Below are 56,736 nucleotides of genomic sequence, written 5' to 3'. Positions count from 1 at the left end.
TGCTGCAGACCGCCTTCCTCGGCCTGGGACTGCTGCCGGTCAAGGGCCTGGCCAAGGAGTGGGTCGAGGAGGGCGCGAAAGCCACCCAGGCGCGCAAGGCGCGGCAGATCGCATTGCAAGGAGCCATGTAAATGGGCGCCGGTACCGCCAGCCATGTGATTGCCGAGACCCCCGCGGCTTATAAGCAGGCCATCGACGCGGCAATCGCCTCTGACTTTTCGGGCGAGCTGGTGAAATGGCTCGAAGGCTCGGGTGTGCTGCTCAAGATCGCCTGTCTCTCGGACAAGATCTCCAGTCAGGTTCATGCCTTCCGCACGGCCCGAGAGCTGGTTGCCTCTAGCCGCAGCCAGATTTCCATGAATGCCTACACGATGATTCGCGACACGCTTACGGCAGAGGTTCGCAGTCTCAACGCCGGTTCCGGCGAGATGAGGCAACTGGGCGAGGCGTTCGAGCAGGAGGTCCGGCGCAGTGATGCTTTCGTGAACGTCGTCACGAACCTCGCCAAAGAGGCGCAACCCTCCAGTCTGGCGGCGATCCAGTTGACCGAGGCGCATTGTCGTCTGCTTCTTCGTTTGGCCGATCGTCTTGGTGAACTGCCTGCAGGGCACGCGGCAGCCGAGGCCTTCCGCAAGTTCGTCAGTGTGGTTCCCCTGCACGACCCGGGCTGGGCCGCCATTGCGCATATCGCGCTGGACCGGGCCGGCCGCATGCGGGGAAAGTTCCCCGGGCTGGATCGCAAGGCCATGCAGAAGAATCCGATTGCCAACTGGATCATCGAGAACTCCTACACCTGGCACGGCAAGGGAGAAATGTTCGAGTTCTACGGCAAGCGCTACCGCGCCACGGCAGATGCTGCCAACGACGCCCTGCGCGCGGCCCGCCAGCGGGCTGCGACGCGTGGACCGGACTGGACGGCCGACATCACCATCGGCGAGATGCGGCTTGGCCGCGCCGACCAGGAGGTGGGCAGCTGGTCCAAGTTTGCGGATGAGGCGGTGCTGAGTTATCCGAAAACCTCAGCCGCCGGCGCGCAGCAGGTGAGGGCAGGGACCCTGCCGGTGCACGGCCCGGCTCAGCCCAGCGCGCTGTTCCAGTTCAAGGCGGAGTCAGAGTTGCGCCAGAGCGCGATTCCAGCCCAGCAGGCCAATGACCTCAAACGCACACTCGACGCCTGGGCGCAAGGCGAGCCTGTCTATGCCGCGACGCTGATGCGCGACGACAAGGGCAATATCGTACAGCGCATCTTCTTGCTGGAGCCGCCCGATCCCAAGGCCGGTCTGAGCTTCTTTGGCATCGGCACCTGGCAGGCCCGGATCGCCGATCGCGCGGAACTGGCGGCGCGCGGCGCATTGGTCACCAACATCAAGGCCGACATCAAGAACCAGGAGTTGCGCACACTGTGGCGCGAAATCTTCTGGGACGCTTTCGAGTCACTTTAGGAAGCCATCAAGGAGGAAATGATCATGGAAAAACGAGTTGCTGAATTTTCCCTGCTGCGAGATCCCGTCGCGCCGCTCGACGAGTCCCGCAAGGTGCTGCGTGTCAGATCGTCTCTGCAGCAGCAGGTGGACAACATGGTCACGACCGACATCACGATGCAGGAGATGCTGGAAGCCGTTGCCGCCTCGGCAGCCTCCCGCATGAATGCGGTCACATTCGCTGTGGCCCGCTCTCGTGCCGACGAACCGGTGTTCGATCTGCCTCAGGGCGTGGACGTGAGCGAGGGCAACATCTCGATCCTCATGCGCCTGGTTCAGCTTTCAGACTGGCTGGCAGACCAGGCTGACGAGGCTGGTGAGATGGCCATCAGGACCCGGCTCAAGGAGCTGGGGCTCGTTCCCGAAGGCGAACTGAGCCCCAAGAATTTCGAGATGCTGCTGCGCGACATCGGCGATGTGTTGGTGGCCCTGGCCGGATTGCAGTTGCAGCGCTTCGATGTGCTGGCAGACGTTACCCGCCTCTATTCCGTCCTGGCCCTGGTCATGGACCTGCTCGAGACGGCGGGCCATTCCCAGGTCAAGACAGTGCGGGTCCTTCTGATGCGCGCGGTGCTGCTGCCGTCCCGGCTGCAACTGCTCTTCCCTCAGGCCAGTATTCCGATGGTGCGGACCGCTGGCGTTTCAGACCTGTACCTCCTGCGCAGTGAATGGCGTGGTTACGTACGTGGCGAGATTGCGGCGCTGAAATCCGTCATGGCTAAGGAGCGCCTCAAGCAAGAGGCCTCTGAAACTCGCGAAACCGAGCGTATCGAATCTACCGATTCCACGCAGTCTTCGGAGCAGGAAACGTCCCAGGAGACGCGCAACAGCAGCGAGTTGAGCAAGGAGGTATCCACCTCTTTGACCGCGGCCCTGCAGGCGGGCGTCAACGCGGACGTGACCGGTGTTTTTCCCGGTGGCACCTACCGTGTCGGCGCCAACGCGCAGGGCAGCATCGGCATCTCGCACGCCGAGCGCCTGGCCACGCGCACTGCGCAAGAGGCTGTGTCCAAAGCCGTCTCGCGTGTGGAGTCGAGCGTCCGGACCCAGCGCTCCACGCGTGAGCTGGTGCGCAACATCAGCGGCCAGGAATACGAACTCGACAACGAAGGCAGCACTCACGTGCGTGGTGTCTACCGCTGGGTGGATCGTGTCGAGCGTTTCCAGATCTACAAGATCCCCGACCGGCTGCAACTGGAGTTCCAACTGCCCCAGCCGGCCGAGTTCTTCAAGGCGCGCCAGCGCGCGGCCGCAGCCATGGCGGATAAGGGCGCCCCCCCGCAGTGGAAGGTCACCCTCGACTCGACAGCCACAGACGCCACGCTGCACAAGATCATCGATCAGAGAAGCGCCGACAAGCTGGCCAGCCTGTACCACGCCACCGAGATTCCCCCCATGCCCAAGGATTTGCTGTCGCTGACGGAGGTCATCACGGTGAAGGCGGACGGGACGCCAGCGGATAGTGATGGGACGGACCTGCTGGCTCCCCTGGCCTCAGCTCGTCAGGAACTGGTCATCCCCGACGGCTACGAGGCCTACACCGTCGAGTACTTCATGTCGGCTACGCCCGCCAAAGGGAAGTGGGTGCGGGAGAAGAGCAACAACCTGGCTAGCACGCCAGGCCACGACATTACGGAAATGCATGTCTTTCATTCCATCGTGGCCGAGGCCTTCATCGGCGGCCGTGTCGAGTACGTTACGGACTGGCGTCCCGAAGACCAAAACCTGGAGGATCTGTACACGACGCAAGGCAGCGGATTCAACCGAAGCCCTAACTTCGGCAACGCCTTCGCCCGCTCCAGCGCTGTGCGCAGCATCGGCTTGGCCCCGGGCACCCAAAGCCCCACCGATGCGCCGGTGCGCACGCGGCTCGTGGTTGGCTTCCGCGCCGTGGGGACATCGCACCTGCAGGCCACGGTGCGCGTGCACTGTCGCCGCACGGCCGAAAGCTACGCGACCTGGCGCCAGCAGGTCCACGATGTGCTCTACAACGCCTGGTCACGCTGGAACCGCGACTACGAGTCTTCGCGCCAGACATCCACCATGTTCGGCCTGGCGCCGACGGGCGAACGCTCGCCCCTCAAGAACCGCAAGCTGATCGTCGAGGAGATCAAGCGCCAGATCATCGCGTGGTTGCTGGAGGAGTCGCCGTTCACGGGGCGCGGGTCGCTCAAGCCGCTCGGAGCCAACGAAGCCTGGCGCGACGTCGACGTCAACCGGACGATAGCGAACGCGCCCATCATCCAATTCTTCGAACAGGCCTTCGACTGGCCCAGCATGGCCTGGCTCTTTTATGCCTACTACTGGGCCGACAAAAACAACTGGACCGATCTGGCCTCGCTGGAGGCCAATGACCCGGATATGGAGGCCTTCCTGCGGGCGGGTTCGGCGCGTGTCCTGGTGCCTGTGCGCAAGTCCTTCGAGGACGCAGTCAAGTACTGGCTTGTCTACCGTCAGCCTTTTCTGGGGCGTGGCCTGCCACTGCCAGGTCACCCCATGTTCGTGGCCCTGGCTGACGAAATACGTAACCTCACCGAATCCAGCGTCGAGGGTGTGCCGGTCGGCAGGGCGTGGGATGTCAAGACCGCCACCCAGTTTGTCTGGCTCGACGAGTCCACATCACTTCCGCAGAATGAGCATCCCCGGATCGGCGAGACCGCGACAACTGCGCCCGTGGTCCCCGTCACTGTGGACTGAGCTCGCAGGCCTGCGCGGCCAGGTAAGGCAGGCCAACCGGGTGCTGGCCGTCGCTGACGTCGCGCCTTCACCCGTCTGGGCAGTGCGGCGCCCGTGTGCTCATTCGTCGTCCGCCGTCTCATTGATCCGCTCTTTCACCCCGTTGAGCATCTGCTCCAGCTGCTCGCGTTCCTTCGCGGCGAGCCCGCCAGACAGGTCCGTGGCCAGGCTGCAGCGGACAATGCAGGCGGCCCAGGCCTAAGGCCCTGCAAGCGTCAAAGGTTTCTTGCGAAGAGCGGTTTGGCGGACTAAGCTGACTGGATGGAGTTCATCCATACCCCGGCCGCACCGCCAGAACATCCGCGCCAGCCCGGGCAAGACCTGCTGCGGCGCATGACCCTGGCCGCCGGCCTGCTGTTGCCGGTCGCCGCCGCATGCGAGCAGCGGGACTGGAGTCTGGGCGTGTATGGCGGCCAGTATTACGATTCCGAGCCCGCCGGCCTGACGCAGGGCCGGGCCAACTTTCTCAACCAGTACATCGTGGCCCTGACGGCCAGCAAGACGCTTTGGCGCGCCCAGGAATGGCCCCTCTCGCTGGAAGTGGATGGCATGGTCGGCCACCAGTTCGGCCAGGCCACCCTGCAGGAATTTGCCTTTGCGCCCGTGCTGCGCTGGAGCGGTTTTCCCTGGAGCCGGGCGCTGCCCACCAGTTTTCGCGCCGGCCCTCTGGGTTATTCCTACACCACCATCGTGAGCCCGCTGGAGCGCAGCGCCAGCGGCGAGGGCAGCCGGCACCTGAATTTCCTGATGCTCGAGCTGACCTTTTCTCCGCCCCAGGCCAGGGAGCATGAAGTCTTTGTGCGCCTGCACCACCGCTGCACCATCTACGACCTGATCAACAACTACGGCGCCAACGGCCAGGATTTCCTGGCCATCGGTTACCGGCGCTTTTTTTGAAGCAGGTGGGCAGCAGGGCCCGGGTGCGGTTGACGTCCGTGGACCGGCCAGGCCGCGCAGCGGGAAATGACTTGAAACACTCTTTCCGGCAGGGGCAACAGAAAGCCGTGTATCGTCTCGCGTGAGTGACCGCTATCAGGGGGAAGAACAAGTCGGCACATCGGCGGGCCTGTAAGGCCTGCTTCCCGTGTCTGGCCTCTTTCCAAGCCCTGAAAATGTTCGGTCTGTTCAAACAGAAAATTCCTTCGTCCCCCGCTGCGCCCTTTGGCGAGAATCCCCTCACGGACCTCGGGCCGCGGCGCATGAACCTGGAGGAGCGCAAGCAGGTGCGCCGCGAGATGGTCTACCAGTCCGTGCGCGAAAACCTGCTGCTGCTGGAAATCATCTCCAGCATGTACAAGTTCAAGGCGGTCGGCCTGGACGAACGGCAGCACCGTTTCATGGTTGTCGTGGACGTGGCCAGCGGCTTCATCGCCAGGCGCGGCGGCGCCGTGATGCGCCTGAACGAGGTCGAGAGGTTCCTCATCGAGCGCACCTTTGCCCAGTACGGCGTGCGCATCGACGCGATCTACTGGCGTTTTCATCCGGAGGTCAGAACCTTTGTGCGCGGCAGCCGCACCGGCGACAGCGGCAAGCCTGTGGCGCCCAAGGCTGCGCCGGCACCTGCGCCCGCAGCGCAGCCCCCCCTGCTCGCGCGCAAGCCGGGTTCACGCCATGAAGCCGTGAGCCCCGAAGAGATGCAGGCCTTCGAGCGGGCCATCGCACGGGGCGCCAAACCGCCGCCCCTGCACCTGGGGGATCTTGAATACCAGTCCGACCTGGCGCCACTGGAGCCCCAGCCCATGGCCGGCGGCACACAATACGGCGCGCTCTGAGCCTTGGGGCCGAGCAAGTCCGTCCGTGTCGAGCTTGCCTGTCCTGAGCTTGTCGAAGGGTCGAAACGCCCCCCTTGCAAATCAAGGACCTGCCGTGGCCTTCGACAGGCTCAGTCCGAACGGCAAGGCGTGCTCAGCCTGACCCTCGGTCCGTCTTGAGCATGAAGTGGCCTTGCGCCACCGTCAGGCCGTTCACCAGCAGTTCCACCGCGTGCCGCCCCGGGTAGTGCACCCGCGTGGTGAAGTCCGCCATCGTCTGGTTCTTGGTGATGGCGATTTCCGCCTGGCCTGCCAGTTCCAGCGTGCGCAGCTTGAAGACCTTGCGGCTGCGCTCGCCGTTTTTCTTCACGTAGTGGAGGGCGTAGTCGATCACCAGCTTCTGCGCCTGCCGCGCGGTGGAGACCAGCGTGGCGTTCAACTGCAGCGTCTGCCCCAGGCGGATCACCTTGGGCGCCACGCTGAAAGACTGCAGCTGCACCTTGGCGCCCAGCGTGGCCCCCACGAGCTGGAGCGCGCGCGGGTGGCCGGCCTTGATGAGGTTGCGCAGCGCGTGCTTGACGATCCACTGCGTCTCGGCCGGTTCCCTGGGCCAGCCCTCCAGCAGTTCCAGCACCCAGTCGGGGTGGTCCTTGGCGATGTCGTTGAGGTGGTTGGCCACCGAGCGGCGCACGTAGTCGCTGGGGTCGGCCCGGAGTTTTTCCAGGATCGGCCGCGCGCGCTGCGGCTCGGCCATCAGCAGGGGCAGGCGCCGGGCCCAGGGCAGGCGCGGGCGGGTGCCTTCGCTGGCCAGGCGGCGCACGTGCTCGCTGGCGTCTTCGGCCCAGCGCAGGGCCAGGGCCAGCACCGCGTCGGGGTCCTGCGCGATGTAGGGGCGGATGGCGAACTCCGCGCTGCTGTAGGGCGTGAGCTCGCGCAGCGCCTCCAGCGAGAGTTCGAAATGGCCCAGCCCGTGCCGGCCCACGAACTCGGGCAGCACCATGTCGGCAAAACCTCCGGGCAGCAGCGGCGCCATCTTGCGCACGGCCTTCAGGGCCTGGGGGTAATCGGGAGGCAGATGCGCGCGCAGGCTGTCCGCCGCACGGCTCATGCGCTGCATGATGGACAGCGCATCCAGCCCCTTGCGTGCCATGGCCAAGTAGGCCCGCTCGTCGAAACCCGGGTGCGCCTGCGCCGCCGCGCGGCCGATCCTGGCCATGACCTTGGCGTTCAGCAGGTCCTTGAGCAGCGGGGCTTGTGCTTGTGTCATGGCGAAGAGCGTAGCGCTTTCTTGTTCCCTCCCCCCGCCCGCAGATTTCCTCCACCAGCGGCACCGGCTCCTGCGCCTGGCCGCCGCCGCCATCTCTTCCACCAGGGCCGCGTTCTGCTGCGTGGCCTGGTCCATCTGCGTGACCGCTTCGCCGATCTGGGCCACGACCTCGCCGCCCTGCGCGGCCACCGTGGACGCGCTTTGCGCGAGCTGGTTGGCCTGGCGTGCGTTGTCCGCGTTCTGCTTCACGGTGGACGACAGTTCCTCCATCGACGCGGCGGTCTCTTCCAGCGCGCTGGCCTGAGCGGGGCCGCAGGGCCCCGTGGCCTCAAGCGCTGTAGACCAGCCCCGAAGCCACTCCGCCAAACAGATCCCCCTCCACCAGCGGCACCCCCGCAAATTCCGCCTGCAGCGCGCGCTGCAAGGGCCGCAGGGCCGAGGAGCCGCCGGTGAGGTAGATGGCGTCGAGAGAGTGGTCGTTCACGCCGGCCTTGCGCGCACACTCGCGCGCGCAGGCCACAGTGCGTGTCAGCAGGGTGTTCAGGTGTTCCTGCATGCCGGCCACTGTCATCTGCGCGGTCAGGCCGGCTTCGATGGCCGCGCAGTCCATGGCCGCGTCGGCATCCGTCTGCGAGCAGCGGATCTTGGCCTGCTCCACCTCGTGGGCGATACGGTGGCCGTGGTGCTCCGTCAGCACGCGCATCAGGCGCTGGTGCAGCTTGATCTCCGCGTAGTTGGTCCACAGGGCCTGTGTCTGGGCGATGGCGCGGGGCTGGTAGAGCCAGTGGATCAGATGCCAGGTGGACAGGTCGAAGAAGATGCGGCTGGGCACCTCGCGTCCCTCGGGGCCGATGTGGCGGTAACCCAGCAGGGGCATCACCTGCTCCAGGCTGAGCTTGTGGTCGAAGTCCGTGCCGCCGATGTGCACACCCGTGGTGGCCAGCACGTCGGGTGTCCTGTCTGCAAGCTCCATGCGGTCCGGCCCCAGGCGCACCACGGTGAAGTCCGAGGTGCCGCCGCCCAGGTCCACCACCAGCACCGTGCTCTCCTGGCTCAGGCGGCGCTCGTAGTCCAGCGCCGCGGCGATCGGCTCCAGCTGGAAAGACACTTCGGTGAATCCCACCGTCTGCGCCGCCTGCAGTAAAGACTGCTGGGCCAGCGCATCACGCTCCGCGTCGTCGTCCACAAAATGCACAGGCCGGCCCATCACCACGCGCGCGGGCGCCGCGCCCAGCGCCTGCGTGGCGCGTTCGCGCAGCGTGGCCAGGAAGGTGGCGATGATCTCCTGGAAGCTGATCTGCCGGTTGTTCACCACCGTGGTCTCCAGCAGCAGCGGGCTGCCCAGCAGGCTCTTGAGCGAACGCATCAGCCGCCCCTCGGTGCCCTCCAGGTACTGCGTCACCGCATCGCGGCCGAAGTGGGTGCTGTGGTCTTCGCTGTTGTAGAACACCGCCGTGGGCATGGCCGTGGCCTGGCCCTCCAGCGCGATCAGCCGCGCCGTGCCCCCGGGCGCGGCCCAGGCCATGGCGGAATTGGAGGTGCCGAAATCGATGCCGAGGGTGCCGGGGAGGGGACGGGTCATGAAAAGGGTCAGGTGCCGGGTAGCCGGCTGCGAAAGACGGGGGATTTTGCCACCATGCCGCGTGGGTGGCGCGGGGGCGGGCCGGGGCCCGGCCCATGCCTTACAGTGTCGCCACGCCCGGGGCCAGACCCCGGTCCGGACTCTCAAACCTACATGATTTCCCCCAAACAAGAACCAGCCCCCGTCCTCATCGCCGGCGGCGGCATCGGCGGCCTCACGCTGGCCCTCACCCTGCACCAGATCGGCGTGCCCTGCCAGGTGTTCGAGGCCGTGCCCGAACTCCTGCCCCTGGGCGTGGGCATCAACCTGCAGCCCAATGCCGTGCGCGAGCTGTATGAATTGGGCATAGGCGCCGAGCAGCTGGACGCCATCGGCATCCAGGCGCGTGAATGGGCCCTGGTGGGCCGCAACGGCAACGACGTGTACACAGAGCCGCGCGGCCTGCTGGCCGGCTACAAATGGCCGCAGTATTCCGTGCACCGCGGCCAGCTGCAGATGCTGCTGCTGGCCGCGGTGCAGCGCCGCCTGGGGCCGGGCGCCGTGCAGCTGGGCCAGCGCGTCACGGGCTACCGCAACGAAGCACAGGGCGTCACCGCCCTCATCGAGACCCGCAGCGGCGAGCGCCGCGAAGTGCCCGGCAGCCTGCTCATCGCTGCCGACGGCCTGCACTCCGCCGTGCGCGCGCAGATGCACCCCACGCAGCCGCCCATCCAGTGGGGCGGCGCCATCATGTGGCGCGGTGTCACGCCGGGCGTGGCCCACCGCACGGGTGCCTCTTTCGTCGGCGTGGGCTCGCTCAGGCACCGTGTGGTGGTCTACCCCATCTCCCCGCCGGATCCGAAGACCGGCCTGTCCATGATCAACTGGATCGCCGAGATCACCGTGGACAACCAGGGCGGCTGGACCCAGGGCGACTGGAACCGCCGCGTGCAGCTGCAAGAGTTCATCCACTACTTCGAAGGCTGGAACTACGACTGGCTGGACGTGCCCGCCATGCTGCGCGGCGCCAAGGAAGTGTTCGAGTACCCCATGATCGACCGCGACCCCGTGCCCACCTGGGCGGACGGCCGCGTGGCCCTGCTGGGCGACGCCGCGCACGTGATGTACCCTGTGGGCTCGGCCGGCGCCAGCCAGGCCATCGTGGACACGCGCGTGCTGGGCGCGGCCCTGCTGCGGCACGGCGTGAATGCGCAGGCGCTGCTGGCCTACGACCAGAAGCTGTGCAAGGACATCTCGGCCCTGGTGCTGCGCAACCGCGGCTCCGGCCCCTTTGCCATCCTGGGCCTGGTGGACGAGCGCTGCGGCGGCGTCTTCGACAACATCGATGCCGTGATCCCCAAGACCGAGCGCGATGAAATCATGGCCCGTTACAAGCAGGCTGCCGGGTTTGCCATCGAGACGCTGAATGCGGCCCCACCCATCATTGCGCCGGGCGCACGGGTGTCGGCCTGAGCCCGGTTTGGGCCCTTGAGGGGAGATGCGGGGAGCGCGCCCGGCAATAACGGTAAACTGAATGTCACCAGGGCAAGCGCATCGAAAGGTACGTACGCAAAACCACCGGTCTAAGGCGCAGGCTACGACAGCGGGGTTGCACGGAACAAGGATCCGTATAGGTATGCCCTCGTCCAGCCATGCTGGGGGAGGGCATTTTTGTTGGGGCGGGGGCAACTGATGTCCTGCGGCATAAAGTGACAGACGGAAGAACGACAAGTGAAAGACACCGAGAAAGTTCTCGACATCTGCAGGCGCATCGAGCGTGTGCTCCAGCGCGACTGGGGCGGCTCTGGCAATGGCTTGCGCCAAAAGCTCAGCTCCGCCCAGTACACCGTGCCCGCGGACCTGGGTAAACGCATCCGCTACCTCCATGGCCTGCAAAAAAAGGCCATGGCCAACAATGGTTTCAAGCTCAAGTCGTCCGAAGACTTCCTGGCCAAGGGCGAGCAGGTCATCAAGGAGCTCGCCCTCGCGCGCAACACGGCCAAGCGCCGCCTGCTGCCCTGGCTGCGCGAGCTGGCTGTCCAGCATCGCATCATCGTCGGCACGGCCGCCGCCGCGCTCGTCGCTGCAATGGCGCTGATGTATTTCCTCTACCAGCCCGAGCCCATCCCTGCGCCGGTGGTCGTGTCCAGGCCAGTGCCCAAGCCGGCCCCCAAGCCTGTGCCCCGGCCCAAGCCCGCGCCGGCACCTGCGGCAGCTGCCGCGTCAGCGCCGGCCCCGGCGATCGTGGCCTCAGCCCCCGCGCCTGCTGCCTCGGTCCCAGCCGCCCCGGCGTCTGCCGCTGCTGTCGAGCCGGCGCCCGGCCCGGCCGGCGTCAAGGTCTACATCGAAACACCGCCCGAGGTGGCCGTGACCGTCAAGCGCGCCGAACTCGTCAAGGGCGCGCTGGACCGCGACGAGATCGTCGTCATCGTCGACGTGCAGAACCTCGGCTACGAGAGCCTCAAGCGCATCACCTTCGACGCCTGGCTCTACGACACCTCCGGCGCCAAGCCGCTGCCCGTGATCCTTGCATCCGCGGCTGACGCGACGCCCTGGCACGCTTTCCTGCGCCAGGCCATCACGCGGGGCCAGAGCGCCGAGGTCCGGCTCAACTACAGCGCCACGTCCCAGTGGTCTTCGGACCAGGTCATCGCGCTGGTGAACTCGGGGCGCTACCAGATCCGGCTCAAGGCCGTTTCGCTCGCCGACGATTCGAATAAGTCCCTGGTGAAGTAGGTCGCCCGGCAGCGAACGTTGCTATCAAGGCACGGAATGCGGCGACACCGATCATTGCGACGGGCGCGCGGGTTGAGCGAGGATGATCTTCACACCGCTGCGGATCATCAGAAGATCTACGTGCTGGCTGTTGCTCAACTCAGAAGAGCGCGGGCAATTAGTGCGAGTTCAGATTGCCCTTCTTGTGGCAATGACTTAAAGAATTCGTGATTACTCAGTAGACGGATGTCACGAATCAATTTGCCCCCATGGTGATTCGAGACTGACACTCCGCCTCGTTAGACGCGCCCTTTCCCTGGGTGCCTCGCTGAAAAGCGAGGCAGACATGACAACAAGCACGGGCCAGGACCAGAGCATCATCGGCCGGGTGCTGGACGACAAGCACCACACGCAGTGGTTGCGTCGCCCCATCCCCACGATACCGAGGCATAACCGGGCCATGGGCCGCCCTCTCAGCCATTTGCGGGCCACGGTACCTGGGGCTGACCCAGCGGAGGCATCCCCCGTTTATGGGATGTACTTTCGCCCGCGTTTGCCAACAATGCGGCGGTGATGGGCCCGGTATCTGACCGGGAGTCCTTTTTCAAGGAGGAACCGTCATGAGGCTGATCCCTGGTCTTGCTTTCCTGCTCGTTGCTGCGAGCGCTGCGGCGCAGCTGCCGCCGGCGCCATCTGCTCCCCCACGTGCGGCGGAGCGCCTGCATACCAACTACGAGGCCCAGGTGCCCCGGGAGGCGATGGGCAATGAGAAGGCGCCGCCAGCCAAGCCACAGACCGGCAACGCAGAACTTGCAGACCTGCTGCGCAAGCAGACGGCGGCCATCCAGGCGCTGAACGGCAAGCTGGGTGAGCTGGAAGCGCGGGTCAAAAAGCTGGAACGGGGAGCACACTGATGGCCAGCACCGCCGATACGGCCATGGCCGCGCTCGACGCGGCGCAAAGGAACCTGGACAAGACCCTGGCACAGGCCCCGTCCCCATCGCTCAGCTGGGTCCAGCCCTGGTCGCCGGACCTGGTGCAGTTCCTCGCCATCGGGGTGCTGCTGTTTTCCTTTGCCGCCCTGATCCTGGCCACGGCGCTGCTGTGGCGTTCCGGCGCGCCGGCCCACCATGTGCTGCGGGTGTTCGGTGTCATCACCATCCTGGGTTTTTCGGCGCTGCTGCTGGTCGTCGGCTACAGCAACGAGCAGCTCACGCCCATCGTCGGTCTGTTCGGTGCCATTGCCGGCTATCTGCTGGGCAAGGACCCCAAGACCAGGGAAGACGTGTGAACGATCCACAGAGAGGAGAGCACCATGGCTGAGCTAGACAGATCGAAGCAGGCGGATGTCAGCGCCTTCATGTTCATGCGTGTCAACGGGCAATCCATACGGCCCTTCGTTTCGGCCGACGGCCTGCCGGGCATGGGCTTGCAGAAGATGAGCGACCTGACCTACTTCAACAGCGCCGGCAGCCAGGACATGCTCAAGGCGGTGGCGGCGCAGATCGCCCACATGCTGATGGTCTACATCAACACGTACTACACACAGCAGCGCGAGTCGAACTTCGAGGACAAGACGGTGCCCGAGATCGTCCGGGTCTTTACGGCGGTGCTGGTGGACCCGGGCAAGACGGTGCACGATCTCGCGGCGACGGTGGACAAGGTCTTCCGCTACAAGAACGAAGGCAGCGCCGCCGTGCCGGTGGCGGCCATGACGGCCGACCAGCCGCTGTCCGCCGCAGTGCAGAAGCGGCTCGAGCGTATCGGGATCAACTGAGGAGCGCCGCCATGAAACGCATACTTGCATGGGGCGCACTCACCTGCCTGCTCCTCAGTCTCCCGGCCCGTGGCGCGGACGGTCTGGCCGGCGAAGACCAGGGCATCGTGATCACGCCCAAGTATTTCGAGCCCAGTGCCGGCTCCACCAGCGGGGGCATGGGCTTTTCCTACAAGATCCGCAAGAGCATCACGAGCACGGATCTGGCCAAAGACGCCTACCGCGTGGCGGACCTGGATTTCAAAGCCGACGGCAACGTGGCGTTCAACCGCAACATCAACCCCGCTGATTTCCTGAAGACCGGACTGGAGCTCAACTACGTCTCTCAGAGCGGCAGTGCGGTGACGCATGGCGGCCCGGGGTCGAAGTGTGACCCGACCAATCCGGACACGGTGCAGGCTTGCGAAGAAGAGGCCCGGCGCTCCAAGTCCGGCGACGCGCTGGCGCTCATCGCCGGCCTGATGGCTACGCTGGAGTCCGACCAGCGCTTCGAGAAGCGCAACGAGACTTTCGGCGCGCACCTCACCACCCTGTATCGCCCGGCCCCGGCTTCCTTCGCTAACCAGGCCAACCCGCTGGACTGGCCCTTCCGCCTGGTGCGCGGCCTGAGCGGCCACCCCATGGGTTTCTCGCCCTCGCCCGATGCGTTTCCCAAGGTGCGGCTGGCGCTGGAGCGCGTGACGCCCAGCAAGGACAAGGACCGCACCGCGATCCTGGGTGAAACGCCGAACTACAACCGCGCCAACATCGAGATCGACATGACCAGCCCGGTGGGCAAGCTGCAGGGCAAGCAGGTGAAGTTCGAATGGAGCTGGCGCTACTTTAAGGAACTGGGCCCACCCGAGGCGATCCAGGCCGCCGGGCTGGACCAGTACCGCTATTCCGCCGCAGCCCTGAGCCTCGACTCCGGCTGGAAGCTGACCTACGCCACCGGCAAGCTGCCACTGGGCCGCGAGGGCGACGCGGTGTGGGAGCTGGGCTACAGGATCAAGCTGGATTGAGTGCGCGCATCAATGCATGAGTGAACATATTTCCTATCTTCACTCATGCATACACCATCAAACTAAATGTCTGTATGTCACGAATCAATTTGACCCAATGATGATTCGAGACTGACACTCCGCCTCGTAAGACGCGCCCTTTCCCTGGGCGCGTCGCTGAAAAGCGAGGCAGACATGACAACAAGCACGGGCCAGGCCCAGAGCACCATCCGCCGGGTGCTGGACGCGAGGTGCATATGACACGTGCACAGGGGGCGGGCTTGTCATGAAAGAAGAGGGCGCCCGCCGGCAGGGTCGGCTTGCTGCCTGGCTAACGGATGGCTTGGCAGGTCGCACCGCCGTTGACCGACTTCAGATAGGCCACCAGGTCGTCACGGTCCCGGGCCTCTGGGATCCCGTCATAGGTCATGGTGCTGCCCGGCACCATCGTCAGCGGTCTGACCAGGAAGCGCTTGAGTGTTTGCTCGTTCCAGACAAGGCCGGATTGTTTCATGGCGGGTGAATAGTCAAAGCCGGCCACGCTGCCGGCGCGCCGGCCCAGCAGGCCGCAGTGGCGGGGGCCGACACGGTCATAGGCCAGGGCGTGGCAGGCGGCGCAGCGGGCATAAAGCTGCTCGCCGCGCGCGGCATCGGGCCCGGCGGCGTGGGCCGCCAGCGCGAGGCTGGCGGCACCCAGCGCGGATGCCGCGCCCAGCAGGGTAGGGCGGCGCAGGCTCACGAGACGAAGGCCGAAGGGACGGGGGTTTCGCCGATGGCCTGGCGCAGGATGGCCCAGTGCATGGCTTCATCGCCAAGGATGCTGGCGGCCGCCTTGGACAGGTCGCGGTTGCCGAACAGGGGCACTGCGCCCAGATAGGCGCTCACGGCGCCCTGTTCCAGCTGCGCCGCGAACTTGAGCACGTCGAGCTGGGTCTTCAGTTGCTCGACCGGGAAGTTGTACCGGGTCTTGCCCATGGCGGCTTTGCCGCCGAGCTTTTCCACCGTGCTGGAGAGCAGCGCCACGTGTTCCTTGTGGTGGGACTGGAAGGTCAGCGCCAGGTCCAGTACGGGCTTGCTGAGCAGCTTGCTCTCGGCGCCCAGCTGGTAGGCGGCGATGGCTTCCAGTTCGGCGCCGATGGCGGTGTTGAGGATCTGGATGTCTCCAGCGTGGGCGCCGCCCACCTTGGCGGCCAGCGCGTCCTGGCCCGCCAGCAGCGCGACGGCGGTGCCCGACAACACCAGGCCGCCCGAGCGGCCCAGAAACAGGCGGCGTGCCGCGGCGGGGGTGGACATTTTCAAGAAGGACATGGTGATCTCCATGGGGTGAGGAAAGAAAGCAGGTGTCACGTGCGGGAGGATCCACGCTCGCGGGCGATTTTTGCCAGCACGCCCTCGACGATGCGGTCGCAGCGCGGGCCGGCAAACGAGAACGCGTCACCAACGGCCATGTCGATGTCGCGCGAGAGTCCTTCGCGCAGAAGGCTGCGCGCACGGAAGAACCTGGAGCGCACGGTCGCTTCGGGGATGGCCAGCGCCGCGGCGACTTCTTCCACGCTCAGCTCCTCGACGCCGCGCAGCATGAAGACGGTGCGGAACGCGTCGGGCAGGGTATCGATGCGGGCCTCTATCTGCTGGCGCAGTTCGGCGCGCATGGCCGTGTAGTCCGGCTGGTCGTCGGGGTTGGCGTGCATCTGCACCTCCGGGGTTTCACCATCAGAATCCACGGCCGCATTCAGCGGCAGGACCTGCGCCCCAGTGCGCCGCAGCCGCCCCAGGGCCTCGTTGACCACGATGCGGACCAGCCAGGTGGACAGCCTGGCATCGGAGCGGAAGCTGGCCAGCGCGCGCCAGGCGCGCAGATAGGCTTCCTGCAGAGCGTCCTGGGTCTCGTCGTCGTTTTTCAGGATGCTGCGTGCCGTGCGAAACAGCAGGCGGTTGTGGCGGCGCATGATCTGCGCAAACGCCAGGTCATTGCCGGCCAGGGCGTAGCTGACGAGTTCTGCGTCGGAGCTGGCCTCCGACGGCACCGAGAGCTTATGGGTGAAGGTGTTCATGATGGTTCCTGTCCATTAGATGGGCGGGGGACTCGCCGCGTTCCGGATTTTTTGCGCCCTTGTTGAAAAGGCGGCCCAGGCCTCGTGGCCGGCTTGTTATGTATGGCCATGCTCAGCCTCTATGCATCTGATTGCATACATCATCAAACTAAATCCCCGCATGTCCCGAATCAATTTGACCCAAGGTTGATCCGAGACTGACACTGCGCCTCATAAGACGTGCCCTTTCCCTGGGTGCGTCGTTGAAAAGCGAGGCAGACATGACAACAAGCACGGGCCAGGCCCAGAGCACCCTACGCCGGGTGCTGGACGACAAGCGCGATATGCCGGGGGCTCTGTTGCCCATCCTCCACGGCATCCAGGACGAGTTGGGCCATGTGCCGCCGGAGGCCGTGGCCGACATTGCCGAGGCGCTGAACCTCTCGCGCGCCGAGGTGCACGGGGTCATTTCCTATTACCACCACTTCCGCACCGAGGCGCCCAAGGGCGCTGTGGTGCAGGTCTGCCGGGCCGAGGCCTGCCAGTCCTGCGGCTCCGAAGCCCTGTGGGAACACGCCAGCAAGAAGGCTGCCGGCCAGAACGTGACGCTGGAATCCGTCTATTGCCTGGGTCTGTGCGCCACGGCCCCGTCCATGAGCATCAACGACAAGCCCTACGCCCGCGTGAGCCATGCCAAGTTTGACCACCTGCTGGCCCAGCTGAAGGAGGCCGCATGAGCAAGACCCCGATCAAGATCTACGTGCCACGTGACTCTGCGGCCCTGGCCCTGGGGGCCGACGAGGTGGCGGCGCTCATCGTGTTGGAGGCGCGCAAGCGCAAGGTGGGCATCGAGCTGGTGCGCAACAGCTCGCGCGGGATGTTCTGGCTGGAGCCGCTGGTGGAAGTGGCTACCAAGAAGGGCCGCGTGGCTTACGGCCCCGTGCAGCCCGAAGACGTGGACGGCCTGTTTGACGTGGGTTTCCAGAACGGCGGCGCGCACAAGCTGGGCCTGGGCCTGACGGACCAGATTGACTACCTGCGCAAGCAGGAGCGCCTGACCTTTGCGCGCATGGGCATCACGGACCCGGTGTCCCTGGCCGACTACGAGTTGTTCGAAGGTTATGCCGGTCTGCGCAAGGCGCTGGCGCTGAAACCCACCGAGGTGGTGCAGCAGGTGCTGGATTCGGGCCTGCGCGGCCGTGGCGGTGCGGCTTTCCCGGCCGGCATCAAATGGAAGACGGTGGCCGCGGCCCAGGCGGACCAGAAGTACGTGGTGTGCAACGCCGACGAGGGCGATTCGGGCACCTTCTCTGACCGCATGACCATGGAGGGCGACCCCTACATGCTCATCGAGGGCATGACGATCGCCGCCATGGCCACAGGCGCCACGCGCGGGGTCATCTATGTGCGCAGCGAGTACCCGCACGCCATCGAGGCGCTGAAGGAGGCCATCCGCAGCGCCAACCACGCCGGCTTTCTGGGGGGCAATGTGCTGGGTTCGGGCCAGGCCTTCCACCTGGAAGTGCGCAAGGGCGCGGGCAGCTACGTCTGCGGTGAAGAAACCGCCATGCTGGAGAGCATCGAGGGCAAGCGCGGCGTGGTGCGCGCCAAGCCGCCGATCCCGGCGCTCAGCGGGCTGTTTGGCAAGCCGACCGTCATCAACAACGTGATCACCTTCGCCTCGGTGCCCATCATCCTGGCGCGCGGCGCGGCCTTTTACGCTAACTACGGCATGGGCCGCTCCAAGGGCACGCTGCCCATCCAGATCGCGGGCAACGTCAAGCACGGCGGCCTGGTGGAAAAGGCCTTCGGCGTGACGCTGCGCGAACTCATGTATGACTATGGCGGCGGCACGGCCAGCGGCCGGCCCATCAAGGCGGTGCAGGTGGGCGGCCCGCTGGGCGCCTATGTACCCGAAGCGCATTGGGACCTGCCCATGGACTACGAGGGCTGGACGGCCGTGGGCGCCACGGTGGGCCACGGCGGCATCGTGATCCACGACGACACGGCAGACCTGTCCAAACTGGCGCGCTACGCCATGGCGTTCTGCGTGGAAGAAAGCTGCGGCAAGTGCACGCCCTGCCGCATCGGCTCCACGCGCGGGGTGGAGGTGATCGACCGCATCACCAAGGGTGACGTGCAGAACCGGCCCCAGCAGGTCAAGCTGCTGCGCGAGCTGTGCGACACCATGGTCAGCGGCTCGCTCTGCGCCATGGGGGGCATGACACCGTTCCCCGTGCTTTCCGCCCTGGACCATTACCCCGAAGACTTCGGCCTGTCCAACCCGGACCGCAAAGCCGCCTGACTGAAATACCAATCCCCACCGTTCGGAACCACCACATCACCGTTCGGGCTGAGCCTGTCGAAGCCCCAACACTGCAAGAACCCTTCGACAAGCTCAGGGCGAACGGAAATTTGGCTCAACCCATACGGTAGAAAAAGGAGCATCACCATGTTGAACCACCTCAAACTCGACATCGACTACGGCACACCCAAGCGTGAGTCCGTCAAGGAAGTGACGCTGGAGATCGACGGCCAGAGCGTCACCGTGCCCGAGGGCACGTCCCTGATGCGCGCGGCGGTGGACGCCGGCGTGAAGGTGCCCAAGCTCTGCGCCACTGACAGCCTGGAGCCCTTCGGTTCCTGCCGCCTGTGCCTGGTGGAAGTGGAAGGCCGCCGCGGTTACCCCGCCAGCTGCACCACGCCGGCCGAGGCCGGCATGAAGGTGCGCACGCAGACGTCGAAACTCCAGGAGCTGCGCAGGAACGTGATGGAGCTCTACATCTCCGACCACCCACTGGACTGCCTGACCTGCAGCGCCAACGGCAATTGCGAGCTGCAGGACATGGCCGGCGTTACGGGCCTGCGCGAAGTGCGTTACGGCCTGGAGGGTGACAACCACTTCCGTGGCGAGAACAAGCCGAAGATTGACGATTCCAACCCCTATTTCAGCTATGACGCCAGCAAGTGCATCGTCTGCAACCGCTGCGTGCGCGCCTGTGAAGAGACCCAGGGCACGTTTGCGCTCACCATCTCGGGCCGTGGTTTCGAGAGCCGCGTGTCGCCGGGCCAGGACCAACCTTTCATGGAGTCGGAATGCGTGAGCTGCGGCGCCTGCGTGGAGGCCTGCCCCACGGCCACGCTGCAGGAGAAGAGCGTGATCTGGCTGGGCCAGTCCGAACACAGCGTGACGACGACTTGCGCCTACTGTGGCGTGGGTTGCGGCTTCAAGGCCGAGATGAAGGGCAACGAGGTGGTTCGCATGGTGCCGTGGAAAGACGGCAAGGCCAATGAGGGCCATGCTTGCGTGAAAGGCCGTTTTGCCTGGGGTTACGCCACGCACAAGGACCGCATCACCAGCCCGATGATCCGCAAGAGCATCAACGACCCGTGGAACGAAGTGAGCTGGGAAGAGGCCATCAACTACGCAGCCAGCGAGTTCAAGCGCATCCAGGCCAAGTACGGCCGCGATTCGGTGGGCGGCCTGGTGTCTTCGCGTTGCACCAATGAAGAAGGTTACCTGGTGCAGAAGCTAGTGCGTGCTGCTTTCGGCAACAACAATGTGGACACCTGCGCCCGTGTGTGCCATTCGCCCACGGGTTATGGCCTGAAGCAGACGCTGGGTGAATCGGCCGGCACGCAGACCTTCAAGTCGGTGGAGAAGAGCGACATCATCATGGTGATCGGCGCCAACCCGACCGACGGGCACCCGGTGTTCGGCTCGCGCATGAAAAAACGCCTGCGCGCCGGGGCTCGCCTGATCGTGGTGGACCCGCGCACCATCGACCTGGTGCGTTCGCCCCACGTCAAGGCGGACCACCATCTCAAGCTGCGCCCGGGCACCAATGTGGCTGTCATCAGCGCCATGGCCCACGTGATCGTGACCGAAGGCCTGGTGGACGAGGCTTTTGTGGCCGAGCGTTGCGAGGCCAAGTCTTTCAGGGAATGGCGCGAATTCGCGGCCAAACCCGAGAACTCGCCTGAGGCTCTTGCAACGGTCACCGGTGTGCCGGCGGCCGAGCTGCGCGCTGCGGCCCGCCTGTTTGCCACCAAGGGCAAGAACGGCGCCATCTACTACGGCCTGGGTGTGACCGAGCACGCCCAGGGCTCCACCATGGTGATGGGCATAGCCAACCTGGCCATGGCCACGGGCAATGTGGGCCGCGAAGGCGTGGGCGTGAACCCGCTGCGCGGCCAGAACAATGTGCAGGGCTCTTGTGACATGGGTTCCTTCCCGCACGAATTGCCGGGTTACCGCCATGTGTCGGACGGCACGGCGCGCGCCGCTTTCGAGAGCGTGTGGAATGTGTCGCTGCGTGCCGAGCCGGGCCTGCGCATCCCGAACATGTTCGACGCGGCCATAGCCGGCAGCTTCAAGGGCCTGTATTGCGAGGGCGAAGACGTGGTGCAGTCCGACCCGGACACCCAGCACGTGGCCCACGCGCTGGAGTCCATGGAGTGCGTGGTGGTGCAGGACCTTTTCCTCAACGAAACCGCCAAGTACGCCCATGTGTTCCTGCCGGGCTCCTCTTTCCTGGAGAAGGACGGCACCTTCACCAACGCCGAGCGCCGCATCTCGCGCGTGACCAGGGTGATGCCGCCCAAGGCGAAATACGCCGACTGGGAGGTGACGCAGCTGCTGTCCAACGCGCTGGGTTACCCCATGAACTACAAGCACCCCAGCGAGATCATGGACGAGATCGCCGCGCTGACGCCGACCTTCAAGGGCGTGAGCTTCAAGAAGCTGGACGAGCTGGGCAGCGTGCAGTGGCCTTGCAACGACGAGGCGCCCGAGGGCACGCCCACCATGCACATCGACGCCTTCGTGCGCGGCAAGGGCAAGTTCATCATCACGCAGTACGTGCCCACGGACGAGAAGGTCACGCGCATGTTCCCGCTGATCCTGACCACGGGGCGCATCCTCTCGCAGTACAACGTGGGCGCGCAGACCCGCCGCACGGAGAACGTGCAGTGGCACAGCGAGGACCGGCTGGAGATCCACCCGCAGGACGCGGAAGACCGCGGCATCAAAGAGGGCGACTGGGTGGGTATCCAGAGCCGGGCGGGCGAAACGGTGCTGCGCTCCACCATCACCGAGCGGGTGCAGCCGGGTGTGGTCTACACCACCTTCCACTTCCCCGAGTCGGGCGCCAACGTGATCACCACCGACAACTCCGACTGGGCCACCAACTGCCCCGAGTACAAGGTGACGGCCGTGCAGGTGATGCCGGTGACGCAACCCTCTGAATGGCAAAAGGGCTACGAGCGCTTCAACCGCGAGCAACTCAAGTACCTGGAAGCTGCCCAGGGTGAAGTGGTGGGGAAGTAGGTGATTCCATGGGAGACCGTATGCAGTGTTTGTCCTCTCCGTTCGGACTGAGCTTGTCGAAGTCCCGTGCTTGGCTGGCGCTGCGTTTCGACAGGCTCAACGCGAACGGTGGGCGGGCAAACAGGGAGGCGCGCTGTGCACATGCATGAACTGCCTTACCCTCCGGTGGCCGGCGCCCGCGCCGCCCTGGTACGGGGCCTGCGCGGCGGGGAGGTCTTCGAGGCCACCGACTGGGTGGCCGAGGAGGTGCCCGTGGCCCTGGTCTACAACGGCGTTTCGCACGCGGTGATGCTGGCCTCGCCCTCGGACCTGGAGGACTTTGCCATCGGCTTTTCCTGCAGCGAAGGCATCGTGGACAGCCCGGCGCAGATCTACGGCATGGAGCCCAGCGAGACGGCGCAGGGCATCACGCTCTCGCTGGACATTGCCTCGGCCTGTTTCGCGCGCCTCAAGAACAAGCGCCGCACCCTGGCCGGGCGCACGGGCTGCGGCCTGTGCGGCACCGACAGCCTGGAACAGGCCGTGCGCGCGCCCGGGGCGCTGCAGATGGGCGCGTCTTTCGAGGCTGTGGCGGTATCGGCCGCGCTGGCCCAGATGCGTGATCGCCAGCTGCTGCTGGGCGTGACCGGCGCCTCGCACGCGGCGGCCTGGTGCAGCGCGGACGGGCAGATTGCCCTGCTGCGCGAGGACGTGGGCCGCCACAACGCGCTGGACAAGCTGCTGGGCGCGGTGTATCGCGCGGGCTTGCCGGCGCCTGAAGGTTTCATTGTCGTGACCAGCCGCGCCAGCTACGAGATGGTGCAGAAGACTGCCAGCGCGGGCGTGGGCCTGCTGGCCGCCGTCTCGGGCGTGACGGGCCTGGCCATCGACATCGCGCAGGGCTGCGGTCTCACGCTGCTGGGTTTCGCGCGCGGCGCCGACCTGTCGGTCTACAGCCATTCCGAACGCATTTCACTCGAGAACACCGCACCATGAACCGCGACCACCTGACCCGCATGGCCAACCAGATCGGCACTTTCTTCGCCTCCATGCCCGACAAGGCCGAGGCCATGGAAAACCTTGCCACCCACCTCAAACGCTTCTGGGAGCCGCGCATGCTCAAGGAGTTCCAGGCCCTGCTGGCCGAGGGCGGCGAGGGTGTGCACCCGCTGGTGCGCGAGGCGCTGGAGAAGCACCGGGCGCTGATGGCGGCCTGAGCGCGGCCCGCCCCGGAGCCTCGGGGCAGCCACCGGGGTCGCCGCGGGAGGGGTGGCCTGCTATATTGCCTGCAACCGCTGTGGGAGCAGGGCAGCATGTCCATCACCGTCCGCACCTCTTCGATACGAGCCCACCTGCTCCTGCTGGTGCTGGCGGGTTCGATTCCGTTTGCGATCGTGGTCGGGCTGAGCATCTATTACGACGTCCAGCAGACGGTCGCGAGCACCAAGACCTCGCTGCGCACCCTGGCGCAGGCCATGGTCAGCAACACGGGCGGCAAGATCGCCGACGCGCGCCAGACCCTGGAGCGCCTGGCCGAGCGCCCGCTGGTGCGCCGGGTGGACGCCCGCCACTGTGATCCGGCGCTGCTGGGTGTGCACCAGATGATCCCCGGCTTCACCAACATCTCCTACGCCGACCGCGAGGGCCGGATGGTGTGCGCGGCGATACCGCCCCGTAAAGACCGCCCTGTCAGTTTCGCCCGGATGGCCTGGTTCCGGCAGGTGATGCAGGAAAAGCGCTTCACCGTCAGTCTGCCTTACCGGGGGCCGATCACCAACCTGTGGGTGGTGGTGCTGGGCGCACCGATACTGGACGAGCGGCAGGAGGCGATCGGCAGCGTGCAGCTGCCGCTGGACCTGGCGGCGCTGGACCCGCGCATTCCCGCGCAGTACCTGCCGCAGGACAGCCAGTACGGTTTTGTCAGCCCGGATGGCGTGCTGATCTGGCGCAACGTCGATCCGGGCAACCTCATCGGCAGCCGGCCCACTTCCGCCGCGGCACGCAGGGTGACCCAGGTGCGGGATGGCGATTTCGTGGAGGATGCGGCCGACGGCGTGCGACGCTATTTCGCCGTGGTGACGATGCCGGAGACGGGCTGGATCGCCTATGTCGGGGTGCCCGTGGCCGAGGTCTATGCCCCGGCCCAGCGGCGGGCCATTACCGCGGCGGCCATTGCGCTGGTGGCCATGGCCCTGCTGATCGGTCTGGCCCTGTACGTCACGCGCCAGATCGTCAGGCCGATCAGGGCCCTGGAGCAGGCCTCGCGTGCGGTGGAGGGCGGCACGCTCGATGTGCGGGCCGCGGTGTCCGGCCCCCGCGAGATCGCGGCGGTGGCGCAGGGTTTCAACACCATGATCGAGGCCCAGCAGCGGCAGGTCGAGATGCTCAAGGGCAATGTGGAGGAGCTGCGCATTGCGGCTGCAGCCTTCGAGACGCAGGACGGCATGATGGTGACCGACGCCGATTACCGCATCCTGCGGGCGAACCGGGCCATGACGGAGATCACGGGCTACACGTCCGAAGAGCTGGTCGGCCACACACCCAAGATGCTGCGGGCCGACGGCAGGGAGCCATCGGGTTTTCACGAGGAACGTTGGCGCACCGTCATGACCGGGGGGCGCTGGCAGGGTGAGGTGCTGGGCCGGCGCAAGAACGGCGAGACCTATCCCCGCTGGCTGACCATCACGGCGGTGTACGGCGACGATGGCGCCGTCACCCATCTGGTGACCTCGGAGTCGGACATGACGCAGCGCAAGGCGGCGCAGGAGGAGATCACGCGCCTGGCCTTCTTCGACCCGCTGACGATGCTGCCCAACCGGCGCCTGCTGATGGACCGCCTGCAGCATGCGCTGGCCGCCAGCGCGCGCAGCCAGCGCCATGGCGCCTTGATGTTCATCGACCTGGACCACTTCAAGACGCTGAACGACACCCTGGGGCACGACAAGGGGGACCTGCTGCTGCAGCAGGTCGCTTTGCGGCTGAGCGCCTGCATACGCGAGGGCGACACCGTGGCGCGTCTGGGCGGCGACGAGTTCGTGGTGATGCTCGAAGATCTGAGCATCAGCGCCGAGGAAGCGGCGACCCAGGCCGAGCAGGTGGGCGAGAAGATCCTGGACGAGCTGCGCCAGCCCTATGTGCTGGACGGCAAGGAGAAACGCAGCACGCCCAGCATCGGCGTGGTGCTGTTCAGGGGCCATGAGACCTCCATCGAGGATCTGCTCAAGCAGGCCGACCTGGCCATGTACCAGTCCAAGACGCAGGGCCGCGACACCCTGCATTTTTTCGACCCCCGGATGCAGGCCCTGGTGGCCGAGCATGCGGCCCAGGAGGCTCGCCTGCGCGAGGCGGTGCAGGCGGGGCAGTTCGTTTTGTATTACCAGCCGCAGGTGGCGGGGCGGGACCATGTGATGGGTGTGGAGGCGCTGGTGCGCTGGCAGGATCCGCAGCGCGGCATCGTCTCGCCGGCCGAGTTCATCGCCCTGGCCGAGGAGACCGGCCTGATCCTGCCGCTGGGCCTGTGGGTGCTGGAAACCGCCTGCGCCCAGCTGGCGCGCTGGGCCGGGCGGCCCGGGACCCAGCACCTCACCATGGCGGTGAACCTGTCGGCCAGCCAGCTGCGCCAGCCCGGTTTCGTGGCGCAGGTGCTGGCCATCCTGCGCCGCACCGGGGCCAACCCGCGGCGGCTCAAGCTGGAGCTGACCGAGAGCCTGCTGGTGAGCGACGTGGAGACCACCATCGCCAAGATGAGCGCGCTGAAGGCGCAGGGCGTGGGTTTCTCGCTGGACGACTTCGGCACGGGCTATTCCTCGCTGGCTTACCTCAAGCGCCTGCCGCTGGACCAGCTCAAGATCGACCAGGGTTTCGTGCGCGACATCCTGGTCGACAGCAACGATGCGGCCATCGCCCGCATGGTGGTGGTGCTGGCCGAGAGCCTGGGCCTGATGGTCATCGCCGAGGGTGTGGAGTTCGAGGCGCAGCGCGATTTCCTGGACCGCCTGGGCTGCCACGCTTACCAGGGTTACCTCTTCAGCCGCCCGCTGCCGGTGGCGGAGTTCGAGGCTTTTCTGCAGCGCAGCCCCGGGGCCTGAAGGCGCGGGCCACGCCGGGGTTTTGGCGGCGTGACGTGCAAGCTTGCCCGGCTTTGCCTACACTGTTTGCGCTTTCCTGCCGCCTGTGTTTTGCGGGCGGATGCATCCACCCTCAGCGAGACAAGACCATGAAACTCTTCATCAAACCCGGCGCCTGTTCCCTTTCCCCCCACATCGTGCTCGAAGAGCTGGGCCTGAAGTACGACAGCGAAGTGGTGGACCTCAAGGCCAAGACGACGGCCTCGGGCGGTGACTACCTGGCTATCAACCCCAAGGGTTATGTGCCCGCGCTGCAGCTGGACGGCGGCGAGGTGCTGACCGAAGGCCCGGCCATCGTGCAGTACCTGGCCGACAGCCAGCCCGCCAGGAAACTGGCCCCGGCCAACGGCACGGTGGAGCGCTACCGCATGCAGAGCTGGCTGACCTTCATCGGCACCGAGCTGCACAAGCAGTTCAGCCCGCTGTTCAACCCGGCCGCGCCGCAGGAGTGGAAGGACATCTGCCGCGCCAACATCGAACGCCGCCTGGCCTATGTGAATGAGCAGCTGGCCGGCAAGGACTACCTGATGGGCAAGGACTTCAGCGTGGCCGACGCCTATCTGTACACCGTGACGCGCTGGACGAACCCCGTGAAGATCGACATCGGCGGCCTGCCCAATCTGGTGGCCTATATGGCCCGCATGTCCGCCCGCCCGGCGGTGCAGGCGGCGTTGAGGGCCGAAGGCCTGGCCTGAGAGGCCCGGGCCCCCGAGCAGGGTGAGCCGCATGCCACGCCGGCGCACTGAACGGACCACGAGCCGGCCGTGGCCGGGGGAGGAGGGCCCCCGTGCATTTGTGTTTGTGGTTTCTGCACAAAATGCCTAGAATTTAAGCAGCATGCGTTGACCTGTTTCACCCTGACCCGGAGGTGCGGTATGTACAAACAAATCTTGCTGGCATATGACGGTTCAGCCCCCGGCCAGCAGGCCCTGCTGGACAGCCATGAAATCGCGCAGTGGAGCCAGGCCGAACTGACGCTCATCGCCGTGATGCCGCTGCCCATCACCACCATGGGGCCCGAGGGCGGGGTGTACGACGACACGCTGGAGGAGAGCGAAAGGAACCGCTACCAGGCCATCCTCGACACCGGCGTGCGCAAGTTGAAAGAGGCCGGGCTGAGCGCCCGTGGTGAAGTGGTGACCGGGGACCCGGTGCGTGAGCTGGCCCGCGCGGCCACGCGCATCGGCGCCGACCTGATGGTGCTGGGGCACAAGCACCTGGACGGATGGGCGGCGCGCTGGTGGCGGGGGTCCGTCTCCAAGGCCCTGATCGAGCATGCGCCCTGCAGCGTGCTGGTGGTGATCACCCACTGAAAAGCCGGCGGCATCTTTCGCGTCCCTGGTATCGATCCAGGGCGCTCGCCCGTCCCTTGCCTGAGCTGGCCCGACCTGGCGCCGAAATGGGCGCCGATCGGGCGGTGGTTGATTTTTAATTCAAACAAACGTTAGAATGTTCGCATGAAAAAACGCGAAGTCAAAAATCTGCTCTACGAGCAGGTGGCCCGCATCGGCAAGGCCGTCTCCAGCCCCAAGCGGCTGGAGCTGCTGGAGCTGCTGGCCCAGGGGGAGAAGACGGTGGAAGTGCTGGCGACCGAGCTGAGCATCGATGTCAAGCTGGCCAGCGCGCACCTGAAGGCGCTCAAGGCCGCGCGCCTGGTGGAGCACCGGCGCGAGGGCAAGTACATGGTCTACCGCCTGAGCGGCGAAGACGTGGCCCAGCTCTGGGTCACGCTGCGCCTGGTGGCCGAGGAGCACCTGGTGGAACTGCAGCTGGCGCTGCAGAAGATGGTGGCCGCGCCAGAGCAGCTCACCCAGGCCAGTCGCAAGGAGCTGCTGGCCCAGGCCAAACGCGGCGAGATCATCATGCTGGACGTGCGGCCCGAGGAGGAATACGCCGTCGCGCACCTGCCCTATGCGCGATCCATGCCGCTGTCCGAGATCGAGCGCCGCCTGGCCGAGCTGCCCAAGGGCCGCGAGATCGTGGCCTATTGTCGCGGCCCCTTCTGCCTGTTTTCCGAGGAGGCGCAGCAGCTGCTCAAGCGCAAGGGCTACCGCGTGCGCAAGCTGCTCGACGGCGTGGCAGAGTGGCAGGCCGCCGGCATGCCGCTGGAGCGCGGCTGATTCGTGATTCATAGCTGAAGGTATGCCATGGCATCGACCCTGTTCATCCTGAAGGAGGCGCCCCACGGCAGCGGGTGCGCCTGTTCCTGCTGGCCGATGCCGTGGGCTGCGCGCGCGCCGGGCCGAAGCTGCCCGAAGGTCATTGCAACGTGGGGTTCATGCTGGGCAAGGTGGCGCGCAGCGTTCGGCCATGAATGAGCTGACCGACTGGACCGTCAAGGCCGGCAAGGTACTGGTTTTCTAGGAGAGAAACATGTTTTTCAAGCAACTGGCGACGAAGGAAGCGTCGCTGTCCTATTTCTTCGGTTGTGCCACCTATGCCAAAGCGATTGCCGTGGACGTCGTGGAGGGTGATGAACAATGGTTCATCGATGAGGCGAAGAAGGCCGGGGTGTCGATCACGCACGTGATCGACACCCACGTCCATGCCGACCACTACTCGGGCGGGCGCAAGCTGGCCGCAATGCTGGGCACCTCCTACTGCCTGCACGAGGCGGACCGCAATTTCGTGAAGTTCGACTTCGAGCCCCTGCGCGACGGCCAGAAACTGGACCTGGGCAATGTGCAGGTCGAGGTGCTGCACACGCCGGGTCACACGCCTGACAGCGTCTGCCTGCTGGTGACCGACCTTCGCCGCGGTGGCGTGCCCTGGTTCGTGGTGACGGGCGACACGCTCTTCGTCGGCGCCGTCGGCCGCCCCGACCTGGCGGGCCAGGAGCGCGTGATGGCGGGCCAGCTCTACGACTCGCTGCAGGCCAGACTGATGAGCCTTCCGGCCGACCTGGAGATCTACCCCGGCCACCAGGCCGGCAGCGCCTGTGGCGTCGGCCTGTCGGGCAAGCCGTCTTCGACCATCGGCTTCGAGAAGCGCTGGAACCCGGTGCTTTCCATGAGCCGTGAGGATTTCATCGCCGAACTCACGCGCGAGATCCCGCCGCGCCCGGCCGAAATGGACCGCATGGTCGCGGTCAATATGGCGGCCTGAACGGGCGCAATGCAAGTATTCATCGGAGCAAAGATTTGGAAACAGGTTCTGTGAACCTGCCCCTGTGGGGTGGGCTGGTACTGGGCGTGCTGCTCGGTGTGGTGCTGCAACGCAGCGGCTTCTGCGCGCGCGCCGCGCTGGCTGACGCCTTCGAGGGCAAAGACAAGGCTCGCCTGCGCTCTTTTCTGCTGGCCGTGCTCGTGACCCTGCTGGGCACGCAGCTGCTGGCCGGCTTCGGCCTCGTGCAGCTGGGCGGCACGCCCTACCTGCGGGCCAGCGTCCCGCTGCTGGGCTTGCTGATCGGTGGTCTGCTGTTTGGCGCCGGCATGATGCTGGCCGGTGGTTGCCCGAGCCGCCTCATCGTGCGCGCCGCGCAGGGGCAGGGCGCGGCGCTGTTGAGCTGGCTGGTGTTCGTGCTCGCCATCATGGCCAGCCTGGAAGGCGTGCTGGCGCCGGTGCGCGAGATGCTGAGTGGCCCGGCTGTGCAGCTGCCGGCAGCATCGCTGCCAGCCCTGTTCGGTGGTATGCCGGCCTGGCTGATCACGCTGATCCTGACCGGCGCGATCGTGCTGTTCCTGCTGCGCGCACCGCGCCCGTCGGCGTGGTGGGGGTGGCGCCTGCCCCTGGCCGGCGCCCTGGTCGGCCTGCTGGTGGCGGTGAGCTGGTACGTGAGCATTGCCGGCGCGGACGAGTTCGAGACACCGGTGCTCAGCTCGCTGGCCTTCGTGGCGCCGGCGCAGGACCTGCTGCGCTACGTTGCGATGGAGCGTCTGGGTTTCCCGCTCAAGTTCGGCTCCGCCTCGGTGCTGGGTGTCTTCATCGGCGCTTTCGCCAGCGCCCTGCTGGCGCGCCAGTTCGCCTGGACCGCACCCACGGGCGCGCAGATGTTGCGCAACCTGGCCGGCGCTGTGCTGATGGCCCTGGGTGGCATCCTGGCCATGGGCTGCACCATCGGCCAGGGCATGGCCGGTGTGGCCACGCTCTCGGTTTCCAGCCTGATCGTTGTGGCGGCCATGGTGCTGGGGGCCTGGCTGGCGCAGCGCACGCTGCTGCGCACGGCGAATTGAGAGGCGGCCATGAGTGAATTCACCCAGGCGCGCCACGAGGCGCAGGATGTCCTGCACGGCATCCGCCACAACCTGCCGCAGTTCCTTCATCAGCTGCTGCAGGTGCTGCTGGTGGGCCTGACCATCGGCATGACGCGCACCGTGGTGCCGGCACTGGCGAGCGAGGAGTTCGGCGTGCCCAAGGGCTCCTTCATGCTGCTGATCTCTTTTGTCGTGGCCTTCGGCTTCGTCAAGGGCACGCTCAACTTCGTGGCCGGTCGCCTGTCGGAAAACATCGGTCGCAGGAAGGTGCTGCTGCTGGGCTGGCTCAGTGCGCTGCCCATTCCCTTCATGATCCTCTGGGCGCCGAGCTGGGGCTGGATCGTCGCGGCCACGGTGCTGCTGGGCGTGAATCAGGGCTTCGCCTGGTCCATGACGCAGACCTCTAAGCTGGACCTCACGCGCCCCGAGCAGCGCGGCCTTGCCATCGGCCTGAACGAATTCGCAGGGTATGTGGGCGTGGCGATTGCCGGCATCGTCACCGGCTACCTGGCCGCGGCCTGGGGCGCACGCAACGGCCTGCTGGTCTTCGGCCTGGTGGTGATCGTCTCGGCGTTGCTGCTGACGCTGTTCTTCGTCAAGGAGACGCTGCCCTGGGCCCAGGCCGAAGGCGCACGGCATGCGGCGGGCAAGGCGGCGGGACCCGTGCCGCGCTATCCCAGGGGCGTGCCGGCCAGCCCGAGCACCTGGCAGATGTTCCAGCTCATGAGCTGGCGCGACCGCCGCCTGGCCGCGCTGTGCCAGGCCGGCCTGGTGGAGAAGTTCGTCGATGCGCTGATCTGGGTCTTCTACCCGGTGTTCCTCTACCAGCAGGGCCTGAGCCTGCCGCAGGTGGGCTGGGTCATCGGCGTCTACGGTTTTGTGTGGGGCGGCTCGCAGCTCTTCACCGGCAAGCTGTCGGACCGCATCGGTCGCCATGGGCCCAACGTGGCCGGCATGTGGCTCTGCGGCGTCGGCGTGGCCATGATGCTGCTGGGTTCCGGTGTGGCCTGGTGGTCGCTCTCGGCGGCGGTGTCGGGCCTGGGCATGGCGCTGCTGTACCCGAATCTCTCGGCCGCCGTGGCCGACATCTCGCACCCCAACTGGCGCGGCTCGGCCATCGGCATCTACCGCTTCTGGCGCGACCTGGGCTACGGCATCGGCGCGCTGGGCCTGGGCGGGGTGGCGCATTTCAGCGGCCACATGGAAGGTGCGTTCTGGTTCGTGGCCATTTCCATGATGCTGTCGGGCGGCCTGCTGTGGCTATTCGGTGAAGAAACCCACCCGCGACTGAACCCGGCCTGAATCCCGACTCTTCTGACTCAAGGACAACCGTGAAAAAACTGCTGACCCTCTCCCTGATCGCGCTGTCTGCTGGTGTCGCCGGCTTGCCGGCCCATGCCGACGACAAGGCTGTCATCGATGCCATGGAGGGCTACTTCGAATTCGTCGACTACGGCGGCGCCACCATCTTCCCCGAGCAGATTCCCGGGGGTGACTGGAAGAAGTTCTTTGTCATCGACGCGCGCGACAAGGGCCAGTTCGACAAGGGCCACATCCCCGGTGCGCTCAACATCGAATGGCGCCAGGTGCTGGCCAGGCGTAACGAGATCCCGAAGGACAAGCCGGTGCTGATCTACTGCAACCAGGGCACGCTGTCGGCCCAGGCCGGGCTGGCCCTGCGCCTGGCCGGCTACGAGAACGTGCGCATCCTGCAGGGTGGCATGAGCGAGTGGCAGGCCAAGGGCGGCTTCGAAGCGTCGGCCAAGGCCAACGGCGCGCCCAAGCACTGATACACGACTTCGCGTTCAAAGATAGTCCCGTTCGCCCTGAGCCTGTCGAAGGGCTGCAGGGGCTTCGACAGGCTCAGCCCGAACGGTTCTTGTTGAATGAGCGCAGTCGGTATCAAGCCCGCTCGTACAGCGTCACCACACAGGCCCCGCCCAGGCCCAGGTTGTGCTGCAGGGCCAGGCGCGCATCATTCACCTGGCGTGCGCCGGCCTGGCCGCGCAGCTGTTGCACGAGCTCCATGCATTGCGCCAGGCCCGTGGCGCCCAGCGGATGGCCCTTGCTGAGCAGGCCGCCCGAGGGGTTGGTGACGAACTGGCCGCCATAGCTGTTGTCGCCATCCATCACGAACTTCTCCGCGCCGCCCTCGGGGCACAGGCCCAGGGCTTCGTAGCTGATGAGTTCGTTCTGCGCGAAGCAGTCGTGCAGTTCCACCACGTCCACGTCCTGCGGGGAAACACCAGCCTGTTCGTAGACCTGGCGCGCGGCCTCCTTCGCCATCGAGAAACCGACCACTTCGCGCATGTCGCGCGCGTCGAAGCTGCGCGCGGTGTCGGTTGTCATGGCCTGGGCGCGGATGCGCACCGAGCGGTCCAGGCCGTGTTTCTGTGCGAAGGCGTCGGAGCAGATCACGGCTGCGGCGGCGCCGCAGGTGGGCGGGCAGGCCATCAGGCGCGTCATGACGCCGTTCCACAGCATGGGCGCGGCCATCACGTCCTCGGTTGACACTTCCTTGCGGAACAGGGCCAGCGGGTTGTGCGCGGCGTGGCGGCTGGCCTTGGCGCGGATGGCGGCGAAGGTTTCCAGCTTCGTGCCGTACTGCTGCATGTGGGCCAGGCCGGCGCCGCCGAAATAGCGCAGGGCCAGCGGGATTTCGGCGTGGCCCACGAGTTCCTCGGTGGCAGTGTCGAAGCGGTCGAAGGGCGAGGGCCGGTCGTTGAAGACCGCGCCCAGGGCGCCGGGGCTCATGTGCTCGAAACCCAGGGCCAGCACGCAGTCCGCCGCGCCGCTGGCCACGGCCTGGCGGGCCAGGAAGAGGGCGGTGGAGCCGGTGGAGCAGTTGTTGTTGACGTTGACGATGGGGATGCCGCTCATGCCCACTTCGTAGAGCGCGCGCTGGCCGGCGGTGGAGTCGCCGTAGACGTAGCCCACATAGGCCTGCTGGATCTGCGCGTAGTCCAGGCCGGCGTCGGCCAGGGCGGCGCGTGTGGCCTCGGCGGCCATTTCGGGGTAGGGGCGGTTGGCGCCTGGCTTGGCAAAAGCGATCATGCCGACACCGGTGACCAGGACGTTGCGGGACATGGGGAGCTCCACAGATTTGCAATCTGCCAGCTTAGCACCGGCGTTGCAGTGTTCAGGCCGCCAGGGTTCGACGCCGGTGTCCACGGCCAGCGCCGGGGCTCCTGCGGGCCCCGGTCGATCGCGACTTACTCGGGCTTGATGTCGGCCTTCTTGACCACCATGCCCCAGGTGTCGTACTCGCGCTGCATGTAGGCGGCGAGTTCGGCCGGGGTGCCGGGGCTGGGCGACAGGCCCTTGAGCTCAAGTTCCTTCACGACGGCGGGGTCCTTCAGGATCTTGACCAGCACCTGGTTGAGGCGGGTCACCACGGCCTTGGGCGTCTTGGCCGGCACCACATAGGCGTACCAGTTGAGCGTGTCGAAGCCGGGGTAGCCCTGCTCGGCCACGGTGGGAACGTCGGGCATCAGCGGGTCACGCTTGAGGCCGGTGGTGGCCAGGGCGCGCACCTTGCCGGTCTTGATGTGCGGGCCGGCCGTGGGCGGCGTGGCCATGAAGGAATCGACCTCGCCGCCAAGCAAGCCCAGCATGGCCGGGCCGCCGCCCTTGTAGGCGATGTGGGTGATATCGATGTCGGCCTTGATCTTGAGCAGCTCGCCCGCCAGGTGGCCGGCGCCGCCGATGCCGGGCGAGGCATAGGTCAGCTTGCCGGGCTGGGCCTTGGCCAGCTTCACGAAGTCGGCCAGGTTTTTCACCGGCAGGTCGGGTTTGACCACCAGCACGTTGGAGAAGACCACGGCCATCGTGACCGGAGCGAAGTCCTGCAGCGGCTTGTAGGGCAGCTTGGCGTTCATGTGCGGGGCGACGGTGAGCGACCCCACGCTGCCCAGCAGCAGGGTGTGGCCGTCGGCCTCGGCGCGCGCCACGAAATCGGTGGCGATGTTGCCGCCGGCGCCGGCCTTGTTGTCCACCACCACGTTCTGCTTGAGCTCGTCGCCCAGGTGCTTGGCGATGATGCGGGCCACGGCGTCGGTGGCGCCGCCGGGAGCGAAGCCCACCACCATGGTGAGGGGTTTGGTCGGCCAGTTGCTCTGGGCCATGGCTGGGGCCGTGACAAGCAATGCACCCAGGGCGAGTGCGAGCGTCTTGAATTTCATGAAATCTCCTCGAGAGTACGGGGCCCGCCGCCGGCGGGCAGATGCAATCCAGGAGTATAGGAAGCGGGGCCGGCCAGCCGTCCTTGGTTTTTACGTAGTGGGCGATCAGAAAAAATGATGGCCCCATGGCTGAGACCGTGAACAGGCTCTTGGGCGATTACCAGCGCAGGCCCAGCTTCACACCCCAGGAGGTGGTGTTCCCGGTCTTGTCGCCTTCGAAGGTCAGGTTGAGCAGGCCCAGGCTCATGCTGGCGCCGGCGAAGAGTTTGCCCTGGTTGAAGCTCTCCCCGGCCAGGCTGCCGGCATTGGGCGAGCTATTGACCCAGACCTGGCCTGCCCCGACATAAGGCGTGAGCATGGCGAAGCCCTTGGAGATGGAGACGTCCAGGCTGCGCGTGCTCAGTGCCAGCTGATCGGAGCCGCTCATGCGGGTCAGGGCCCCGCGTACGCCGATGGCGGGCGTGGCCACGCCGCCTTTGAGCAGCGCGTAGCGCAGTTCGCCCCCGGTCACGGTGGTGCCCAGGGACGGAACGCTGGCGACGAAGGCGCCGATATCAAAGCCCAGGGGCAGGCCCTTGTGCAGATTCAGCCGGGTGGTCAGCAGGGTGTCCAGGGAACCGAGGCTGGCGCCCGCCTTGGAGAGGGCGGCGGCGCTGCGCGAGACGTCGGTGCCGGTGACGGCCACGCCGATGTCGAAGCCGGTGATGCCCTGGTCTTCGGTCGGCAGCAGCGGCTTGTAGCTCAAGGCCGCGCCGAGGTCTTCGGAGGCCGTGCGTAACTCGGCCTGCGTCAGCGTGCCGAGCGAGGAGAGGTTACCAGCCTGGGCGGTCTGGGCCAGCAGCGTGGCGAGGGCCAGCAGGTGAAGGACTTTTTTCATGGGATGCCTGGCGGTGGTTTGTGACGACGTGAGTATCGCAGGATGAGCGAAGCCAGTGTTTCAAGGCGTATCGTCCGCGCGTCGGTTCGCCTTGGCTTTCCTTGGGCTGTTGCTTTGCGGCGACCGTGGCAACAAAAAAGACCGCCGAGGCGGTCTTGTCCGGTTCATGGGGAGCCGTTCAGCGCACGACCATGAGCGTGAAGGGGTAGACGTAGGCCTGCAGCGTCACCAGGATGCCGACCAGGCAGGCCAGCGCGATGGAGTGGAAGAACACATAGCGCAGGATGTCGCCTTCGTGGTTGAACCAGCGGGTGGCGGTGGAGGCCACCACGATGGACTGCGCGTCGATCATCTTGCCCATGACGCCGCCCGAGCTGTTGGCCGCGCCCATCAGGTTGGGTGACAGCCCCAGCTGTTCGGAGGCCACCTTCTGCATGCCGCCGAACAGCACGTTGGAGGCGGTGTCGGAACCCGTGAGCGCCACGCCCAGCCAGCCCATCAGCGTGCCGAAGAAGGGGTAGAACACGCCGGTGGCCGCGAAGGCGAGACCCAGCGTGGTGTCCAGGCCGGAGTAGCGCGTCAGCGTGCCCAGGGCCAGCATCAGCACGATGGTGATCAGCGAGTACTTCACCAGCCAGATGGTCTTGCCGTAGGCCTTGAGCAGGGCCGGGATGCCGTAACCCATGGTCAGACCGCCCACCACGGCCGCCAGCAGGATGCCGGAGCCGGTGGCCGAGAGCAGGTTGAGCACGTATTCGGCACCTTCGGTTGTCGGGGTGGGTACCACCGGCGGCATCTTTTCGATCAGCTTGTGCAGGCCTTCGATGGCGAACTTGGGGCTGAAGAGGGTGTTGAGGAAGTTCTTGACGACCGGCAGACCCCAGATGAAGACGAAGACCGTCAGGATGACCCAAGGGGTCCAGGCCTTGATCACGGTGGCGCGGTCGTGTTTGGCCGGTGGCTGCGCGGTGTGGCCTGCCCCACCGTCTTTTTCATGCCCCTTGAGCGAGACCGAGGTCCAGATCTCGGAGGGTTTCCAGACACGCAGGAACAGCACCAGCGCGCTCATGGAGCACAGGGCGGCGATCACGTCGACCAGCTCGGGGCCCATGTAGTTGGACACCAGGAACTGCGGGATGGCGAAGCTCACGCCCGTGACCAGGATGGCGGGCCAGATCTGCTTCATGCCGCGCCAGCCGGCGAAGGCCCAGATCAGCCAGAACGGCACCAGCAGCGAGAAGAAGGGCAACTGGCGGCCGATCATGGCCGACACGGCCATCACGTCGTAGCCGTGCACCTTGGCCAGCGTGATGACCGGGGTGCCCAGCGCGCCGTAGGCCACGGGTGCGGTGTTGGCGATCAGGCTCAGGCCCGAGGCGGCCAAAGGCGAGAAGCCCAGACCGATCAGGATGGCCGCCGTCACGGCCACCGGTGTGCCGAAGCCGGCCGCGCCCTCGAAGAAGGCGCCGAAGGCGAAGGCGATCAGCAGCAGTTGCAGGCGGCGGTCCTCGGTGATGCCGGCGATCGAATCCTGCAACACCTTGAAGCTGCCGTTCTGTTCGGTGAGCTGGTGCAGGAAGATGATGTTGAGCACGATCCAGCCGATCGGCAGCAGGCCCGTGAGGCCGCCCAGGATGGCGGCCTTGCCGGCCATCTCGCCCGGCATGCCAAACACGAAGACCGCGATGATCAAAGCGCTGGCCAGACCTGCGGCGGCGGCGATGTGCGCCTTGAGGTGCAGGAAGCCCAGACCGACCAGCATCACCACCACCGGCACCGCCGCCAGCAGGGTGGACAGGGCCATATTGCCCATGGGGTTGTATGCCTGTTGCCAAACCATATTTTTGCTCCTGGATCTGTGGATGGGCATGCGTCCGGTGTCCGGTCCGCAAAGTTGAACGGGTGACAGGGCGCAGTCACGCCATATGCCACATCGTCTGCGCGTGGATTCTAGAGGGCAAACGCGAGTCAGCCTGTGGTCAGCTGCTTGTCAGTTTGCGTTGGCTTTCGAAGTGGCGCGCCTGCCCGGTGACCGGGTCGGTGAAGGCGATGCCACGCGCCAGCAGTTGCAGGGGGCGGCCAAAATCGTGCTCGATAGGGCCCGGGCCATGCACGACCTCCGGGTAGAACAGATCGCCCATGATGGGGCGGCCCAGCGCGTTCATGTGCACCCGCAATTGATGCGTCTTGCCGCTGCGCGGGTACAGGCGGTAGCGCGCCCACGCGCCCAGGGGCTCGATCAGCTCGATACGGGTTTCGCTGTTGGGCTCGCCGGCCAGTTCACGCTGGCGAAAGAAAAACTCATCTTCCACGATACGGCTGCGGTACACGGGGGGCAGCGGCAGGTCAGCCCGCAAGGGGGCGATGGCCTCATAGACTTTTTCCACGCGCTGCTCGCGGAACAGGGTCTGGTAGGCGCCGCGGTCCTGCGCGCGCACGCTGAACACCACCAGGCCGGCGGTCTCGCGGTCGATGCGGTGTATGGGGCTCAGGGTCTCGATGCCGGTGCGGCGTTTGAGGCGCACCAGCAGGGTCTGCTGCACGTAACGGCCGGTGGGCGTGACGGGCAGGAAGTGCGGCTTGTCGGCGACCAGCAGGTGCGCGTCCTGGTAGAGGATGGCTTCCTCGAAGGGGATGAGGGGCTCGGTTTCGAGTTCGCGGTAGTAATAGACGCGGGTGCCGGGGGCAAAGGGCGCGTCGGGCCGCAACGGGGTACCTTGCTCATCGAGTACGCAACCCTGGGCCATGCGCTGCATCCATTGCACGCTGCTGACGGCAGGCAGGCGTTCGGCCAGGAAGTCGATCAGCCGCAGCCAGGGACCGTGGGGCAGGGCCACGCAACTGGCGCTCACCCCCTCGACCATGGGCGGCTTGTGACGGTGTGGTGGGCGGCTCATGGCCGGGGCCGGTTCAGGTCCGGATAAAGACCAGATCCCAGACGCCGTGGCCCAGGCGCAGGCCGCGTTTCTCGAACTTGGTCAGGGGGCGGTATTCGGGCTTGGGGGCATAAGCCTCGGCGCTGTTCTTCAGCAGCGGCTCGGCGCCCAGCACTTCCAGCATCTGCCGGGCATAGGGTTCCCAGTCGGTGGCGCAGTGCAGGTAGCCCCCGGGTTTGAGGCGCGCGGCCAGCTTGGCCACCAGGGGCGCCTGCAAGAGGCGGCGCTTGTGGTGCTTGGTCTTGTGCCAGGGGTCGGGGAAAAAGATGTGCACGCCGTCCAGGCTCTGCTCGGGCAGCATGTGGTCCAGCACCTCGACGGCATCGTGCTGCAGGATGCGCAGGTTGGTGAGTTCACGTTCGCCGATGTGCTTGAGCAGGGCGCCGACGCCGGGTTCGTGCACCTCGCAGCCCAGGAAGTTCTTCTCGCGCATCAGGTCGGCGATGTGCGCCGTGGCGTCGCCCATGCCGAAGCCGATCTCCAGGACCAGCGGGCGGTTTGCGGCCTCGGCGCCGAAAGCAGCCAGGCGGTCCAGCGGCGCGGCCGTGTAGGGCAACACAAAACGCGGGCCATAGAGCTCGAAGGCCTTGGCCTGACCCGTGGTGGTGCGGCCGGCGCGTTTGACGAAACTCTTGATGGTCTTGGGGAAATCGACGCCGGGCGGCGGCAGGCGGCGCCGGTCTTTGGGCGGGGTTGACGCGGCTGCGTCCTGTTCGGGGGGCTTGGGGGTATCGGTCACGGACCGATTTTACTTGGCGGTCCCCAGGTGGCGGCCCATTGCGCCGTCGCGGCAGCCAGCCAGTCGCCCACACTGGCGCCCGTCACCCGCAGGCCCAGCACGGCGCCAGCCGCGTTCAGCGCGGCCAGCGGGTTCCGCGTGTCCAGCGCCTGCGCACCGTTCTGCTTGCTGAGTTTCTCGCCGTTCGCGCCCAGCACCAGCGCGGTGTGCAGGTAAGCCGGGGTGGGCAGGCCCAGGGCGCCTTGCAACAGGATCTGCCGTGCGGTGTTGTCGCTCAGGTCTGCGCCGCGCACGATGTGCGTGATGCCCTGGGCCCCATCGTCCACCACCACGGCCAGCTGGTAGGCAAAGCAGCCGTCGGCGCGCTTGAGCACGAAATCGCCCACCTCGGTTTCCACGTCCTGCGCCTGCGGGCCCAGTCGGCGGTCGGTCCAGGGCAGGGCGCCGGCGTTCACACGCAGGCGCCAGGCTCGCGCCGGCCTGCCCTGCAGGCCGTGACGGCAGGTGCCGGGGTAGACCCGCTCGCCGTGGCGGGGCTTCTCACGCCCCAGGCGCGACAGTTCGTTCTCGATGTCCCTGCGTGAACAGGCGCAGGGATAGGCCAGGCCGCGTGTGGCCAGGTTGTCGAGGGTTTGCTGATAAAGCGCGCTGCGTTGCGACTGGTAGGTCGGTGGTTCGTCGGGGTGCAGCCCGCAGTCGGCAAGCTGCCGCAGCATGGTCAGGTCGGCCCCGGGGATGCAGCGCGGCAGGTCCACATCCTCGATGCGCACCAGCCAGCGCCCGCCGTGGGCGCGCGCATCGAGCCAGCTCGCCAGCGCCGCCACCAGCGAACCGGCGTGCAGCGGGCCGGTGGGTGAGGGCGCGAAGCGGCCGATGTACTCAGTCACGGTGTGCAAAAGAGGCATGACGGCATGCATCCGTTCGCGTTGAGCTTGGCCTGTCCTGAGCTTGTCGACGGGGCGAAACGCTCAGCCGATCTGCGGCGGGACTTCGACAGGCTCGGTCCGAACGGATTCAGCAGACTTTCAGCGCCAGTTCCAGTCCGGAGATGAAAGCGTCCTCGACGCGGTGACCCAGGCACCAGTCGCCGCAGACGCCGATGCGCGAGGCCGGCTCCCACAGATGGCTCTGGTTCAGCGCTTCGAGGGTCTGCGCGTAGTGCCAGCGGTGCACGGTGGCGTAGCTGGGTTCGGCGCGGATGCCCGTCACTTCGGCAAAGGCCTTGAGCAGCTTGGACTGCACGCGATCGGCGTCGTCGTTGAGGTGCTCCTGCGACCAGGCCGGGCTGGCCTGCACGGTCCAGCGTTCAACCGGGCCGCGCTGCGGTTTGCTCGATTCACGCGCCAGCCAGGCGATGCGGTGGTGCGTGCTGCGCGCCGCATTCCACTGGGGCCCGAATGCGGACATGCCGGGTTGCATGGCCTGCGGAAAGGCCACCATCAGCGTCCAGCAGGGGGCGACCTGGACGCCCGCGATGCGCTCGGCCAGGGTCGGCGCCTGCTTCGAATGCCGCAGCAGTTCGTGGGCCTGCACGCTGGGCATGGCCAGCAGCACGCCGTCGAAGCCGGAGTGCACATGGCGGCTGTCGTCCAGGCCCTCGGTCTGCAGTTGCCAGCGGCGCTCGTTGAGCGCATCACGCTCGATCTTGACCACGCGGGTCTGCAGTTCCACGGCGCCGGCGTTCAGCAGGGGCTGGGCCCAGCGGCGCACCAGCGCATTCATGCCGGGGGCGGCCACCCAGTGCTGCTCGCGTGTCGGCAGCGGGGCGGCCACGACACGGCCCAGGGGGTCGAGCACGCGCACGGCGTTGGCGCTCCAGGGCCGGCACAGGCCGGGCACGGTTTCCAGCGCGCGGGCGAACAGGGGGTTGCGCACCGTGAAGTACTGGGTGCCGTGGTCGAAGCTGCCGAACTCGGTGTCGCGCGTGGCCATGCGGCCGCCCGCACCGCGGCTTTTCTCGAACAGCGTGACCTTGTGGCCGGCCTGCACCAGGGTGCGGGCGCAGGCCACGCCGGCCATGCCGGCGCCGATGACGGCGTAGTGTTGCGCGGATTTCATGTCAGCAGTCTCCGTTCTTGTGTGTCTGGTTTTCTTGGCAGCGTCACTTCCACTGTACCGGACCCAGCAATGCGCTTCGGGTCGCAGGACTTTCCAGCTGCTTGAGCCACCATTGCAGGGCACGACCCTGGCTGCTCTTGCTGCCGCCGCGCCAGGCGTAGCTCACCCGTATGACGCGCGGCGGGCGCTCGGTCTTTTTCACCACCAGGCGGCCGGCCTCGAGGTGCGGGCGCGCCAGGCATTCGGGCACGAAGCCGCCGCCCAGGCCACGCAACTGGGCGTCGAGCTTGGCCTGCATGCTGGCCACGGTGAAGACGTCCTGCCCGGCCAGCAGGCCGATGGTCACGCCGCCGCCGCGTTGCACGGAATCGGCCACCGCCACCGCGCGATGCCGCAGCAGCAGTTCGTCGCCCAGGGGTTCGGGCGCGGCGGCCAGCGGGTGGTGCGGCGCCACAACGTAGATGAAGGTCACCATGCCCATGGCCTTGCCGTGCACGCCGGCGCTGGTGGTGGGCTCCAGGGCCACGCCGAGGGCCAGGTCGGCCTGGCCGGCGGTCAGCGCCTCCAGCGTGCCCGAAAGGGTTTCCTCGCGCAGCTTCAGGCGCGTGGGCGACTGCAGCTGGAAAAAACTTTCGCACAGCTCCATCACCGTGGTGCGGTTGACGATGCCGTCCAGCGCCACCGTGAACTGCGATTCCCAGCCCGTGGCCACGCGTTTGACCCGGTTGGCCACGGCGTCGATCTCGGTCAGCAGGCGCTGGCCTTCGCGCAGCAGCTCGGCGCCGGCGGCGGTGAGCCTGGCCTGGCGCGAGCTGCGGTCATAGAGCAGCACGTCCAGCGCGTCCTCGATCTGGCGCACGCGGTAGGTGAGGGCGCTGGGCACCACGCCCAGTTGACGCGCGGCGGCGGCAAAGCTGCCGGCGCCTTCGATGGCCTGCAGCATGGCGAGCGCGTCGGGGGTCAGGACATCGCGGGCGGTTTGCATGCTGGGGCTATTTTATTTCAAATCATTTGAATGATGCCATCAAAGCACATGGACTGCAAAACCGCAGGCGGCGTCTAAAGTTCATCCCATCGTGAGCAGTTTCTTGAACCAGGAGCACACACCATGCTGACTCTCCGCAAATCACAGGACCGCGGCTACGCCGATCACGGCTGGCTCAAGTCCTTCCACAGTTTTTCCTTTGCCGGCTATTACGATCCCCAGCACATGGGTTGGGGCAATCTGCGCGTGATCAACGAGGACCGTATCGCCCCGGGCACCGGCTTCGGCACGCACGGGCACCGCGACATGGAGATCATCAGCTACGTGCTTTCGGGTGAGCTCGCGCACAAGGACAATATGGGCAACGGCCGTGCCATCCCGCCCGGTGATGTGCAGCGCATGAGCGCCGGCAACGGCGTGATGCACAGCGAGTACAACCACGCGCCGAAGGACACCACGCACTTCTTCCAGATCTGGATCCAGCCCAATGTGACAGGCATCCCGGCCAGCTACGAACAGAAAACCTTTGCCACGCCCGAAAAACGCGGTGCGCTGCGCCTGGTGGCCTCGCCTGACGGCGCTGACGGCTCGGTGTTGCTGCATGCCGACGCGCGGCTGTACGCCGGTTTGTTCGATGGCGACGAATCTGCCACACTGCCGCTGGACCCCGCGCGCAAGAGCTATGTGCATCTGGTGCGGGGCGAACTGGAAGTCAATGGTCAGCCCCTGGCCGCCGGGGATGCGGCCCTGATCGACCAGGAGAAGCAATTGGCGTTGAGAGCAGGCAAAAACGCCGAAGTGCTGGTCTTTGACCTGAGTGCCTGAGTTTAGGGCCTGTTCACACTAATTTCTTAAGATGCGTTGCGGATCAAAAAAATCATGCGGTAGGCGCGTGGACGCCGCCGGGGTAGGCCCCCGGCAAGTCCGCGCAACACCCCGCATGGCTTTTTTGGCCGCAACCCGAAGGGAACGGGGTGCAAACGACGCCACTCGTTGTTGCACTCCTCACCCAGACCACCAGTCTGGGATTCGTCGTGCGCCTAGATTGGCGCCGTTTGCACCCTGTTCGCACTTGAGAAATTAGTGTGAGCAGGCCCTGGTTTTCATACAACCGTTCAAGGAGTACCCATGTTTCAGCAATACCAAAACCCCCTGGCCCTGATTGCCCGCATCCTGCTGGCGCTGCTGTTCCTGATTGCCGGTTTCGGCAAGATCGGCGGCTTTGCCGGCACGGCTGGCTACATCGCTTCCAAAGGGCTGCCGCTGCCTGAACTGGGCGCGGCGATTGCCGTCATCGTCGAGTTCGGCGGCGCGCTGGCCCTGATCGCCGGTTTCCAGACGCGCATCGTGGCGCTGGTGATGGCGGTGTTCACCATCGCCACCGGTGTGATCTTCCACAACTACTGGGCCATGCCGGCTGATCAGGTGATGGTCAACCAGATCATGTTCATGAAGAACCTGTCGATTGCCGGCGGTCTGCTCATGCTGAGCGCCTTTGGCGCCGGTAGCCTGAGCCTGGACGCCAAGCGCAAGGCCTGAACGGCCTCACCTCACCCCTCCCGATTCTCCGTGCTTCCCTGACCCCGGCGCTGCCGGGGCGGGAGGGGTTTTGCCGGAATTTCGTTAGCCCCTTTTTATTGGAGACAGGTCATGAGCAAGGTCGTTGTTGTTTTTCATTCGGGTTATGGCCATACCCAGCGTCTGGCCCAGGCTGTGGCCGAGGGCGCTGGCGCCGAGCTGCTCGCCATCGACGCCGATGGCAACCTGCCCGAGGCCGGCTGGGAGACGCTGGCCGCAGCCGATGCCATCATCATGGGCAGCCCGACCTATATGGGCAGCGTGAGCTGGCAGTTCAAGAAATTCGCCGATGCCTCCAGCAAGCCCTGGTACACCCAGGTCTGGAAGGACAAGGTGTTCGCGGGCTTCACCAACAGCTCCAACGTCAACGGCGACAAGGCCTCGACCCTGGGCTATCTGCACACCCTGGCCATGCAGCACGGCGGCATCTGGGTGGGCCTGGGCCTGGCGTACCACAACACCAAGGACTCCAGGCGCAGCGATGTGAACTACCTCGCCGCCAATGCCGGCCTGATGGGGCAGACGGCCTCCGACGCTGCGGCCGAGAAGGCCGATGCCGGCGACCTGGAGACCGCCCGCCTGTTCGGCCAGCGCGTGGCCGGTGTGGCGGCCAAGTTGCGCGGCTGATCCGGCTGCCGGCTGCTGCTAGAGTCAGGCTCCAGAAGGAGAGCCCCACCATGAGCACCCCAGCGCGCATCCTCACCGGTCACCAGAAGGATCTGGGCGGGGGCTTCCAGGTGCGGCGCCTGCTGCCGGCCGCGGCACAGCGCGCGGTCGGGCCCTTCATCTTCTTCGACCACTTCGGTCCCGCGCTGGAAACGCCGCAGAGCGAGCACGATGTGCGGCCGCACCCGCACATCGGCCTGGCCACCGTGACCTATCTGTTCGAAGGCGCCATGATGCACCGCGACAGCATCGGTTCGGCGCAGCTGATCGAGCCCGGCGCCATCAACTGGATGACGGCCGGGCGCGGCATCGTGCATTCCGAGCGTCGCCCTGAATCGCTGCGCGGGCGCTCCTACGTCAACCACGGCCTGCAGCTCTGGGTGGCCCTGCCGCGCGAGCACGAGGAGACCGAACCGGCCTTCGAGCACACGCCGGCTTCGGCCATCCCCGAAGGACGGGCGGGGGATGCGACGGTGCGGGTGCTGGTGGGGGAGGCCTTCGGGCTGCGTTCGCCGGTGCGCACCCTCTCGCCCACGCTCTATCTCGACGTGCAACTGCCGGCCGGTGGCCGTCTGGTTCTGCCCCCGCTGGCAGCTGAACAGGCGGTCTACCTTGTGCAGGGCGCACTGACACTGGATGGCCAGCCGCTGGCAGCGCAGCAGATGGCCGTGCCGGGTCAGGACACCGTCACCCTGTCCGCTGCAGAGCCTGCCCGTCTGGTGGTGGTCGGCGGGGCCGCGCTCGATGCACCGCGCCATATGTGGTGGAACTTCGTCTCCAGCCGCAAGGAGCGCATCGTCGAGGCCGCCGAGACCTGGGAGGCGCAGCGCCTGGGTCAGGTGCCGGGCGAGACCGAGTTCATTCCCCTGCCCGAGCGGCGCTTCCTGCCCTGATCAGCGAGGAGCCGCCAGGGCCTCCGGGTGCAGCTTGTGCACCAGGGCGACCAGGTCTTCGAGCGCCTGGGGCCGGGCGTAGAAATAACCCTGGAACAGGCGGCAGCCCTGCTGCTGCAGGATGTCGCGCTGGGCCCCGCTTTCCACGCCTTCGGCAATCACCTCCAGGCCCAGGCTCTGGCCCAGGGCGATGATGGTCTGGGTGATGGCGACGTCGTTGGGGTCGGTCTGCAAATCGCGCACGAAGGAGGCGTCGATCTTGAGCTGCTGGATGGGCAGGCGCTTGAGGTAGCTCAGCGAGGAATAACCGGTGCCGAAATCGTCGAGCGCGAACTGCACACCCAGCGCCACCAGCCGGCGCATCTTGTCGCTGGCGTCGTCGATGCTGTGCGCCAGCACGCTTTCGGTCAGTTCCAGCTGCAGCCGGCTGGCATCGGCGCCGGTGGCCATGAGCACCGAGGTCACGCTTTCCACGAAATTGGCCTGCAGGATCTGGTGCGCGCACAGGTTGACCGAGATCACCAGCTCACCGAGCACCGGCTGGCCGCGCCAGCGCTCGATCTGATGGCAGACCTGCTCCAGCACCCACTGGCCCAGCGGCAGGATCAGTCCGGTTTCCTCGGCCAGGGCGATGAACTGCCCCGGCATGACCAGGCCGCGCTCGGGATGCAACCAGCGCACCAGGGCTTCGGCGCCCACCATGCGGCCTGCGCTGTCGAACTGCGGCTGGTAAAACACGCGGAACTGGTGCTGGGCCAGGGCCTGGTACAGGTCTGCCTCCAGGGCCACGCGCTGGCTGAGCTGCACGGCGATCTCGTGGTCGAAGAAACGGATGGCATTGCGTCCACCGGCCTTGGCCTGGTACATGGCCATGTCCGCGCGCTTGAGCAACTCATCCGCACCGGTGTCCGGGCCGTCGAACAGCGCCACGCCGATGCTGACCGACATCTGGTGGTACTGGCTGTCGATGCCGAAGGGCTCGCGCATGCTGTGGCGCAGTTTTTCGGCCAGTTCGCGCGCCTGCTGGCCGGCGCGCTCGGGGTCGGCGTCGAGCCGTTCCAGCAAGACCGCGAACTCATCGCCGCCGGTGTGCGCGATCAGCCCCTGCTCGCCGACGATGCGCAGCATGCGCCCGGCCACGGCCTGCAGCAGCGCGTCGCCGACCTTGTGGCCCAGCGTGTCGTTGAGCTGCTTGAAGTGGTCCAGGTCGGAGAACAGCAGGGCGCCACGGCTGCTGCCGTTGTGGCGCCCCAGCTCTTCCTGCAAGCGCTCGAACAGCAGACGGCGGTTGGGCAGGCCGGTGAGGGCGTCGTGGTAGGCCAGCTGGTAGATGTGCTCGCTGTGGGCCTTGCGCTCGGAGATGTCGGAGAAAACGGTCACGCTGCGCACGAAGCGCTCATTGCGGCGCATCGGCCGGCTGCTGACTTCCACCGGGAAGGACTTGCCGCTGGCGTTGACGAAAAGGTTTTCGCCTTCGTACGGCTGTTGCCAGCGCTGCGGATCGAGCAGGGGGTTCGCGCCCGGGGGCTGGGGTGCGACGATCATGGGCAGCAGCCGCCGGCCCAGCAGGGCCTCGCGCTGGTAACCCAGCAGGCGGCAGGCGGCGCGATTGACGTAGGTGACGATGCCATGGCGATCGAGCACGAACATGCCTTCGCCCATGGCGTTGCTGAAAGAGGCCATGCGCTGGCGCAACCAGGTCTCGCGCAGCGCCATGAGCAGCATGAGCAGCAGGGTCAGCGTGGCGCTGGCGATCAGCAGGCGGTACTGGTGCCAGATGTCGGACCAGTTGACCGGCTGGGGCCGGTCGAAAGGCGGAAGGCGCATTTCACGCATCAGGGTGCGCACCGGTTCGTAGTCGGCCGGGGTGACAAAACCGTACAGCCCCATGCGACGCGCCAGTTCGCTGCCGTGCGGCAGCGAGAGCAGCGCCCCGGCCACACGCACGGAGATGCCTTCGCCCAGATGCGGCATGGCCACCACCGGCCACTGCGGGTAGAGGCGGGTGGAGAGGGCAAAGGGGTAACCCGGGTAGCCCTGCGCGTTCAACACCTTGACCTGGCGCAGGTCGAGCTGGCCTTCGCGCGCCATGTTTTCGATCAGGCCGGTGCGCACGTAGGCCGCGTCGGCGTGGCGGTCCACCACGGCCTGCACGGTCAGGTCCTGCGGTGCACCGGTCTCCAGGTATTCCAGGGACCTGACCCCGGCACGCGCCAGCTCGGCGGCCTGGAGCTGGAAGGCGCCGAAAGACATCTGGTTGGGTACGGCGATGCGCTTGTTCTGCAGGTTGCGCAGTTCCATGAGGTCCGGGCGGTCGCTGCGGGTCAGGATCACCCCGCCCATGGCCCGCACGGGCCGGCCCTGATCGAGTTCGATCAGGGTGGCCAGGGGCGAGGACAGGCCGTTCTCGTGCACCAGGCGCACGTACTCGGCGGGCTGGGTGATGAGCAGGTCCACGGACTGCTGGCGCATGGCTTCCTGCTGCTCCGGGTAGTTGTAGATGCGCAGCACGAAGCGCACCTCGGGCACGCTGCGGTTGAGGTAATCGGCCAGCGGACGCCACTGGGCTTCGGCCATGGCCTTGGGGCGGAAGGACAGCACGCCCACGTTGACGACGGTCTCCTGCGACCAGACCGTCTGCGCAGCCAGCAGCAGAGCGATCGGGGCGCTCCACCAGGCAGACGGGCGCGGACGTGGTGTCATGACGTGGGCAGGTAGAGGCTGGACAGCAGCCGCTCGGTGTTGACGGGTTTCTGCAGCAGACCGGCCTGCTGCAGGATGGGCGAGAGCCGGTGGACCGCTTTCAGCAGGGCGCTGTCCGTCCCCGCGAGATAACTCAGATTGCCGATGCGGTCTGGAAGTTCCAGTCCGCGCAGCGAGTTGATCAGGCCTTCGGCGCTGACCTGCAGCCGCGGGGCCACGCGGTAGGCGGCGTCCCAGGGGTTTTGCCGCAGGTAGGTCAGGGCCTTGAAATACGCCGCCAGGCAGGCGCGCAGCCCGTCCGCGTGGCGGTCCAGCACCTCACTGCGCATGGCCAGCACGTCGAAGATGGTGTTGGGCAGCTGGCGTGTGCTCAGCAGGAGGCGCGCACCGCGCGCAAGCAGCCTTCCGGCCAGGGGTTCGTAGGTGATGAGGGCATCGATGTGGTTGCGGTCCCAGGCGGTCTCGTGCTCGTCGTAGGGGATGGGCTGTACTGAGACATCCTTGCGTTGCAGTCCGGCCTTCTCCAGGATCAGCGTCAGCATCAGGGCGCCCAGGGTCGAGTCCTCCACGCCCACGCGCTGGTTGCGTAAGGCCGCCAGGTCGCGCATGCCGGGGCGGGCCAGCAGCATGTCGGCGCTGCGCGAGACGTCAAACACCAGCACGATCTGCAAGGCAACGCCCTGGTCGCGCAAGCGCAGGACTTCGTCCAGTGTGAGCATGACACCGTCCACCCGGCCGTCGTAGGTGAGCTGGATCGACTCCTGCGCGGTGTTGGATTCCTGCAATTCGACACCGGGGGGCATATAGCCCAGTGTGCGCGCCAGGAACATGGGTTCGTAGCCGGGCCAGGGCTGGCCCACCAGCCGCATCGGCTCCTTTCGGTCACCGCAGGCGCCCAGGACCCAGGGCAGCAGCGCGCCGGCCAGCAGGCTGCGGCGCTGCTGCCCTGAAGGCAGGGTGCCGGCAGTCCTGGATGCGGTGGAGTCGACACGCAGCATACGCATGGGGGAGGGTAGGTGCTACCCCCATGGTAAGTCAAGTCCACGGATTTCCGCATGCAGGGACCCGGAGTGTGATGAATATGTCACTGTTTGAGGGCGTTCAGGTCACTGCCCAGGGCTTCGCGTTCGTCGAAGACAAAACAGCTGCCGCGGTAATGGGCGCCGCCCGTTTCCTCGAAATATTTCAGGATGCCGCCTTCGAGCTGGTAGACGTGGTCCAGCCCGGCCTCCTGCATGAGCAGGGCGGCCTTTTCGCAGCGGATGCCGCCGGTGCAGAAGCTCACCACGGTTTTGTCCTGGAGTTCCGCCTGGTGGCCCTTCAGGGCAGCAGGGAAGTCCGAGAACTTTTGGATGCGCCAGTCGATGGCGCCTTCGAAGGTGCCGTGATCGACTTCGAAGGCATTGCGCGTGTCCAGCGTCACCACGGGCCGGCCCGCGTCGTCATGCCCCTGGTCCAGCCAGCGTTTGACGGTGGCGGCCGCCACGGCCGGCGCACGCCCCTGGGCCGGGCGAATGGTCGGGTGGTTCATGCGGATGATCTCGCGCTTGACCTTGATCAGCATCTTGCGAAAGGGCTGGCGTGCCGACCAGCTTTCCTTCGGCGTGAGGTCGGCCAGGCGTGGATCCTGACGCAGTTGCGCCATGAACGTGCGCACGGCCTCGCCCGGCCCCGCGAGGAAGAGGTTGATGCCTTCCTCGGCCAGCAGCACCGTGCCCTTGAGATCCAGGGCTTCGGCCTGTTCGTGCAGGCGGTCTCGCAGCGCATGGGCGTCGGGCAGGGGAACGAATTTGTAGGCGGAGATGTTGAGGATGTCGTTCACGCCTCGATTTTAAAAGACAGAGGGGTTTCCAGCGGTGGCTGGTCCGGTCCGGAAAACTACAATGGATCCCATGTTTGCCCATCTGCGCCTGCACACCGAGTTTTCCGTCGTCGACGGCACCGTCCGTATCGAGGACATCGTCAAGGCCGCGGCGGCGGACCGCCAGCCGGCGCTGGCCATCACCGATCTGAACAATCTGTTCGGGGCCATCAAGTTCTACAAGGAGGCGCGCGGCAAAGGTCTCAAGCCCCTGATCGGCGTGGAAGTCCTGCTCGAAGGCCTGGGGCGGGACCCCTCGGCCACGTCCCGCCTGCTGCTGCTGGTGCAGAACAAGCAGGGTTACCTCAACCTCTCCGAGATCCTGGCGCGCGCCTGGACCGGCAACGTGGTGAAGGCCCAGGCCGTGGTCAAGCTGGCCTGGCTGCAAGAATTGCACGAGGGGCTGATCGCCCTCTCCGGCGCGCAAAGTGGCGCCGTGGGCCAGGCCCTGGTGCAGGGTGACACCGCTCGCGCCCATGAGATGGCGCTGCAGTTGTCCACCATTTTTCCGCACCGCTATTACCTGGAACTGCAGCGCGCCGGCCGCCCGGACGACGAGGCCCATGTGACCGCCGCCGTTCAGCTGGCCGCGCGCATGAAGCTGCCGGTGGTGGCCACGCACCCGGTGCAGTTCGCCCTGCCCGACGACTACGAGGCCCACGAGGCGCGTGTCTGCATCTCCGAAGGCGAGATCCTGGGCAACCCGCGCCGGGTGCGCAAGTTCACGCGCGAGCAGTACTTCAAGAGTGCGGCGCAGATGGAGACCCTGTTTGCCGACCTGCCCAGCGCCGTGGCCAACACGCTGGAAATCGCGAAGCGTTGCAACCTGACGCTGGTGCTGGGCAAGCCGCAGCTGCCCAATTTCCCCATCCCCGGCGGCCTGAGCATCGAGGAGTATTTCCGCAAGGCTTCCTTCGAGGGTCTGGAGGAACGGCTGACCCACCTGTATCCGGACGCGACCAGACGCGAGTCAGAACGCCCGCGTTATGTGGAGCGCCTGGAGTTCGAGATCAACACGATTTTGAAGATGGGTTTCCCGGGCTACTTCCTGATCGTGGGCGACTTCATCCAGTGGGCCAAGGCCCATGGCTGCCCGGTCGGCCCGGGCCGCGGCTCGGGCGCCGGCTCGCTGGTGGCCTATGCGCTGAAGATCACGGACCTGGACCCGCTGGAATACAAGCTGCTGTTCGAGCGTTTCCTGAACCCGGAACGTGTCTCGATGCCGGACTTCGACATCGACTTCTGCCAGGCCAACCGCGACCGCGTGATCGACTACGTCAAGGACAAGTACGGCAAGGAGGCGGTGAGCCAGATCGCCACCTTCGGCACCATGGCCGCGCGCGCCGCCATCCGCGACGTGGGCCGCGTGCTGGACATGAGCTACACCTTCTGCGACGGCATCTCCAAGCTCATCCCCAACAAGCCGGGCCAGCACATCACGATTGCCGACGCCATCCAGGCCGAGCCCATCCTGGCCGAGCGCCTGGAGAAGGAAGACGAGGTCAAGACCCTGCTGGCGCTGGCGCAGAAGCTCGAGGGCATGACCCGCAACGTGGGCATGCACGCCGGGGGCGTGCTGATCGCACCGGGCAAGCTGACCGACTTCTGCCCGCTCTACCAGCAGCCCGGCAGCGACGCGGCCGTGAGCCAGTACGACAAGGACGACGTGGAGGCCGTGGGCCTGGTGAAGTTCGACTTCCTGGGCCTGGCCACGCTGACCATCCTGGAGATCGCGCGCGAGTTCATCATGGCGCGTCACCCGGGCCAGGAGAACTTCGCCTTCGAGAACATCCCGCTCAAGGACAAGGCCACCTACCAGCTGTTCCAGGAAGGCAAGACGGAAGCGGTGTTCCAGTTTGAAAGCCGCGGCATGCAGGGCATGCTGCGCGACGCCAAGCCCACGCGCCTCGAAGACCTGATCGCACTCAACGCCCTGTACCGCCCGGGCCCCATGGACCTGATCCCAAGTTTCGTTGCACGTAAACATGGGAGAGAAGAAGTCGAGTACCCGCACCCGGCGGTGGCCGAGATGCTGAGCGAGACCTACGGCATCATGGTCTACCAGGAACAGGTGATGCAGACCGCGCAGATCCTGGGCGGCTACTCGCTGGGTGGCGCCGACCTGCTGCGTCGCGCCATGGGCAAGAAGAAGGCCGAGGAGATGGCCGAGCACCGCGAGAAATTCCGCGTGGGCGCGCTCAAGACCCACAACATTCCCCAGGACAAGGCCGACGAGGTCTTCGACCTGATGGAGAAGTTCGCGGGTTACGGCTTCAACAAGTCGCATGCCGCCGCCTACTCCCTGCTGGCCTACCACACGGCCTGGCTCAAGGTGCACTACACGGCCGAGTTCTTCTGCGCGAACATGACCGTGGAAATGGACGACACCGACAAGCTCAAGGTGCTGTTCGAGGACGCCCTCAAGATGGGCATGACCTTCGAGGCGCCGGACGTCAACCGCGGCCACTACCGCTTCGAACCGATTTCCGACAAGGCCATCCGCTACGGTCTGGGCGCCGTCAAGGGCACGGGGCAACAGGCCATCGAAGCCATCGTCAAGGCCCGCCAGGAGGGCGGCCCCTTCACCAGCCTGTATGACTTCTGCGTGCGCGTGGACCGCACACGCCTGAACAAGCGCAGCATCGAGGCGCTGATCAAGGCCGGCGCTTTCGACTCCCTGCAGCTCAACCGTGCCTCCCTGGTCGCATCGATCGACCGCGCCTTCGACTTCGCCAACGCCACCGCAGCCAACGTCAACCAGGGCGGCCTCTTCGACCTGGGAGACGACAGCCACGGCGCCAGCACGCAGGAGCCGGATCTGGTGGACATGCTGCCCTGGGGCGTGAAGGAACGGCTCACGAACGAGAAGACCGCCGTGGGCTTCTACCTCTCGGGCCATCTGTTCGACGAGGTGTCCATGGAGGTGCGCCGCTTCGCCAAGCGCGAACTGGCCGACCTGATCGACACGCGCGAGCCGCAGCTGCTGGCCGGCATCGTCAGCGACTTCCGCGTCATCAACGGCCAGCGCGGCAAGCTCGCCCTCTTCAAGCTCGACGACAAGAGCGGCGTGCTCGACGCCCGCGTGGACGAGGCCCTGATGAACGCCAACCGCAACCTGCTCAAGGACGACGAGCTCATCGTCGTCATGGCCAAGGTCATGCCGGATCGCTTCTCGGGCGGCCTGCAGCTCAACATCAACCAGCTCTGGAGCCTGGAGGCCGCGCGCTGCCGTTTCGGCAAGTACCTGCGCGTGGCCGTCAACGGTCGTGCGCCCGACGTGCAGCGTCTGGTGGCAGAACATCCCCCGAAGCGCGAGATGACCGAGCAGGGCGAGCTGCTGCGCGGCCTGGGCGTGCGTCTGACCCTGCGCCGTCACGGCGCGGGCATTGCGGCGGCGGCCGAACTGCAGCTGGGCGAGGACGCGAAGTTCTATCCCAGCGATGCGGCGCTGGCGGGGTGGATGGCGCAGGCGGATCAGGGCAAGGCGGTCATCGTTTACGAGTGACGCGTCTGCTGATCCGCCTGGTCGGCACATCGCAGGCCGCTCAGTACCTCGTTCCTCGCTCGGTCCAGTATGTTGTGGCAAAGCCAGCCCCAATCAGCTGATCGGGAGTGGGGTACCACATCGAGTAGCTAGGTGTATCCAGCGCTTGTTGCACAAAAGGCTCGGCAATGCCTCGGGATCGGTAGTAGTCTGCTATCCAGTGATCTGCCGAGGACCAGGCCGTGCTGAAGGCTTTGCCGAAAATCCAGCTCCGGTGGAAGCCAACCTCGGTTGCGTCGCCCAGATAGCGTTCCTTACCGGCCGCCACGAGCAAGGTACAGGCGCTTTCACAATGCTCAAAGGTCACCGTGTCCATGCCAAACTCTTGGATCAGTCTGGCCATGGCGATGCCCTCAATGACGGAACCCCCAGGGCTCTCCACCTGCAGCAGCGTCAGTCTTGGCTTCTGCCGTAACGCCTGCTCAAGCGCCTTGTAGCTCCCAAAGTTCAATGCCCCCCGAAGGATGATGCGACGTGATACCGGGTCGTGCAAGACTTCGGCGGGCGGCGGCCGGATGGTGACCGTATGAACGAGACCCAGGAGCCATACAAAGGACGCCAGGACAACCACCACCGAAGTGATAACCATAGTTGAGCAGGCCACCACGAACGCTGAAAGGCTGACCAAGATTCCGCCACCCGATTGGTGCCAACGCAGAGCGCTTCTGCCGACCCCCACACACCACCACGCAAATCCTGCGGCCAATGCGAGGACGAGAAACAGAATCAGCCACTGCCGCAAGACATATTCACCCGAGTAGGTCGATATGTCTTTCGCTCTTGAAAGCAGATAAAAGACAACAAACACCCAGACCACCAATGCGAGTCCAGATCGGAAGAATGCCCGCGCCAAGGTGATCTGGCCGCGCCAGTGGCCGACAATTTCTGTTGCCAACAGACGCTTCCAGCTCAAGGCTGGAGCGGGTGGGCGAGGCTGATGATGTTTGGCCCGCGCCTTGGGCGAAGCAGGGATGACGGGAGGGACGATATGCCTAGCCTGGGCTTCGTCCTTGTCGGATTCCTTGAAGTCCTGACCAAACCGATCGTGAACTCCGGGCTTTTCTCCACGCTTGCGACGTCCTGGTTCGATGACATCCTTTGCCAGCCAGGCAAGGAGCCTGAGCGATTCCTGTCCACCCATGCGTTTGAGTTCGCGGGCCAGGGCGTTTTCGCTGATGTAGCGCTTGGGTCCGGTATCGAGCCGGCGTATTGACGAACCGTAGGCGTGTTCCAGGGCCTTGTCCGCACGCAGATTTGGCAGGATGTGACGAACCTCCGCCGTGATCAGCCAGTGGTAGTGATCCTCGGACTCAGCGACGTCAAGTTTCCAATGGCGGTATCGCGCCGGCCAGGTGCGAAAGTCTTGGCCCATGCGTACAAGCTCCCTGAATCTATTCTGTCTACTCCTATGAGAGATGTGGAGTACTGCTCCATCTCACCATCGGAGACGATTTCTACTTGGCGGAGTGCTCATAAAGTACCCGGGTACGCCAGTTGACCTTGACATCAATCTCCCACACCAAGCCCGCAGTCCGCACTGCGGCAATGAGTAGCAGGTGGATACGTTCCCGGTTCAAATTGGTGTCGACGTACCACCCGTCGGGTAAAGACGCGCTGTACCGCTGCGCCCATGACAGGGATTTACCTGGAAAAAGTGCCAGTGGGCTACGCGCGACATAAGGGCGTAATCTGCCGCGTCGCGCCATGGCCCTGGCCATTGCCTCTCGCTCTTGCGGGAAGTCTTCCCACAGCTGCCGGAGCATGGTGCGGTGGATGTCGATTTCGCTGTCGCAGGGGATAAATCGGCCGCGGTATTCGAAGCCTTGGTATGCGAACTTGATCGCGGGACGGGGCTTGAGCGTCGGACGCGTCAAGTCATCGAGGGTCCGCACGAGATCTGACTGCCGACTCTGAAGCAGCGATATCCGCTTCTGGCAGTCAAGCAGCGCCATTTCCGTCTGGGTGAGTTCAACGAGCAGCGCGTTGCCATTGACTGAGGTCGGAGGACTGTTAAGCATCATTATTTTCTCCATATGCGTTGGGTGCGATGTCCTACCGTGATCGTCTGGCCGTCGTCACTTACGACCTTATAGGCGTCCATCCACTCCGCCATCTTTGAAACCATACGACGTCCCAGGTCCCGCTCCATGCAACGGATACTCCTCTTGTCCAGATAGAGGATGACTGCGCCGTGGCCGTCATGTTCCTCGTGGCCGTATTGGTCCAGTAGTTGACTGACTATGGGCACGAAACCGCGTTGTTGGGCTCGCATTTCGGCATGGCGGGTGTTCATGAAGCCCCCAGATCGAGTAAGAGCAAGTCTTCAAGCTTCGTGTGTTCCTTTTGAGCCGGGTGCTCGGGGATGAGGTAGTCTGGGAAATAGCAGTTGAACGGGGTGAGGTCAAATTTCTCGTTCTCTTTTGTCAGGATGGTCGTGTAGACGCGCTCTGGCAACTCTATCTGACCACCGAGAGTATGTTGTACCCGTATAGTCTTTCCGGAGTCAGGGCAGATGAAGTCATGCAGGCTGGACTCCTCCGCATAGATGTCAAACGCCGCTCTCATGGCCCAAAGCGGGTCAATGACGGGATCGAGGGGGTAGAAGCCATTTTGGAAAAACGGCCCCTCGTGCTTCCATTCACTCCACACGTGCGCGCGCCAATCGCCATCGACAGAGGGAAAGAAGCATCTGTCGATCACTTTGGGTGACGCGCCAAGCATCAGGAACAGACGATTGAAGAACGCGTCTCGAACGATCCGCTTGCGTTGGCAGATGTCGTTTAGCCGTTTGGTCAATGTGAGCGGTAATGCCAAGCTTACGGGATCGCGGTCCTTGAGAGCATCCAAGCGGCCCTGAATGTAGTTATAGCTAGCTTGAGAGTTTGCGAGCGCGACTTCTTGATCCAGGTGGTCGAGCTCGTTTTCAAGGACTCGCTCGAGGTAGGCGTCACGGCGCAGACATGCTGCCTCGGTCTTCTTCTTCAGTGCGCTAAAGATCGGTCTCCAGATCTTGACAGTGATTTTGTGAACAGTCTTGGTATCGGGCTTTGCCATCGTGGCCTCCGCAAGGAAAGATCAGATGAGCGAATTATAACAACACAAATCTGAATTGCAAGTCCATTTAGATAAAGAAAAAAGAGTGAAATAAGATATTGATTTTAAACAATAAAATTCATTAATAATTTTTTTAGGTTATTCTGGGATTGACGCTGGATCACGGCTGTAATTCACACTTTCGGCTGCCATTGCCGGCTGGACCGTGACCCCGGCTCGGGGATTTCTCGCTTACTGGTCGAACAGGTTGGCAGCCTGGCAAATAAGGTCGAACGGGAAATGATGGTGCTGGCGGCGTTGGCCGAGCTGTTGCAGGTGATCGTTAAGTTTGCCCCCGAACATCGCTGCGTGACGATAGCCGCAGCCAACAGATTGACCGGGGCGAGCCGCAATACGCTGAAGCAGCATTTCAGAAATATCACGGAGCGGGGCATCTGCGGGCGCTCGACCGGGATCGGAGTGTCTACAGCGAATTGAGGTAGAGAAGCCGGTCGGTCGTCGGGTTGAGATGAAAAGAATCAAGTGCTATCAGACAGACCCGAATCTTTTTATAAAAAGCACAACTCCTTTGATATTCGATGCATGCAGACTGTCAATAATTACCACTAGTAGACTGTAACGTTTAAGACGGAAGTATCATTGCGGCGATCTCATTGGAGGTTGCGATGAAACTCACCAAGAGCGAACGCATGGAACTTCAGCAGCAAGTTGCCACGAGGATTGGTCGGGCCG

Annotated in this window: 51 protein-coding genes, 1 pseudogene and 1 riboswitch (1 of these 53 only partly in view); of the genes and pseudogenes, 29 read left to right on the top strand and 23 right to left on the bottom strand. The window is 65.6% G+C overall.

What is annotated here, in order from left to right; translation table 11 throughout:
- The 5 genes from ACYVH8_RS00260 to ACYVH8_RS00240 form a co-directional block, all read left to right on the top strand.
- Positions 1–131, top strand: partial view of a hypothetical protein gene (locus ACYVH8_RS00260; RefSeq protein ID WP_460486872.1) — the 3' portion only. 1,471 nt of this gene lie to the left of the window's left edge; 131 of the gene's 1,602 nt are visible here — the last part of the coding sequence; the start codon falls outside the window, past its left edge; the stop codon is at positions 129–131.
- A complete protein-coding gene (locus tag ACYVH8_RS00255) occupies positions 132–1,442 on the top strand; it encodes a hypothetical protein (RefSeq protein ID WP_460486871.1) in 1,311 nt (436 codons plus the stop codon). It abuts the gene before it with no gap.
- A gap of 24 nt (positions 1,443–1,466) precedes the next feature.
- On the top strand, positions 1,467–4,178 hold the full coding sequence (locus tag ACYVH8_RS00250) for a hypothetical protein (RefSeq protein ID WP_460486870.1): 2,712 nt from the start codon (positions 1,467–1,469) through the stop codon (positions 4,176–4,178).
- Between the two features lie 300 nt (positions 4,179–4,478).
- Positions 4,479–5,114, top strand: a complete 636-nt coding sequence (locus ACYVH8_RS00245; RefSeq protein WP_460486869.1) for a hypothetical protein — start codon at positions 4,479–4,481, stop codon at positions 5,112–5,114.
- Positions 5,115–5,329: 215 nt separating this feature from the next.
- Positions 5,330–5,989, top strand: coding sequence for a hypothetical protein (locus ACYVH8_RS00240; RefSeq protein WP_460486868.1), 660 nt, complete (start codon positions 5,330–5,332; stop codon positions 5,987–5,989).
- A gap of 133 nt (positions 5,990–6,122) precedes the next feature.
- On the opposite strand, the gene ACYVH8_RS00235 is transcribed toward ACYVH8_RS00240, so the two are convergent.
- From ACYVH8_RS00235 to ACYVH8_RS00225, 3 genes and pseudogenes are all read right to left on the bottom strand, one after another.
- Positions 6,123–6,968 (bottom strand): DNA alkylation repair protein, encoded by an 846-nt coding sequence (locus ACYVH8_RS00235; protein ID WP_460486913.1) that lies wholly within the window; start codon positions 6,966–6,968, stop codon positions 6,123–6,125.
- A gap of 366 nt (positions 6,969–7,334) precedes the next feature.
- A pseudogene (locus ACYVH8_RS00230) lies at positions 7,335–7,541 on the bottom strand (methyl-accepting chemotaxis protein); the annotation flags it as partial.
- Positions 7,542–7,563: 22 nt separating this feature from the next.
- Positions 7,564–8,817 (bottom strand): Hsp70 family protein, encoded by a 1,254-nt coding sequence (locus ACYVH8_RS00225; protein WP_460486867.1) that lies wholly within the window; start codon positions 8,815–8,817, stop codon positions 7,564–7,566.
- 153 nt (positions 8,818–8,970) lie between these two features.
- On the opposite strand from ACYVH8_RS00225, the gene ACYVH8_RS00220 reads away from it, so the two are divergent.
- The 6 genes from ACYVH8_RS00220 (at position 8,971) to ACYVH8_RS00195 (ending at position 14,289) form a co-directional block, all read left to right on the top strand.
- Positions 8,971–10,269 (top strand): flavin-dependent oxidoreductase, encoded by a 1,299-nt coding sequence (locus tag ACYVH8_RS00220; protein ID WP_460486866.1) that lies wholly within the window; start codon positions 8,971–8,973, stop codon positions 10,267–10,269.
- A 61-nt stretch (positions 10,270–10,330) separates the two neighbouring features.
- Positions 10,331–10,413: riboswitch (cyclic di-GMP riboswitch) on the top strand.
- A gap of 114 nt (positions 10,414–10,527) precedes the next feature.
- Positions 10,528–11,532, top strand: a complete 1,005-nt coding sequence (locus ACYVH8_RS00215) for a hypothetical protein (RefSeq protein WP_460486865.1) — start codon at positions 10,528–10,530, stop codon at positions 11,530–11,532.
- Between the two features lie 599 nt (positions 11,533–12,131).
- A complete protein-coding gene (locus ACYVH8_RS00210; RefSeq protein WP_460486864.1) occupies positions 12,132–12,425 on the top strand; it encodes a hypothetical protein in 294 nt (97 codons plus the stop codon).
- Positions 12,425–12,802: a hypothetical protein gene (locus ACYVH8_RS00205; protein WP_460486863.1), complete on the top strand. Its 378-nt coding sequence runs from the start codon at positions 12,425–12,427 to the stop codon at positions 12,800–12,802. The genes ACYVH8_RS00210 and ACYVH8_RS00205 overlap by 1 nt, the downstream gene beginning before the upstream one ends.
- A 24-nt stretch (positions 12,803–12,826) precedes the next feature.
- Positions 12,827–13,288: a hypothetical protein gene (locus tag ACYVH8_RS00200; RefSeq protein WP_460486862.1), complete on the top strand. Its 462-nt coding sequence runs from the start codon at positions 12,827–12,829 to the stop codon at positions 13,286–13,288.
- A gap of 11 nt (positions 13,289–13,299) precedes the next feature.
- Positions 13,300–14,289, top strand: a complete 990-nt coding sequence (locus ACYVH8_RS00195; RefSeq protein ID WP_460486861.1) for a hypothetical protein — start codon at positions 13,300–13,302, stop codon at positions 14,287–14,289.
- A gap of 310 nt (positions 14,290–14,599) precedes the next feature.
- Here the strand turns inward: ACYVH8_RS00195 and ACYVH8_RS00190 are convergent, their stop codons facing one another.
- From ACYVH8_RS00190 to ACYVH8_RS00180, 3 genes are read right to left on the bottom strand one after another with little or no spacing between them, the layout of a single operon-like run.
- Positions 14,600–15,001, bottom strand: coding sequence for a c-type cytochrome (locus ACYVH8_RS00190; protein ID WP_460486912.1), 402 nt, complete (start codon positions 14,999–15,001; stop codon positions 14,600–14,602).
- A gap of 2 nt (positions 15,002–15,003) precedes the next feature.
- Positions 15,004–15,576, bottom strand: coding sequence for a ferritin-like domain-containing protein (locus ACYVH8_RS00185; protein ID WP_460486860.1), 573 nt, complete (start codon positions 15,574–15,576; stop codon positions 15,004–15,006).
- Positions 15,577–15,611: 35 nt separating this feature from the next.
- Positions 15,612–16,322: an RNA polymerase sigma factor gene (locus tag ACYVH8_RS00180; RefSeq protein WP_460486859.1), complete on the bottom strand. Its 711-nt coding sequence runs from the start codon at positions 16,320–16,322 to the stop codon at positions 15,612–15,614.
- Between the two features lie 260 nt (positions 16,323–16,582).
- Here ACYVH8_RS00180 and ACYVH8_RS00175 point away from each other — a divergent pair, with 260 nt between their 5' ends.
- The 13 genes from ACYVH8_RS00175 to ACYVH8_RS00115 all read left to right on the top strand — a co-directional run bounded on the left by ACYVH8_RS00175 (position 16,583) and on the right by ACYVH8_RS00115 (position 31,719).
- Positions 16,583–17,038 (top strand): NAD(P)H-dependent oxidoreductase subunit E, encoded by a 456-nt coding sequence (locus ACYVH8_RS00175; RefSeq protein ID WP_460486858.1) that lies wholly within the window; start codon positions 16,583–16,585, stop codon positions 17,036–17,038.
- A complete protein-coding gene (locus ACYVH8_RS00170; protein WP_460486857.1) occupies positions 17,035–18,606 on the top strand; it encodes a formate dehydrogenase beta subunit in 1,572 nt (523 codons plus the stop codon). Before ACYVH8_RS00175 ends, ACYVH8_RS00170 begins: the two co-directional genes overlap by 4 nt.
- Positions 18,607–18,753: 147 nt before the next feature.
- Entirely contained in the window at positions 18,754–21,630 is a 2,877-nt protein-coding gene (gene fdhF / locus ACYVH8_RS00165) for a formate dehydrogenase subunit alpha (protein ID WP_460486856.1), read from the top strand.
- A 135-nt stretch (positions 21,631–21,765) separates the two neighbouring features.
- Entirely contained in the window at positions 21,766–22,605 is an 840-nt protein-coding gene (gene fdhD / locus ACYVH8_RS00160) for a formate dehydrogenase accessory sulfurtransferase FdhD (RefSeq protein WP_460486855.1), read from the top strand.
- Positions 22,602–22,826 (top strand): formate dehydrogenase subunit delta, encoded by a 225-nt coding sequence (locus ACYVH8_RS00155; RefSeq protein WP_460486854.1) that lies wholly within the window; start codon positions 22,602–22,604, stop codon positions 22,824–22,826. The genes fdhD and ACYVH8_RS00155 overlap by 4 nt, the downstream gene beginning before the upstream one ends.
- Positions 22,827–22,922: 96 nt before the next feature.
- The gene (locus ACYVH8_RS00150; protein WP_460486853.1) at positions 22,923–25,697 is read left to right on the top strand and encodes a bifunctional diguanylate cyclase/phosphodiesterase; all 2,775 of its coding nucleotides are present in this window, start codon (positions 22,923–22,925) and stop codon (positions 25,695–25,697) included.
- Between the two features lie 128 nt (positions 25,698–25,825).
- Positions 25,826–26,431, top strand: coding sequence for a glutathione transferase GstA (gstA, locus tag ACYVH8_RS00145; RefSeq protein WP_460486852.1), 606 nt, complete (start codon positions 25,826–25,828; stop codon positions 26,429–26,431).
- A 180-nt stretch (positions 26,432–26,611) separates the two neighbouring features.
- Positions 26,612–27,049 (top strand): universal stress protein, encoded by a 438-nt coding sequence (locus ACYVH8_RS00140; protein ID WP_460486851.1) that lies wholly within the window; start codon positions 26,612–26,614, stop codon positions 27,047–27,049.
- Positions 27,050–27,193: 144 nt separating this feature from the next.
- Positions 27,194–27,856: an ArsR/SmtB family transcription factor gene (locus ACYVH8_RS00135; RefSeq protein WP_460486850.1), complete on the top strand. Its 663-nt coding sequence runs from the start codon at positions 27,194–27,196 to the stop codon at positions 27,854–27,856.
- A gap of 253 nt (positions 27,857–28,109) precedes the next feature.
- Positions 28,110–28,841, top strand: coding sequence for an MBL fold metallo-hydrolase (locus tag ACYVH8_RS00130; RefSeq protein WP_460486849.1), 732 nt, complete (start codon positions 28,110–28,112; stop codon positions 28,839–28,841).
- Between the two features lie 50 nt (positions 28,842–28,891).
- Positions 28,892–29,908 (top strand): YeeE/YedE family protein, encoded by a 1,017-nt coding sequence (locus tag ACYVH8_RS00125; protein WP_460486848.1) that lies wholly within the window; start codon positions 28,892–28,894, stop codon positions 29,906–29,908.
- 9 nt (positions 29,909–29,917) lie between these two features.
- Positions 29,918–31,231: an MFS transporter gene (locus ACYVH8_RS00120; protein WP_460486847.1), complete on the top strand. Its 1,314-nt coding sequence runs from the start codon at positions 29,918–29,920 to the stop codon at positions 31,229–31,231.
- A gap of 29 nt (positions 31,232–31,260) precedes the next feature.
- Positions 31,261–31,719: a rhodanese-like domain-containing protein gene (locus ACYVH8_RS00115; RefSeq protein ID WP_460486846.1), complete on the top strand. Its 459-nt coding sequence runs from the start codon at positions 31,261–31,263 to the stop codon at positions 31,717–31,719.
- Positions 31,720–31,831: 112 nt separating this feature from the next.
- Here the strand turns inward: ACYVH8_RS00115 and ACYVH8_RS00110 are convergent, their stop codons facing one another.
- The 9 genes from ACYVH8_RS00110 to ACYVH8_RS00070 form a co-directional block, all read right to left on the bottom strand.
- Entirely contained in the window at positions 31,832–33,016 is a 1,185-nt protein-coding gene (locus ACYVH8_RS00110; protein WP_460486845.1) for a lipid-transfer protein, read from the bottom strand.
- Between the two features lie 125 nt (positions 33,017–33,141).
- Entirely contained in the window at positions 33,142–34,110 is a 969-nt protein-coding gene (locus ACYVH8_RS00105) for a Bug family tripartite tricarboxylate transporter substrate binding protein (protein ID WP_460486844.1), read from the bottom strand.
- A gap of 157 nt (positions 34,111–34,267) precedes the next feature.
- Positions 34,268–34,987 (bottom strand): hypothetical protein, encoded by a 720-nt coding sequence (locus ACYVH8_RS00100; protein WP_460486843.1) that lies wholly within the window; start codon positions 34,985–34,987, stop codon positions 34,268–34,270.
- A gap of 178 nt (positions 34,988–35,165) precedes the next feature.
- Positions 35,166–36,827 carry an L-lactate permease gene (locus tag ACYVH8_RS00095; RefSeq protein WP_460486842.1) on the bottom strand — a complete coding sequence of 554 codons (1,662 nt, stop codon included), beginning with the start codon at positions 36,825–36,827 and terminating at the stop codon, positions 35,166–35,168.
- 139 nt (positions 36,828–36,966) lie between these two features.
- Positions 36,967–37,884, bottom strand: a complete 918-nt coding sequence (locus tag ACYVH8_RS00090; protein WP_460486841.1) for an RluA family pseudouridine synthase — start codon at positions 37,882–37,884, stop codon at positions 36,967–36,969.
- Between the two features lie 13 nt (positions 37,885–37,897).
- Positions 37,898–38,593, bottom strand: a complete 696-nt coding sequence (gene trmB / locus ACYVH8_RS00085) for a tRNA (guanosine(46)-N7)-methyltransferase TrmB (protein WP_460486911.1) — start codon at positions 38,591–38,593, stop codon at positions 37,898–37,900.
- A 65-nt stretch (positions 38,594–38,658) separates the two neighbouring features.
- A complete protein-coding gene (gluQRS, locus tag ACYVH8_RS00080) occupies positions 38,659–39,567 on the bottom strand; it encodes a tRNA glutamyl-Q(34) synthetase GluQRS (RefSeq protein WP_460486840.1) in 909 nt (302 codons plus the stop codon).
- Between the two features lie 109 nt (positions 39,568–39,676).
- Positions 39,677–40,720 carry an NAD(P)/FAD-dependent oxidoreductase gene (locus ACYVH8_RS00075; protein WP_460486839.1) on the bottom strand — a complete coding sequence of 348 codons (1,044 nt, stop codon included), beginning with the start codon at positions 40,718–40,720 and terminating at the stop codon, positions 39,677–39,679.
- Between the two features lie 43 nt (positions 40,721–40,763).
- Complete coding sequence (locus tag ACYVH8_RS00070; RefSeq protein WP_460486838.1) at positions 40,764–41,705, bottom strand: LysR family transcriptional regulator; 942 nt, start codon at positions 41,703–41,705, stop codon at positions 40,764–40,766.
- 123 nt (positions 41,706–41,828) lie between these two features.
- Here ACYVH8_RS00070 and ACYVH8_RS00065 point away from each other — a divergent pair, with 123 nt between their 5' ends.
- From ACYVH8_RS00065 to ACYVH8_RS00050, 4 genes are all read left to right on the top strand, one after another.
- A complete protein-coding gene (locus ACYVH8_RS00065) occupies positions 41,829–42,530 on the top strand; it encodes a pirin family protein (protein ID WP_460486837.1) in 702 nt (233 codons plus the stop codon).
- 303 nt (positions 42,531–42,833) lie between these two features.
- Positions 42,834–43,244, top strand: a complete 411-nt coding sequence (locus ACYVH8_RS00060; protein ID WP_460486836.1) for a DoxX family protein — start codon at positions 42,834–42,836, stop codon at positions 43,242–43,244.
- A gap of 111 nt (positions 43,245–43,355) precedes the next feature.
- Positions 43,356–43,910 (top strand): flavodoxin family protein, encoded by a 555-nt coding sequence (locus ACYVH8_RS00055; RefSeq protein ID WP_460486835.1) that lies wholly within the window; start codon positions 43,356–43,358, stop codon positions 43,908–43,910.
- Positions 43,911–43,960: 50 nt separating this feature from the next.
- Positions 43,961–44,842, top strand: coding sequence for a pirin family protein (locus ACYVH8_RS00050; RefSeq protein WP_460486834.1), 882 nt, complete (start codon positions 43,961–43,963; stop codon positions 44,840–44,842).
- Here the strand turns inward: ACYVH8_RS00050 and ACYVH8_RS00045 are convergent, their stop codons facing one another.
- The 3 genes from ACYVH8_RS00045 to ACYVH8_RS00035 all read right to left on the bottom strand — a co-directional run bounded on the left by ACYVH8_RS00045 (position 44,843) and on the right by ACYVH8_RS00035 (position 49,367).
- Entirely contained in the window at positions 44,843–47,545 is a 2,703-nt protein-coding gene (locus tag ACYVH8_RS00045) for an EAL domain-containing protein (protein ID WP_460486833.1), read from the bottom strand.
- Entirely contained in the window at positions 47,542–48,549 is a 1,008-nt protein-coding gene (locus ACYVH8_RS00040) for an ABC transporter substrate-binding protein (RefSeq protein ID WP_460486832.1), read from the bottom strand. Before ACYVH8_RS00040 ends, ACYVH8_RS00045 begins: the two co-directional genes overlap by 4 nt.
- Positions 48,550–48,629: 80 nt before the next feature.
- A complete protein-coding gene (locus ACYVH8_RS00035) occupies positions 48,630–49,367 on the bottom strand; it encodes a sulfurtransferase (RefSeq protein ID WP_460486831.1) in 738 nt (245 codons plus the stop codon).
- Between the two features lie 70 nt (positions 49,368–49,437).
- Here ACYVH8_RS00035 and dnaE point away from each other — a divergent pair, with 70 nt between their 5' ends.
- A complete protein-coding gene (gene dnaE / locus ACYVH8_RS00030; RefSeq protein ID WP_460486830.1) occupies positions 49,438–52,911 on the top strand; it encodes a DNA polymerase III subunit alpha in 3,474 nt (1,157 codons plus the stop codon).
- A gap of 40 nt (positions 52,912–52,951) precedes the next feature.
- Here the strand turns inward: dnaE and ACYVH8_RS00025 are convergent, their stop codons facing one another.
- From ACYVH8_RS00025 to ACYVH8_RS00005, 5 genes are all read right to left on the bottom strand, one after another.
- Complete coding sequence (locus ACYVH8_RS00025) at positions 52,952–54,322, bottom strand: COG3904 family protein (RefSeq protein WP_460486829.1); 1,371 nt, start codon at positions 54,320–54,322, stop codon at positions 52,952–52,954.
- Between the two features lie 82 nt (positions 54,323–54,404).
- Positions 54,405–54,971: a hypothetical protein gene (locus ACYVH8_RS00020; protein ID WP_460486828.1), complete on the bottom strand. Its 567-nt coding sequence runs from the start codon at positions 54,969–54,971 to the stop codon at positions 54,405–54,407.
- Positions 54,971–55,243 (bottom strand): hypothetical protein, encoded by a 273-nt coding sequence (locus tag ACYVH8_RS00015; RefSeq protein ID WP_460486827.1) that lies wholly within the window; start codon positions 55,241–55,243, stop codon positions 54,971–54,973. The genes ACYVH8_RS00020 and ACYVH8_RS00015 overlap by 1 nt, the downstream gene beginning before the upstream one ends.
- Positions 55,240–56,004: a hypothetical protein gene (locus tag ACYVH8_RS00010; protein ID WP_460486826.1), complete on the bottom strand. Its 765-nt coding sequence runs from the start codon at positions 56,002–56,004 to the stop codon at positions 55,240–55,242. The genes ACYVH8_RS00015 and ACYVH8_RS00010 overlap by 4 nt, the downstream gene beginning before the upstream one ends.
- A gap of 231 nt (positions 56,005–56,235) precedes the next feature.
- A complete protein-coding gene (locus ACYVH8_RS00005) occupies positions 56,236–56,412 on the bottom strand; it encodes a hypothetical protein (protein ID WP_460486825.1) in 177 nt (58 codons plus the stop codon).
- Positions 56,413–56,736 lie beyond the last annotated feature (324 nt).

This window comes from Curvibacter fontanus, assembly GCF_054780335.1.
This window is presented reverse-complemented; position numbering and strand designations above follow the sequence as displayed.

Excerpts from the sequence above, each read along its gene's own strand:
- ACYVH8_RS00255 (WP_460486871.1), top strand. The coding sequence starts at position 132 with ATGGGCGCCGGTACCGCCAGCCATGTGATTGCCGAGACCCCCGCGGCT.
- ACYVH8_RS00250 (WP_460486870.1), top strand. The coding sequence starts at position 1,467 with ATGGAAAAACGAGTTGCTGAATTTTCCCTGCTGCGAGATCCCGTCGCG.
- ACYVH8_RS00245 (WP_460486869.1), top strand. The coding sequence starts at position 4,479 with ATGGAGTTCATCCATACCCCGGCCGCACCGCCAGAACATCCGCGCCAG.
- ACYVH8_RS00240 (WP_460486868.1), top strand. The coding sequence starts at position 5,330 with ATGTTCGGTCTGTTCAAACAGAAAATTCCTTCGTCCCCCGCTGCGCCC.
- ACYVH8_RS00235 (WP_460486913.1), bottom strand. The coding sequence starts at position 6,968 with ATGGTGCTGCCCGAGTTCGTGGGCCGGCACGGGCTGGGCCATTTCGAA.
- ACYVH8_RS00225 (WP_460486867.1), bottom strand. The coding sequence starts at position 8,817 with ATGACCCGTCCCCTCCCCGGCACCCTCGGCATCGATTTCGGCACCTCC.
- ACYVH8_RS00220 (WP_460486866.1), top strand. The coding sequence starts at position 8,971 with ATGATTTCCCCCAAACAAGAACCAGCCCCCGTCCTCATCGCCGGCGGC.
- ACYVH8_RS00210 (WP_460486864.1), top strand. The coding sequence starts at position 12,132 with ATGAGGCTGATCCCTGGTCTTGCTTTCCTGCTCGTTGCTGCGAGCGCT.
- ACYVH8_RS00205 (WP_460486863.1), top strand. The coding sequence starts at position 12,425 with ATGGCCAGCACCGCCGATACGGCCATGGCCGCGCTCGACGCGGCGCAA.
- ACYVH8_RS00200 (WP_460486862.1), top strand. The coding sequence starts at position 12,827 with ATGGCTGAGCTAGACAGATCGAAGCAGGCGGATGTCAGCGCCTTCATG.
- ACYVH8_RS00195 (WP_460486861.1), top strand. The coding sequence starts at position 13,300 with ATGAAACGCATACTTGCATGGGGCGCACTCACCTGCCTGCTCCTCAGT.
- ACYVH8_RS00185 (WP_460486860.1), bottom strand. The coding sequence starts at position 15,576 with ATGTCCTTCTTGAAAATGTCCACCCCCGCCGCGGCACGCCGCCTGTTT.
- ACYVH8_RS00180 (WP_460486859.1), bottom strand. The coding sequence starts at position 16,322 with ATGAACACCTTCACCCATAAGCTCTCGGTGCCGTCGGAGGCCAGCTCC.
- ACYVH8_RS00175 (WP_460486858.1), top strand. The coding sequence starts at position 16,583 with ATGACAACAAGCACGGGCCAGGCCCAGAGCACCCTACGCCGGGTGCTG.
- ACYVH8_RS00170 (WP_460486857.1), top strand. The coding sequence starts at position 17,035 with ATGAGCAAGACCCCGATCAAGATCTACGTGCCACGTGACTCTGCGGCC.
- fdhF (WP_460486856.1), top strand. The coding sequence starts at position 18,754 with ATGTTGAACCACCTCAAACTCGACATCGACTACGGCACACCCAAGCGT.
- ACYVH8_RS00155 (WP_460486854.1), top strand. The coding sequence starts at position 22,602 with ATGAACCGCGACCACCTGACCCGCATGGCCAACCAGATCGGCACTTTC.
- ACYVH8_RS00150 (WP_460486853.1), top strand. The coding sequence starts at position 22,923 with ATGTCCATCACCGTCCGCACCTCTTCGATACGAGCCCACCTGCTCCTG.
- gstA (WP_460486852.1), top strand. The coding sequence starts at position 25,826 with ATGAAACTCTTCATCAAACCCGGCGCCTGTTCCCTTTCCCCCCACATC.
- ACYVH8_RS00140 (WP_460486851.1), top strand. The coding sequence starts at position 26,612 with ATGTACAAACAAATCTTGCTGGCATATGACGGTTCAGCCCCCGGCCAG.
- ACYVH8_RS00135 (WP_460486850.1), top strand. The coding sequence starts at position 27,194 with ATGAAAAAACGCGAAGTCAAAAATCTGCTCTACGAGCAGGTGGCCCGC.
- ACYVH8_RS00130 (WP_460486849.1), top strand. The coding sequence starts at position 28,110 with ATGTTTTTCAAGCAACTGGCGACGAAGGAAGCGTCGCTGTCCTATTTC.
- ACYVH8_RS00120 (WP_460486847.1), top strand. The coding sequence starts at position 29,918 with ATGAGTGAATTCACCCAGGCGCGCCACGAGGCGCAGGATGTCCTGCAC.
- ACYVH8_RS00110 (WP_460486845.1), bottom strand. The coding sequence starts at position 33,016 with ATGTCCCGCAACGTCCTGGTCACCGGTGTCGGCATGATCGCTTTTGCC.
- ACYVH8_RS00105 (WP_460486844.1), bottom strand. The coding sequence starts at position 34,110 with ATGAAATTCAAGACGCTCGCACTCGCCCTGGGTGCATTGCTTGTCACG.
- ACYVH8_RS00100 (WP_460486843.1), bottom strand. The coding sequence starts at position 34,987 with ATGAAAAAAGTCCTTCACCTGCTGGCCCTCGCCACGCTGCTGGCCCAG.
- ACYVH8_RS00095 (WP_460486842.1), bottom strand. The coding sequence starts at position 36,827 with ATGGTTTGGCAACAGGCATACAACCCCATGGGCAATATGGCCCTGTCC.
- ACYVH8_RS00090 (WP_460486841.1), bottom strand. The coding sequence starts at position 37,884 with ATGAGCCGCCCACCACACCGTCACAAGCCGCCCATGGTCGAGGGGGTG.
- gluQRS (WP_460486840.1), bottom strand. The coding sequence starts at position 39,567 with ATGCCTCTTTTGCACACCGTGACTGAGTACATCGGCCGCTTCGCGCCC.
- ACYVH8_RS00075 (WP_460486839.1), bottom strand. The coding sequence starts at position 40,720 with ATGAAATCCGCGCAACACTACGCCGTCATCGGCGCCGGCATGGCCGGC.
- ACYVH8_RS00070 (WP_460486838.1), bottom strand. The coding sequence starts at position 41,705 with ATGCAAACCGCCCGCGATGTCCTGACCCCCGACGCGCTCGCCATGCTG.
- ACYVH8_RS00065 (WP_460486837.1), top strand. The coding sequence starts at position 41,829 with ATGCTGACTCTCCGCAAATCACAGGACCGCGGCTACGCCGATCACGGC.
- ACYVH8_RS00060 (WP_460486836.1), top strand. The coding sequence starts at position 42,834 with ATGTTTCAGCAATACCAAAACCCCCTGGCCCTGATTGCCCGCATCCTG.
- ACYVH8_RS00055 (WP_460486835.1), top strand. The coding sequence starts at position 43,356 with ATGAGCAAGGTCGTTGTTGTTTTTCATTCGGGTTATGGCCATACCCAG.
- ACYVH8_RS00050 (WP_460486834.1), top strand. The coding sequence starts at position 43,961 with ATGAGCACCCCAGCGCGCATCCTCACCGGTCACCAGAAGGATCTGGGC.
- ACYVH8_RS00045 (WP_460486833.1), bottom strand. The coding sequence starts at position 47,545 with ATGACACCACGTCCGCGCCCGTCTGCCTGGTGGAGCGCCCCGATCGCT.
- ACYVH8_RS00040 (WP_460486832.1), bottom strand. The coding sequence starts at position 48,549 with ATGCGTATGCTGCGTGTCGACTCCACCGCATCCAGGACTGCCGGCACC.
- dnaE (WP_460486830.1), top strand. The coding sequence starts at position 49,438 with ATGTTTGCCCATCTGCGCCTGCACACCGAGTTTTCCGTCGTCGACGGC.
- ACYVH8_RS00025 (WP_460486829.1), bottom strand. The coding sequence starts at position 54,322 with ATGGGCCAAGACTTTCGCACCTGGCCGGCGCGATACCGCCATTGGAAA.
- ACYVH8_RS00020 (WP_460486828.1), bottom strand. The coding sequence starts at position 54,971 with ATGATGCTTAACAGTCCTCCGACCTCAGTCAATGGCAACGCGCTGCTC.
- ACYVH8_RS00015 (WP_460486827.1), bottom strand. The coding sequence starts at position 55,243 with ATGAACACCCGCCATGCCGAAATGCGAGCCCAACAACGCGGTTTCGTG.
- ACYVH8_RS00010 (WP_460486826.1), bottom strand. The coding sequence starts at position 56,004 with ATGGCAAAGCCCGATACCAAGACTGTTCACAAAATCACTGTCAAGATC.
- ACYVH8_RS00005 (WP_460486825.1), bottom strand. The coding sequence starts at position 56,412 with ATGCTGCTTCAGCGTATTGCGGCTCGCCCCGGTCAATCTGTTGGCTGC.